The sequence below is a fragment of the Nitrosopumilus sp. genome, assembly GCF_025699125.1.
Taxonomy (GTDB): domain Archaea; phylum Thermoproteota; class Nitrososphaeria; order Nitrososphaerales; family Nitrosopumilaceae; genus Nitrosopumilus.
Genome location: NZ_JAILWC010000003.1, coordinates 55,987 through 113,657 on the forward strand (window position 1 = coordinate 55,987; position 57,671 = coordinate 113,657).

The following is a 57,671-nucleotide window of genomic DNA, read 5'->3' on the forward strand; positions in this document are numbered from 1 at the left end:
ACCCTTTTCAGTAATTGAATAAGTATATGGTTTTGATTCTGTATTTCTTTGAACATAACCATCTTCAAATAATTTCTTCATAAGTCTTGATGTGTGTTCTCTGCTTCTCTTTAATGTGATTTGTATATCACGTGATGTCATAGCTTTGTTTGTGATTAGTTGTAACACATAGTTTGTTGGATTTGAATGTTCAACAGATGGAATATTAGGCACGGAAACTGGTTTTTCATGTTCAATTTCAGGAGTAACTTTTTCCTCAACCAATTTCTCTTTTACTTCACTTTTGGCTAATTTTTCTAGAAATTGTTTTAGATCAATATTCGGATCTTCTGATTTTTCCTCAATTCCATGTATTTCTAATGCATCTAGGCGTATTTTCATATCAATTAACTGCCTTTCATAATATTCTAGACGTTCAGATTGTGATGCATCAAATACTTCATTTTTATTTTTAATAAATGGTCGAATTTTATAATAGAGATACAATCCACCTAAACCAACTATGAACGCTAAAATCACACCTAAAATCACTTCAGGTTCAGGAATCTCTACTAACATCACAACTTTAACGCCTATGACGTGATTTATCGTGATTGAACAATATTATTTCACACTTTAGATTAACTAACTCACACACTTTGTCACAATAAAATCAAATAAGTTCAATTCACCATAATCACATATATCACATATTACATGCCTGTCGAATGAGCCTATCTATCACACTTATCACTTCATCCTCTCTTTCTGGGAAAATATCACTATCATTAATCACACTAATCTGTTCAGAGAGTTTGGATATCACATCAATATCATCAGGCAAAAGTATGCCTAAACCACGTAAAAGTATGATTGAATAGAATAATCCAATTAATTTTTCTCTAGATTGCCCAACTTGTCGATAATAGGCTCCTTTAGTTATGGAAAAATCAGATTCTAAAAGATTCTTCTGATTTAAAATAATTTCAATTTGTCTTTCTGTAAATAGAGATTTTTTGATAATTTTACGTATAATGTTGTTAAAATTAGATCCTTCTAATTCTGTCATAGCTATACAAATCTGTATACTGCATTCCAATTAAACTTTAAAGAGCCATCTACAAATTCATTTTATGACTAAAAACAAAGTTGAAACGTTCCTAAAATCAGAATTAAAAAAGAAAAATGCGTTATTGTTTGTATTAATCGATTCAGAAGTATCTAATCTTGATGAATCAGCCAAACTTGCCAAAGATGTTGAAAAGATAGGGGCATCAGCAATCCTGGTTGGTGGTTCCTCAGCTACCGATCAAATTGAGATGGCTCAAGTTGTCAAAGGAATAAAAAAAGGAATTAAAATTCCAATTATTCTGTTTCCTGGAAATGTTACTGGTGTTGTGCCTGATGCAGATGCAATCTTGTTTAGTTCTTTAATGAATTCAGAAAATCCGTACTTTATTACTCAAGCTCAAGCCTTAGGAGCTCCAAGCGTTCTAAAGTTTGGTTTAGAGCCACTTCCTACTGCCTATTTGGTAATAGGAGAAGGGACGTCTGCCTGGTTTATAGGTGCAGCTAGAGGTATTCCATTTGAAAAACCAAAAATTGCTGCTGCATATGCATTAGCTGCTCAATTTCTTGGCATGAGGTTTGTTTATTTGGAAGCAGGCTCAGGAGCAAAATCAAACGTTACTCCTGAGATGGTTAAAACTGTCAGACATGCATTTAATGGGTTTTTGATTGTTGGTGGGGGAATTAAAGATGTCAAAACAGCCGAAAGTTTAGTCAAAGCGGGGGCTGATGCTTTAGTCATTGGAACATTCCTTGAAAAAGGTGGAAGTATCAAAAAACTCCAAGAAATAGCAAAAGTAATTCAAAGAAGCAAATAGGACACATATCATGTCTGAAAATGACGCAATTTCTCGTATTAGTGGAATTAAAATGCCAAATTACTATCTGGATTATTATACTAATCTTTCAACTTACACTTATTCGATTTTTGAACATGCTGCAAAGGCAAAATCTAGCTTGGTTGATTCTTCAGGAATAATTGAACCTAAAATTGCTTTTGATCTTGCAGATCGGGTTGCAAAAATGCACGAAATTGATATTGCTGATCCATTACGAGAACTTTTAAAAATCAATGGAAAAGAACTTTCCGCACTAATCCTTTCAAAAGAAATTGCCTTGGGAAAATACACTCTTCCTGATTCATCCATGGAGGAAAGACTTGATCTAGCAGTTAGAGTTGGTTTAGCAATTGTAACTGAAGGAGTGACTATTGCGCCATTACAAGGTATTAGTGAAGTAAAAATCAAGAAAAACAAAGACGGCACAGAATATCTCTCAGTTTCCATTGCAGGACCTATGCGTTCAGCTGGTGGAACTGAATCTGCTGTAACAATGCTGATTGCAGATCATGTAAGGAAGGCAGCAGGATTAGCCAAATATCAAGCAAATTCATTTGATGATGAGACAGGCAGATTTGTAGAAGAATTAAGAATCTATGAAAGAGAAGCCAGCAGTTTTCAATTTCATATTTTAGATGAAGACATCGAACATGTAATATCTAATCTGCCTGTAGAACTAGATGGAGTAGATACTGATCCTTATGAAGTTGTAAATCACAAGTCCATGACTCGTATCAAAACTGATAGAGTTAGAGGTGGCGCATTACGTGTATTAAATGATGGATTAATTGGCAGATCCAAAAAACTTCTCAAAAGAATTGAATTATACAATTTAGATGGTTGGGAATGGCTCAATGATCTTAAAGGCGCAGTTCAGACTGGTGAGAATCAAGAAGACGCTGCTGCTAAGAGAATGCGTGAGGTAATTACCGGAAGATCAGTATTATCAATGCCCAACAAATTAGGCGGATTTCGATTAAGATATGGAAGAGCATGTAACACAGGATTTGCAGCAGTTGGAATTCATCCTACGATTGCTGAAATTCTTGATCACACAGTAGCTGTTGGCACACAAATTAAAATTGACATTCCAGGAAAGGGGGCTACAGTTGCATTTGTTGATTCGATTGAAACACCAACTGTTCGTTTGAATAATGGAAATGTAATAAAAATTAAAGATGTAAAACATGCATTAGAACTAAAAAATGAAATTGAAAAAATACTACATCTAGGTGATATTCTAATTTCGTTTGGAGATTTTCTTGAAAATAATGCCCAACTAATACCATCAGCATATGTTGAAGAATTCTGGATTGAAGAATTAAAACAAAAAATTCAAAATGTAAAGTCTGACGTTCCATATCTAGAACAATTCCTAAATAAAACACCTTCAATCGATGAAGCGATAAAAATCTCTCTTGATTTCAAAATTCCACTACATCCATACTATCTGTATTTTTGGGATAAAATTTCACCTGAAGATCTTAATGTACTTCTAGAACCTACAAAAGTCAGTGCGGCATTAATTGAATACCCATTCAAAGCTAAAAAAATACTTGAAAACCTTGGTACTCCTCATATAGTTGAAAACCAAAAAATAATTTTAGAAAATCAAGAAGCAAAAATATTTTTTAACATATTATTTAGAGAAAAACCAATTATTGATGATTCATCTGTTCCTACAATAATTTCAAAGTCATCAGGAATCCAAATCAGAAATAAATTTTCTACTTCTGTTGGTGTTAGAATAGGAAGACCTGAAAAAGCAGCTGCAAGACAAATGAAACCACCAACACATGTTTTATTTCCTGTAAGTGATAAAGGCGGACCTACAAGAGATATTCTCAAAGCATCTAGAAGTGAACACTTTTTTGCAAATATTTTCAATAGACTTTGTAATCAATGTAACGAACCTTCAATTGGAATAAAATGTTCCAAATGTGGTGTAAAAACAACAATTACCTATAGGTGCACTAATTGTAGAGATGTACTGAATGAGCCGTTTTGTGAAAAATGTAAACGAAAAGCTCCTGCCCATTCACATAAAGAATTTCCATTAAAGACAAGATTGCTTTTGGCTCAAGAGAAAATGGGACTTCGTGCAAAAGAGCCATTCAAAGGTGTAAAAGAATTAATTAATCAAGATAAAATCGCTGAACCTTTAGAAAAAGGATTAACACGACAAAATTTTGGATTAACAACTTTCAAAGACGGTACTGTTAGGTTTGATGCAACAAATTCCCCCCTAACTCAATTCAAACCATCTTGGATTGGAACTTCAATTGAGAAACTAAAACAACTTGGATATTATCATGACGTTGATGGAAATCCTCTTGAAAACTCAGATCAAATTATAGAACTTCGTATGCAAGATGTGATAATTCCTTATGAAAGTGGGAAATATCTTGTTTCTACTTGCAAATACATTGATACTCTTTTACAGAAATTTTATGGTGTATCTCCATTTTATAATGTAAATAATTCCAAAGAATTGATTGGTCATCTGATTATTGGTTTGGCACCTCACACTTCTGTTGGGATTGTAGGACGTATTATCGGATACACTGAAACTCATGTTTGCTTTGCAACACCAAACTGGCATTCAGCAAAAAGAAGAGATGCTGATGGTGATGCTGATTCTATAATGCTTCTTATGGATAGTTTACTAAATTTTTCAAGACAATTCCTTTCTGACAGAATTGGTGGATTAATGGATGCTCCATTACTTATTCAACCATTAGTTTTGCCACACGAATCTCAACCACAGGCACACAATCTTGAAGTTACAAAAATATTTCCTCTAGAATTTTATGAATCCACATTTCGTCAACTTAAAGCGTCGGACATTACATCTGTTGATATTATAAAATCAAGGCTAGAAACTGAGAGACAATTTTATGATTATTTCTTTACACATTCAACTTCATCTCTAACCACATCAAAATCTCGTAGTGCATACTCCACTCTTGGTTCTATGCTAGATAAATTTGACATGCAAGTTAAAAATGCAGATTTGATTGATGCTGTAAATACCTCAGAAATTGTTTCAAATGTAATTTCAACACATCTTGTTCCAGATATTATGGGAAATCTTAGAGCATATGCAAGACAAAACTTTAGGTGTACTGGATGTGGCAAATCTTATCGTAGAATGCCCCTTATTCAGACATGCATTTGTGGTCATAAACTGATTGCTACAATTACAAGGGGATCTGTAGAAAAATATCTCAAGCTTGCAAAAAGACTAGTTGAAAAATACGATGTTAGTGAATATCAACGAGGAAGAATCCATGCATTATCCGATGAAATTGAACTGGTATTTGGTAAAAACAAAGGAGATCAATCACTACTTACTGATTATGCCTAAAACTATCTTAGTTTAACGTATTCGTAAGCACCTAACTTGTTGTCAAAACAGAATTTAACTTTTTGAAAATTCTTTCTGAAAGATTTAACTTTTGAAAGTATTTTCTTTGGTTCCTTTTTCTCAATCACAATATTTTTAATTAGAGATGCAATTTCCTCCATTTCATTTTTCTTCATTCCAAGTCGTGTAATTTCAGACACTCCTAATCTAATTCCACCTGGATGAAAATAATTTCGTCCAGCTTTAATATCTCCTGGAATCAGTTGTCTATTAACAATAATGTTAGCTTTTTCTAAATCAGCTTCTACCTTACCGCCATCAGAATAATCTAAAACATTAACTGCAACCTGATGAGATTTTGTAAATCCTTTACTTTCACCTAAAACTTTGAATCCCATATCATTTAGTGCATCAGCTAATGACTTTGCATTTTTTATTACTGCAGATGCATAATCCTTTCCAAATTCTAAAGCTTCCGCAAAAGTTACTGCCTTTCCTGCCATATGATGAATATGGTGACTACTTGTAAGACCTGGAAATGTTGCTTTTTTAATAACCTCTTCGTGCTTCTCTGAACCTAAAACAAGACCTCCTTGAGGCCCAAACAATGTTTTATGAGTGCTCATAGTCATAGTATCTGCACCTTCACGCAATGGATCTTGGAATTTACCACCTGCAATTAATCCTGCTACATGAGCTGCATCATAATTAATATGAATATCATAGCTTTTTAGAAAATCTGATAACTCTTTGACAGGATGTGGAAACAAGAATAGTGAACCACCAAACATTGCCATTTTTGGAAGACGATTGTCTTTTTTTAACTCCATAATTTTTTGTTTGGTCTTATCTACATCAATTGTCATTTCTTCTGCATCAAATGGATAGAATTCAATTTCCAATCCATGAACTAAACCGGCAGTTCCAAAATGCTCTTTTTTACCATGTGAAATATGGCCTCCAGCAGGAATAGATGGTGCTAACATTATGTCACCAGGATTAGTAAAGGCAGAATATATTGCTAGATTTGCAACTACTCCTGAAATTGGTCTTACATCGGCAAACTTTGCTTTGAATAATTTTTTAGCTAATTTCATACATTCAAACTCTACTTCATCAATGTACACACAACCTGCATAGACTCTCTCCCCAGGCCATCCTTCAGCATATCTATTTCCAAAATCAGAAATTATTGCTTCACGTACAGCAGGACTTGGAATATTCTCACTTGCTATTAATGGAATTGAATTTTCAAACCATTTATGATGTTCCTTTAATTTTGTAAAAATTTTATCATAAGCTTCTCTATTTTGAGATTTGGTCATATTCTGCAACTTTATTTTCCCAATTTAAAAACACCGATAATAATCTAATTTTTCTCATCTTGATCTGGAAGGTATAAAAGGGGAATCTGGGGTTTTTGCATCTATGGGTATGCAGGCTACTTCAAAGGGCACTATGCCGGTAGTATTGTTAAAAGAAGGTGGTTCAGAAACTAAAGGTCGAGAAGCACAAAAGAACAATATTGCTGCAGCTAAAATTATCGCTGAAATCGTTCATACCAGTTTAGGTCCTAGAGGAATGGATAAAATGTTAGTTGATTCCTTAGGCGATGTTACTATTACAAATGATGGGGCAACCATCCTTAAAGAAATTGATGTTCAGCATCCAGCTGCAAAAATGCTCGTTGAAATTTCTAAAACCACAGATAATGAAGTTGGAGATGGAACAACATCTGCAGTAGTTTTAGCAGGTTCATTACTTGAGCATGCAGAATCACTAATCGATCAAGATGTACATCCAACAATTATTGTTGATGGTTACAGAAAAGCTGCAAAAAAAGCTAAGGAATATCTTGAGAGTATTGCAGACAAAATTTCTGCAAATGACAAAAACATTTTAACCAAAATTGCAAAAACGTCAATGCAAACTAAACTTGTTAGAAAAGATGCTGATCAACTTGCAGAAATTATTGTAAAATCTGTACTTGCTGTTGTAGAAAAGAATGGTGAAAACTATGATGTTGACATTGATGATATTAAAGTAGAAAAGAAAGCAGGCGGATCTGTTAAAGATTCTATGATTATTCAGGGTATTGTGCTTGATAAGGAAGTAGTTCATGGTGGAATGCCAAGAAAAATAACTGATGCTAAAATTGCTTTAATCAACACTGCCTTAGAAATCAATAAAACTGAAACTGATGCTAAAATTAACATTTCAAATCCTCAACAACTAAAATCATTTCTAGATGAAGAAAATAGAATGTTAAAAACAATGGTTGACAAAGTAATTGGTTCTGGAGCAAATGTGGTGTTATGTCAAAAAGGACTTGATGATATGGCACAACATTATCTTGCAAAAGCAGGAATTATTGCAGTTAGAAGAATCAAAGAGAGTGATCTTACAAAACTTGCAAAAGCAACAGGTGCACGAATAGTGACAAATCTTGATGATCTCTTTGAAAAAGATCTAGGCAGTGCAGAAATTGTTGAAGAACGAAAAATTGAAGAAGATAAATGGGTATTCATTGAAGGATGCAAACATCCAAAATCTGTTACCTTACTTCTACGTGGTGGTTCACAAAGAGTAGTAGATGAGGTTGAACGTTCAGTTCATGATGCTCTTATGGTAGTAAAAGATGTTATTCTAAAGCCAGAAATCGTTGCAGGTGGCGGTGCACCTGAAACATTTGCTGCAACAAAACTTAGAAGTTGGGCAAAATCATTAGAAGGAAGAGAGCAATTAGCTGCAGAAAAATTTGCTGATGCTCTAGAATCAATTCCATTAGCACTTGCTGAAAATGCTGGAATGGATCCAATTGATACACTTACACTCCTTCGTTCAAAACAACAAAAGGGTGAAAAATGGACTGGAATTGACGTAATGAAAGGTAAGGTTGGAAATATGAAAACTAGTGATATTATTGAACCCCTAGCAGTAAAACTTCAGATAGTATCTGCAGCTTCAGAAGCTGCTTGTATGATTCTTAGAATAGATGACGTGATTGCTACTCAAAAATCTGGAGGAGGTCCACCTGGCGGAGAAGGTGGAATGCCACCTGGAATGGGTGGAATGCCACCTGGAATGGGTGGAATGCCACCTGGAATGGGTGGAATGCCTGATATGGGCGGAATGATGTAAATTAGTTTTAAAAATTTTTCAAAAGTTTATTTGATTACAATATTTACGAACAATATTGAATAAAGCGTCGTCCAAAATCCTAACAGGTTTTAAGTACATTTACCTTATTGCATTCTTTGCATTGTTGGCAGGTTTTTTCCATCCGTTAATCACTAACACAAGTTTTGATAGTGTGATAATTGGAGTTTTGATATTACTTGTAGGTCTTGCTGGAGGAATTTTACTCTACAAAGCTGCTACATCTGAAAAGAAACGAGAAATATTTCTTGGAGCGGGTTTTACATTAATGGCAATTTCACTATACTACATCATTGCAATTGCTGGAAGAATCTAAACATCAAAGTATAGATAAAATTCATGTGGATGTGGCCTAATAGCTATTTCGCGTTGGTCCCGTCTTTCTAACTCTATGATTTTATCAATTACGTCATTTGTGTAAATTGTGTTGAGGAATTTTCTATCACTTTCTAATTCATCCAAAGCTTCTCCAAGACTTTTTGGAAGAACACCTATTCCTCTTCTTGATCTATCTGATTTAGTCATCTTGAAAATATCGTCACGTACTTCATCTCCTGGATCCATTTTCTTTTTAATCCCATCCATTCCAGCTGCAGTAACAGCTGCAAATACAAGATATGGATTTGATGAAGGATCAGGAGCTCTAAATTCTAGTCTTTTAAGATAGGAATAATTTTTCCCTTTTAGATGCTTTGGAACTCTTACAATAGCTGAACGGTTTCCTGAACTCCAAGCGATATATGCTGGAGCTTCATAACCGGGTACTAATCTATGATATGAGTTGGTTGTAGGATTACATATTGCAGATAATGCTTTTGCATGATTAATAATTCCACCACAAAAATATCTTCCAATCTGACTCAATTCAATCTCATCATCAGGATCAAAAAATACATTTTCTTTTCCTTTCCATAAACTAACATTCACATGCATTCCAGAACCGGAATCCATTGCAATTGGTTTTGGCATCATTGTTGCTACTTTTCCATATTTTTGGGCAACATTTCTAATTACATATTTGTATGATTGTGCAGCATCTGCAGCATTTGTTAAATAATCGTACTTTATGTCAATTTCACATTGTCCAGCAGTCGCAACTTCATGATGATGATTGTCACATAAAATTCCAAAATTATTTTTAAGAATATTGACACATTCATTTCTATACGGAGTTAGAGTATCTGATGGTGTACTTGGATAGTATCCTTCTTGTAACCCCATTGGGTATCCGTCACCTTCTTGACTCCATGGAGCTTCTTTTGATTCAATTGAATAGGATTGCCCTTTGTACGGAGTTAGAACATCCCAATGAACTCTATCAAAAACAAAGAACTCTACCTCTGGACCCCAAGTACTAAAATCAAATCCCTGAGATTTGATATATTCTTCAGCTTTTTGAGAAATTCCCCTTGGATCTCTAGATAATCTTCCTCTATTTTCCCCCCAGTAAATATCACAAAGAAGTCTGGCAGTTTTGTTTTCTGTCATCCAAGGAATTATTGCAAATGTATTTGGGTCTGGTTTTAAAAGCAGATCTGAATCATTAATACTGGCAAAACCTACTATGGATGAACCATCCAATTTTGGTAACCCGTCTCTCATCTGTTCAGGAGTAAACGTATCTGCTGAAATTGTAGTATGATGAAAATGACCTGTTAACCCGGTAAATTGTAAATCGATAAATTGGATACCTTCATGTTGAATTCTGGAGAAAACTTCATCTGGTGAATATGTTACTTGTATTGCTTTACCGTGACTTACTTTATAGGGCAATTTTGTACTTCAATCAAACACAAATACATCCAGCATTTAAGGATTAGGTAAGAAATGTCTGAATCAAATCAAATAGATATCAATTCATTACATCATATAGTTTTACGTGAAATTGAAAATGACTCATTGTTAGAAATTGATCCAAATTTTTATCGAGATCTTGCTGATTTCATAGGAAATTTACGAAAACAAGAATTTGATGGTGTAGAAAGTAAAATTAAAGATGCTATGATTGAAATGACAACTGAACTATCATCATTATTGATAAACATCAGATTGGATAAAATTTTACACTCTTCTGAAATAGAAATTGGATATCTTTTGGATGAAGAAAAATTCATTTTAGATTCTAAGGAGGAACAAAAAGAAAGAGTAGAAATGATAATTTCTGCGACGATTCATGGGAAATCAAAATTTCTTGAATCCTTAGCTCAAAACCACAAGACCAAAAAAATTGTTATTAGATTTCTCAACGAAGTAGATGAAATTGTTGGAGCAGATCTTGAAAAATATGGTCCTTTCAAACCTGAAGATATTGCAACAATTCCATATGAAAATGCTCAAGCCTTAATTGCCAAAAACATTGCTACCAAAGTTCGTTGGGAAGATTAAGTAGAAATTATGTCTGTTTTCTTTTGATATTAAATGTCTCACACAGGCGTAGATGTAATAGATTTTTTATTTTACACAATTTATCCAGTAATTGGAATTTTTACTGTTGAAGCCATTAGTAGATTAGTCAAGGCTCCAAAATGGATAAAATTGTGGGTGCAAGCAGCTGTATCAATGGGTTTTGGAATATACTATTGGTTTGTTTTACCTGCACCGCAAAATTTTCCATTAACCGCAATGGTGATGTTTGCACTTGCTATTGCACTTATTTATCAAGGAAGACGTGCAAAAATATCTCCTGATAAAAGTCCTTATTGATTTTAGAATCTTCCAAAAATCCGTTTAAAAATATTAGGTTTGTTAGGTCCACCATCACGTATAACTTTTTTCTCACCAAATCTTTGTGCTCTAATTTGGTTGAGTTTTACACATCTATGTTCTTCAGGAAGTCTATGTTCTGAACAAAATGGATCCTTACAATAATTACATTGAAAAGGCAAATCTGTTAAATCCCCACAATATGCACAATTTTCAGATTTCATAATTTTGTTACATGTTTTCTTTTAATAAATATGCCACTAGTTTGCTTAAAATTTGATTTTTTAATGTCTAAACATTTTTACAATGATAACCTAGTAAGATGATTTAGATGATTAAAGATAAAGTTGCAATTATTACTGGTGCAAGTAGTGGTATAGGTTTTGCAACTGCATTGGCATTATCAAAAGCAGGTGCTAAAGTTGCTATAGGAGCAAGAAGAGTTGATCGATTAGAAGAACTCGCAAAAAAAATTTCTGCTGATGGTGGTGAAGTATTTTTCCAAAAATTAGATGTAACTCAAAGAATTGAATGTGAAAATTTTGCTAACGCTGTTCTAGAAAAGTGGGGCTCCATTGATATTCTTGTAAATAATGCTGGTCTAATGCCCTTGAGCTTCTTCAAAAATCTAAAAATTGATGAATGGGATAGAATGATTGATGTGAATATTAAAGGTGTATTATATTCCACAGCCTCAGTAATTACTCATATGAAAGAGAAAAAATCCGGTCATATTGTTAACCTCTCATCTGTTGCTGGAAGAATTGTTTTTCCAGCTGGTAGTGTTTATTGTGCAACAAAACATGCTGTTGCAGCATTTAGTGAAGGATTAAGACAAGAATTCAGTGTACGGACAAATATTCGAGTTACAAGTATTGAACCTGGAGTTGTAGCAACAGAACTCAATGATACAATTACTGATGAATCATTACAAGGGTTTGTTCAAAATGCAAAAAAAATGGAGGCATTACAAGCAGAAGATATTGCAAACGCAATTTTATATGCAGTTGATTCTCCATCACATGTTAACGTTAATGAAATCTTGATAAGACCTACAACACAAGAACGATAAATTGTTTGATATTCCACACGTTGTAATTTTAGGAGGCGGTTTTGGTGGATTATCTACTGCAAATGAATTAAGAAATTCTCTATCATCATCACAAATAAAAATTACTGTAATCGATAAAAAGGATTGGTTTATGGTAGGTTTTGCAAAATTATGGATTATTAATGGAACTAGAACCTTTGAAAACTCAGTTGGTTCGCTAAATAAATTATTGAAAAAAGAAATCAATTTCATTAAAGATGAAATTTTGAAAATTGATCTTCAAAATAAAAATGTAAAAACCATATCTCACAATGTGTCATATGATTATCTTATAATCTCTATGGGTGCTATTTTAGCTCCACAAAAAATTCCTGGACTAGTAGAAAATGGATTAAATCTATATGATTACAATGATCTTTTAGAAATTCGTGATAGATTAGAAAGTATAGAATCTGGAAAAATTGCCATATCTATCATGGGAATGCCTTACAAGTGTCCGCCTGCTCCATTTGAGGCAAGTTTGCTCATAGACTCTATGCTAAGAAAACGTGGAATACGTGATTCTATACAAATTGATTTTTACAGTCCTGCCCCTATAACCCTACCAGCTGCTGGTCCTGAGGTAAGCAAACAAATTCTTGAACTTGTAAATTATGAAAAAATCATTTTTCATAATTCATGTAAAATAAAATCCATAGAATCAAAAAAACTGATTTTTGAAAATACTGAAGCTGATTTTGATTTACTTTTAGCCATCCCGCCTCATATAGCTCCAAAAGTAATTTATGATTCCGGATTAGCAACAGATCCGGGATTCATTTCAATTGATAGAGATTGCAAGACATCTTTTGAAAATGTTTTTGCAATCGGCGATGTTACTAATTTAACAGTTTCAGAAACAATGGCAGTACCAAAAGCTGGAGTTTTTGCAGAAGGGGAAGGTATTACAGTTGCCAAGAATATAATTTCGAAAATTCAATCTAAAGAGGAATCTGAACTATTTGATGGAAAGGGCGGTTGTTTTATAGAATCAGGTAGGGATACAGCTTCAATTATTGAAGTTGACATGTTTTCACACTCAAAACCTTCTACAAGTCTTACAGAATCAACTTCAGATAATCTTTCTAAAAAAATAGAATTTGAAAAGGAAAGACTGTCAAAATGGCTATGATTTATCTTGTTCATCTTTTGTTTTAGTAAGATGCTCCAAAATAGCTCTTACTTCAACTCCTAAATCTTGGGTATTTTTTGATAGATTCAACCTTTCAGGAATATTGTTTTTGAAATCTTCATCTGACAGTTCGATATTTCTTTTTTGAATACAATCAAGATGATCTTGATCAGTTGCAGAAATTTTATGACAAATATTGCAAATCTTCATGAATTAGATTAATCAATACGACGATTTAATAATTTCATTTTAAGCCTCTGAGACAAGGGATTGTAGTCTAGCTTGGTATGATACTAGTCTGGGGGACTAGTGGTCGCAGGTTCAAATCCTGCCAATCCCATTATAATTTTAGAGTTTTTAGTAATCTTTCAAAACTTTCTCTTGTTTTTTCTTGTTTGTATTGTTTTAATGCACTAATTATTTGATCTTTGGATGAATTTTTGTAAATTTTTTGAGCTTTTTTAGCTATTCCTGAACCAATGAAAAATGCTTGAGTAATTGATGTAACATTTGATGGTCTTCTCTTAGTACTAGCACTTTCAAAATCAATAAGAGTCGATTTTGTCTTACTGACGATAACATGTTTGGATATATTGCTTAATTCACCATGATCAAAACCTAGTTGATCCAACCTATAACAATCTTCCAAAATTTTTCTGATTGTAGATTTTAATTTTTTTGCACTACCAACACCTTTTAACAAATAAACCCAATCACTAATTTTAACTCCTTCAAGATATTCCATCACAAGAAAATTTTTACTCGCTACTAACATTTTTGGTCCAACATTTACAGAATTCACTAATTTCAATAAATCAGCTTCATTTTTCATTTCTTTTCTTTGAGAATCAGTTCTTCTAATTTTTAATGCAACCAATTTATTATTTTTTTTTGCTAGAACTACAACACCTACATATCCCTTGCCCAAAATAGACAAACTACCAATTGTTGTAGGACCCACAAATGAAATTGATTTTATTTTTAATTTTTCTAATTCATTAATTCTTAATTTTATTTGACGACTAGTAGCTTTTGGATATCCAAGAATTTTTGAGTATGGCTCATCAGAAAATTTCTTAATTGAAATAAATGAGTGTTCCATCTGTTGAAATCAACTCGCTTGCAGCCTCTTTAATTGATTTGCTTAAATTTTTCTTTCCTACTGAAATCTTGTAACCTCGTTTAAAGTCACTTTGTAGACCTTTTGGTATGCATGTCTGAAGATTTTTTTTCAAAAACTCTGACATGAATTTAATGGCATCTACATACTTTCTCTTTTCTAATGAAATTATTTTTCCATTATTTCCTACCCACATTAATTCTGAATTTTTAAGATTTTTAGAAATAAAGCTCTTAGAACTATCTTCTCTAAAAAAATCTGGTCCGTTCTTTGAGTATATTTGAATAATTTTTGAAGATTCTAAGAAGAAAAAGAGATAAACCTCCTTTTGTTGATCTGTATACGATTTACTTCTTAGTACATTAAATCCCGCCAATTCTAATTGTGTTGACAATGATGAAGTTGCTCTTTTAATCTGTCCCCAAATTATATCCGGACTTCTAATTTTAAAATTAAATTTAATTACTAACAAATTTTCCCAATATTTTTTTGATATTCTTAATTTTTTATTCTTAAAGAAAGTTAATGTAGCTTTGTCTTTAAAAGCTCTACAAATAAGAATAAATTTTCCAATGTTCTCGTTAGATATTGCAGCAGCTAAATTCCTGTTACTATCAATGGGATCAATCACAACAATTGGTGTTTCAAAATTCTTTGAAGTTTTTCCTATCACTTGATTTTTCTTAATTTGTGAGATTGATTTTATAACATTTTCAAAACTTCCAAAATGTAAAATCAAAACTTCTGATACATATCCGCTTAAACCTTGTTTTGCAATTTCTGCACCGTAAATATTATTTGATTTTAGAAATGTTTTTAGAACTCTTACCTCATTCTTCATTTTTAATGTCAATGATTTTTGCATAAATTTTGTATGAAAAGTAGATCTATCTGCAGAACTTTTCCATTCACCAATTTTTACATCATAAAATGGTACAACATTGATTTTAGTATTGTTAATTTTAGCTTCAACGTATGGGTGTTCTGAGTATCTGACATATGGAGAATATTTTTTTAATGAAGCAAAACCAATCTTTTTTGAAATTTCTTCAAACTTTTCTTCAGAAGTAGATTTTTTGAATCTGACAAAAATATCAATATCTGCATCTTTTGATAACCAGGTACCCTTTGCATATGATCCTCCAAATTCCAATCCTATGACTTCTGGAAATTTTCCAATTTCTTTTTCTACTAGCTTGAATGCTAAATTAGCAATTTTCTTTTTTGATTGCTCAATCACTTTAGATGGGATTACATCTTTGGTAACTTTGTTAATTACTTGATTCATTTTTTAGCTTTAATCTCCCCTAAATCCGAATAAATTGGTCCACTAAATGTAAGTTCACTTTTTTTCAATTTGAAACTAGTTATTTCTTGAATGCCAAAATCTATCATTTTTTGACTATCCAATTCTTTTGTTATATCTCCTATCTTCTTTTTAATACTAAATATTGTAATGTGTGGTTTGAATGGTTTGTCCGGAGAAAATCCTAATGGTTCTAAGACTTTCTCTACTTTTTTTGCTAACTGAATTAACATATTACCTCCATTTTCATCCGTACCTATCCAAACCACTCTTGGAAATTTAGGTTTCGGGAATGCACCAATTCCTATCAAATTAATATTAAAATTTGAAAACTCAATTGTATTAAGAGCATTAATAATTTTCTTAGATGTTTCGTCTGAAATTTCACCTAAAAATTGTAATGTAAAATGCAAATTTTTTACATCAACAGGCTTTGCATCGATCTTAATTTTATTTTGAATGTTTTTTATAGAATCAATTACTTTATTATTTGAAATTTCTACTGCTACAAAAGTTCGCATCACAACATTCTTTGATATATCTTTATAATAATTTCCGGTAACTTCATAGACGAGTCTTTTTTCTGACATGTATTGACAAAACTAATTGTATGCCTAACAGGCATGCCTGGTGCAGGAAAATCTACCATTGCTGAAGGTTTGAAATCAAAAGGATATGATATCATCAATATGGGGAATGCTGTAAGAGAAGAAGCAAAAAAAAGAAATTTAGAATTAACTAGAGCAAATCTTGGCAAATTAATGCTTGAATTAAGAGAACAGAACGGCCCTGGCGCAGTAGCAGAATTAGTAAAACCACAAATAAAGTCATCTACATCAAATGTGATACTAATAGATGGAGTAAGATCAAATGATGAAATTCAAGTCCTAAAAAAATTTGGTACTGTTAAACTATTAGCAATTCACGCTTCAACTGATACAAGATTTGACTTTCTACAAAAAAGAGGAAGATCCGATGATCCACAAACAAAAGAACACTTTGATGAAAGAGATAATCGTGAATTAGGAGTAGGAATCAGCAATTCAATTGCTTTGTCAGATTATGCAATTTCTAATATTGGTTTGACAAAAGATGAATTAATCCACAATGCTTATGAAATCATTCAAAGTTGGATAGAATGAAAACTCCTAATATTAACTGCAAAATTCAAATGATTACTCCGTTGAATTCATCTGAAGATCCTCAAAAAGTAAAAAAAGCAATTTCAAATATTTTTCCATATTCAACAATTAATTCTGACTCTTTTACAATTTCTGCACAATCAAAAGAATTACGATCATTTGAAAAAATTTATGAAGTAATTCATTCAAAAAAGTCTCAAAACGCCTATCGCAGATATTTAGAAAGAAATTTAGATAATAATACAACGTGGTTTTATCTCAACAAACAGGCAGCCTTTGTTGAACAAATAGCAATTTGCGAAGAAGCAGATGAATCTCCATTGGGCCCAATCAAAGTAATCATCACTTCATCTAATATTGATGAAATAATTGATTGGCTTGTTTTTGGGAATTAATCAAACTTGGTTAAGAAAATTAACTCAATATTGACTATTTTTTTTAGTTTGAATCTAAAATCATTTTTTTAGAATAATTATGAAATGTTTATAAAATTAGGCATAATTGCAGGCATTTTGATATTGGGAGGCATGATATTTTCTAATGAAATTGATGTCTTATTTCCTACCACTTCTGCTAGTGTAATTGATTCTTTAAAAAATGACATGTCTAATTTTGGTTCGAAAGCATCAGCTTCAGTAGAACAAAGAATTGATGGGTCTGTTGATAAAATTATAGATAAAACAGGCAATACTATCTCTAATGAAATTACTCAAACAGGGGAGAAAATTTCCAACGAAATATCTGATGTAAAAGAGTCCTCCCAAAAAATCTTGAAGGAAGAAATCTCTAATTTCAATCCAATTGAATCTGTTAAGAAAATCTTTTCAACTAACTCAACTTCACAAAATTCAAAATCAGTTGGCTCATCAGTTTTATCATCCTCAATTAATCCTACCACAGTCCAAACAAATTCTCCAATAACATATGAGACACTCTCTTTATCAACAAAACAACAATCTGATGATAATATTCTTCTCCACTATTCTGATTCAAGTGGAAAAACAAACAGCGTTAATGTTGTAATTAGAACTACCGAAAAAGAAATTTTTTCTGGTACTTATTTTACTTCGATGTTTGAAACTACTGTAAATGATGCTTCTGGAATTCCTTATTTTGTGGATATGATTATTGATCATCAAGACTATGGATTAGTTTCATCATCAGTGTTTAATCCAGGCGATTCTTCTGATTCAAACATTAATGGTGTGTTTTCACAAAAATAATTTATTTATTTTTAAACAATGATACAAATTCAGGTAAAGAAATTGTACCTGTATTTCTTATAACCAAAGTCATTTCTGATGACATTTCAGTATTATCTGGATTAATTTCTATTAATAATGCATTATTTTGTTTTGCATAGATTGGTAATGTATTTGCAGGTGATACCACAAGTGATGTTCCAACTATTACCATTAAATCACATTGACTAGCATAAATCATAGCTTTTTGCCAAACATCTTGTGGTAAAGATTCTCCAAACCATACTACATCAGGTCTTAGAATATTTCCACATTTACACAAGGGCAGAATTTCTGAAATATCTGATGTTATTTCTTCATTAAAATTACAAACTGAACATTTGATCTTAATGATACTTCCATGCAATTCTAAAACTTCTGAACTCCCTGCTTTTTGATGCAACCCATCAATATTTTGAGTCAAAACAACAACTTTGACATATTTTTCTAGTTCCGCAATTGCTTTATGACCAAGATTTGGTTGTGCTGCAAAAATGTTCTTCCTTCTTTCATTATACCACTCCCAAACTAATTTTGGATTATCATAGAATGCATCAATTGTTGCTAGTTTCATAGAGTCATGATTTTTCCATAATCCATCTTTTCCTCTGAATGTAGGAATTCCACTTTCTTGAGAAATTCCTGCACCTGTTACAAATACAACTTTTTTGATATTCTTAATTTGATCTTTAATTAATTCAAACATTTTATCTTATTTCTATTTCTAAAAGATCTCGCGCAGTTATTACTGAACTATGAATTTTTTTTGCTTCTTCTAAATGTCCATTTTCATCTTTATATCTTGCTGAAAAATGTGTTAAGATTAAATTTTTTACTTTTGCATTTTTTGCTATAGTAGCAGCTTGTTTTGCAGTAGAGTGACATGTATCTTGTGCTCTTTGTTTCTCTTCATCTAAAAACGTAGAATCAAAAACTAAATAATCACAATTTTCAAAAAATAATTCTAATTCTTTAGTAGGCATTGTATCCCCTGAAATACCAATTTTTTTACCAGGACGTTTTTCTCCCAATACTTGTTCTGGTTTTATTATTTTTCCATTGATTTCTATTTCATGTCCATTTTGTAATTCTTTCCATAAATTACCTTCAGGAATTCCTAATTTTTTTGCTTCATCAATATTGAATCTTCCCGGCTTATCTTTTTCTTCAAATAAATATGAAAATGCTGTTATTGAATGATTTGCTTTGCATGTATAAATTGAAAATTTTTTATCTTCAAAAACTTTACCTTCTTTGATAATTGTAATTAATACAGGAAAAGACAATCCGAAATTTAACACTTTGATGTTTGCAGCTATAAATTCTTCAATTCCATTTGGTCCAAAAATTTCTAAAATTTCTGTTCTATTTTGCATTGACATTGTTTGTAACAATCCTAGAATTCCAACACAATGATCTCCATGTAGATGTGTAACAAACATCTTCATTTTTTTATTCCATCCCAAACCCGATTTCATATAGGAGATTTGTGCGGCTTCTCCTGCATCAAACATTAAAATTTCACCGTCTCTTTCTAGACAGATACAAGATAAACCTCTATTCTCTGTCGGTTGTGCAGCTGATGTTCCTAAGAATACAAGTTTCATTTTATCAAAATTGTCCTAGTCAAGCTTTTATGCCTATAGATTTCATATTTTTTTAATCCCTTTAATCTCAATTTATTATCTAATTCTTTTTTGTACATAACTGCAATTTTTTTACGTTTGGGTAGAATTGAGAAAAACTTCTTTAAGATTACTTCTGGATTTTCTGATGTTTTTGAAGATCTTCCATATGGTAAATCAGTAACAATCCCATCAAACTCATCCGATATTTTTACTAGTTCTTGAAAATCTGTGTTCAAAATTCTCGATTTATACCCATTTACCTTGAGATTTTCTTTTGAAATTGTACACATTTTTTCATCAAAATCTAACCCAATTGCATTAATTCCCATGGATTCAGCCTCTAAGAGAGTCGTGCCTGTACCGCAAAATGGATCACATACAGTTTCCCCCTCCTTTATTCCTACTAAGTTAATCATAGCTCTGGTTAATTTCCAATCTAATTCATGAGGATATTTAGTGACCTTTTTTGGTCTATTCTCTTCTTTGATTCTCTTTGAGAATCCAAAAAAATTTTCTTTATCAGTAAAAATCAGATATACAGTAATGTCAGGATCTTCTAATTTCACTTTTGCATTAGAAAATTTTGAAATCATATCTCCCATAGATCTCTCTAATTCAGAGATATTGAATTGATTTAATGACAAATTTATTATTCTACAAACAAAGGTTTTAGCATTTTTTAATACGCCTAAATTTTCCTCATCCAAAAATAAGCCAGACATCTTTCTTAAAATTTGACCAGAAATTTTTACAAATGATGCACGTTTAGTAATTTCTTCCCAATTAGTTTTTGATTGTATAATTATCAAATTTGAAATAATTTTTATCTTAGAAAATCTATCATACATTTTAGATAATGCAATTATTTCATCAGTTGCAAGTTCAAGATGATCTTTAGATAGAATAAAAAAATTTTCTGGCATTATATTATTGCCTTTGCAATTGTATTTGAAACATCTACTATTGATGTTTTACCTGGAATTGTATTTGCACTAACAATTTTTGTTACTCCTGATTTCATAATTTTATTTCCTGCATCATTCATTAATAGAGCATGTGTACAGGCAACATAAACTCTGTTGCATTTTTGTTTTTTAAGAAATTGCGTAGCCTTAACTATACTGCCCCCAGTGCTAATCATATCATCAACTAAAATTAGATCTCTTCCTACAACATCAACATTTTTAGTTTGAATCTTAACCTTGCCTGTTTTTCTATCTCTTTTTTTCTCTAAAGCAATGTACTCTGAACCAAATTCCTGTGCAAATTCCTGTGCTCTTTTTTTCCCACCCTGATCAGGTGATACAATTAAAGGATTTTTCAGGCTCAATTTCTTAAAATATTGTACCAAATCTGGAATAGCAGTTAGATTTCTTGTTTTTATTCTAAAGTGTTTGAATCCAATTAAACTGTGAATATCAACAGCAATAACTTCTGATGCGCCAGCACCTTTGAATAACTTACCAATAACTTTCATTGTAACAATTTCCCCCGGCAAAAACTCTCTATCCTGCCTTGCATATCCCATGTATGGAATCACGGCAATTACTTGGGATGAAACTTCCTTAGCTTTTGAAATCAAAGATAATGCTTGAATCAAATTAGTATCTACAGGAGGATAAATTGACTGTACTACAACAGATTTCTTTTTAGATAATTTACCGTTTAGTGTAATCTTACTTTCCCCATCAGCAAAAACCCTAATCTCTGATTTTACAAGATTTGCCTTTATTTTTTTTGATAGTTTCCTTGCTAAATTTTCTGATGATTTTCCTGAAATTATTGATATATTACTCAACAAGAAAATGAGATCTGATGGGATTCTTAAGTTTTGAGAAGATTAATCCTCTCCACTACCATGACCAATATCCCCAACACCGAATTCATCTACGACCTTGTTTCTTGCCTCATCAAGTTGTTTAATTTCCTCATCCTCACGCTTTTCATCACCCTGATACACTGTTCTAATTGGCCATGGAATTCTAATATCGTATTTTTTGAATTCTTCATACATAATTATTCTGATATCTGTTTTAGTTTTGAATTGTGCACCATAATCCCTAACATAGACCCATAATGAAAAATCCAGTGATGAATCATTAAATTTGTTAAATCTTACTATGGGTTGATTTATGTCTATGTGGATGTCTTTGTCACATCCACAACTTGGTTTGTTGTTATCCAAATATGGGCATCTTTGCTGTCTAACTAGATGTCTCCCTTTTTCATCTATTACTTCTTTCATTGCACGTTTACCGATCTTTACTAAAATTGCAGCAACTTGTTTAGGGTTGTTGAGATAAGAAACTCCAACCTCAACAATTGCAGGAACCATTTTGATTTCCTTTGAATAGTTAATAATTTGAGAATTAACTAGCTGTCTAGTGGGAATTACTGCATAGGATTCATTCAATGCATCACGAATGAATGTTACTCTTGGTGTAATTTTGTGAACATATCCATTATACCCAGTATCCAATTGTACACGCTCACCTTCAGCAAAAATCTTATCTTTTCTAATCAAAATATACGCAAAATAATTTTGCATGGTTTCTTGTAATGCTAATCCTATACCAATTGCTAATCCTCCTGTTGCTGTTGCTAGTATGATCAAATCTATTCCCCACCAACTAATTACGCCAAGAACTACTGCAACAAATATTCCAATAGGTAAAATCTGTGAAATAGATTTCGGAAGATCTTTTCTTTTTCGTTTTGCATACCCTGGTGGTTTTGTTCCAGGAATTATTGGATCAAATCCACCAAATCTTTTTTCTTCTCTCCATGTATCTATGGGAAAAATCTCTTCAACAACTTGCCCAGGTTTTAGCTTTTTTCCTGATTCATTATTTCCAGTAACACAATCATTGTAATATTTCAGATATTTTCCTCTTTCAGATTTTTTCCATTCTTCAAATGGATCTTTAATTAACTGTTCATAGCTTCCAATTGGTAATCCTTTTGTTGTTCTAAATTCCTCAAGAAGTTTCATACCTTCTTCTGTTTTCAGATTTCTTGTAAATTCTTCTTCTATCATTTCATCTGGTGTATGTCTTGGAGGCACCCATTTGTAGAATTTATGAAAAAGATCACCATCATCATCTGGGAATCCACGTAATTCCTTCCAAGCTTCAAAGTCTTCCTTTTCTAAAGTAGACTTTTCTTTTTTACCAAGAGCTACTGGAATTAAATGTGCAATAGAATACCCTATGACAAGAATATTTATCGTGTTTAGGATCTTTGCAAATGTTTCACTGGGAGTCAAATTTCCATCTTGATATAACGATGTATCATTTTCAAATAGGGCAAATGACTGGATGTACAAATTTACTGATGTAATTAGAATAATGGCAAAAAAAGGTAAAACAGCAACTCTTAGAAATCTTGAAAGATGTGGTCGCACATAATTCAGTCTCTGTTTTTTAACCCATTTTGAAAATGTACGGTAGATTATCGCAATTCCAATTATGCCTACAATTAATACAATAAATGCTGCCTGAAGCGATTCAGATGAACTGAGTAATTGAGAAATACTCTCAAACTGACCTACTTGACTTGAAACTGCATCAATAATTTCATCTTCAGCCATTTAGATCACTCTTTGTATTTGTTTCTAGAATACATAGGTTTAACATGAATTATTATCACTGTTAAAATTTTTTATTAAACTATTATAAAATTTTAAATTTTTTACGCATAAAAAAACCTGTAACCTTTAACAATAGCAATTACCCTACTAACTAGGTGACCTATCAAGAAACAATTTGGGATGATTCACCATCTTTAAAATCATACACATTATCAAATTTTCGAACTCTCCCTCAAATTCAGGCTCTTGGAGAAGAGGCTCAATTTGAGATGGAAGTTGTTGGAAATGTTTTACCTTTTAAAGCAAACAACTATGTTGTTGAACAACTAATTGATTGGAATAATATCCCTAACGATCCTATGTTTGTTCTAACTTTTCCTCAAAAGGGAATGTTAAAACCGGAACATTATGAAAAAATGGCAACTGCTTTAAAAAATAATTCAGATAAAAAAGAAATTACATCTGTTGCAAATGAAATTCGTTTGCAACTAAATCCACATCCTGCAGGACAAATGGAACTAAATGTACCTACATTAAAAGATGGCACTAAATTATATGGAATGCAACACAAATACAAAGAAACTTGTCTTTTCTTTCCAAGCCAAAGTCAAACATGTCATGCATATTGCAGCTTTTGTTTTAGATGGCCACAATTTGTAGGAATGGATGAAATGAAATTTGCAATGCAAGAAGGAGAACAACTAGTACAATATGTTAGAGAACATCCAGAAATTAGTGATGTTTTGTTTACTGGTGGTGATCCTATGATTATGAAGGCAAAAGTTTTTTCAAAATATGTTGATGTTTTATTAGATGCAAAACTTCCAAATCTCAAAACAATCAGGATTGGAACAAAGGCCTTATCATATTGGCCATACAAATTTTTGACAGATTCTGATTCTCAAGAAATGTTGGATGTATTTCGAAAAATTGTTGATAGTGAAATTCATCTTGCAATAATGGGCCATTTTAATCATCTGAATGAATTATCAACTGACGCAGTAAAAAATGCGATTAAACAAATAAGATCAACTGGAGCAATTATTAGAACACAATCTCCTCTTTTAGCACACATCAATGATGATGCTGAAATGTGGGCAAAAATGTGGACCAAACAGGTTCAATTGGGATGTATTCCATATTACATGTTTGTAGTAAGGGACACTGGTGCTCAACACTACTTTGGAGTTCCATTAGTAAAGGCATATGAAATTTTCAAAAAAGCATATTCTTCAGTTAGTGGATTAGCAAGAACTGTTCGTGGACCTAGCATGTCTGCAACTCCAGGCAAAGTACATGTTATTGGAACTGCCGATTTACACGATCAAAAAGTAATTGTTTTGAGATTTTTACAAGGGAGAAATCCTGACTGGGTACAAATCCCCTTTTTTGCAAAATATGATGAAAATGCAATTTGGTTAGATGATTTGAAGCCTGCATTAACTGAAAAATTCTTCTTTGATGAAGAGATGAAAAATTTCAAAAAATCAAATCCTATAGATGACTATCCTGAATCTTAGAATTTATCTGCGAAAATTAATAGAAGGTTTTTAAAATCAGATTAATACTTTTTAGTGTTGAAAACAAAACTCTTGTTATTATTTTTGTTAATTATTCCGAGTATAACTGGAATTACATATGGACATACAATTGATTCTGTAGGTGAATATAGAGTAGAAATAGGTTGGATGAATGAACCAGTAGTTTCTGGAGAAACTAATGCAATTGAATTCTATGTTAGTCCACTAGAACCAGGATTAGAACTTAAAGATCAAGTTTTCAAAAATGGGATTACAGATTTAAAAAAATCAATTAAAATAAAATTAATTTACAAAGATGAAAGTATAACACTTCCTTTATCTCCTGATCATAACATTCCTGGAAAATACTATGCATTTATCAATCCAACTATTTCTGGATTCTATCAAGCGAATATTTTGGGAACGATTGAAGATACTCCAATCAGTTTATCAATGCATCCCCCCAAAGTTGAAGAACGTGCTTACATTGAGTTTCCTGAACCATCCGATCTCACATTAACTCAAATAATTGATGGACACACTACATTAATTGGAGATATTAATGATTTGAAAGAATCTGTTAGTTCTCTTGAAGAATCAAAACAACAAATGAATGCTGGATACATTGGTATTGGAATAGGTCTAATTGCTATTGTAATTGCTATTTCTTCTCTTGCAAAATCCAAAAAGAATTAACTAGAATTTGATATCTTATCATTTTTTTCAAAAGAACGTCTTAGTAATATTGGTCCAATAATAATCGTGCCTAATATTACAAAAATCAATGTAGAGAAAATACTTTCTGAGATAATTCCATAAGATAATCCCAATCCTACAGTAATAAATGCAATTTCACCTCTTGCAATCATTCCATATCCTATTAGTAGACCTTTGTTCTTATTTTTGAGTAGAATTATTGCTGGAATACCGGAACCTAGAATTTTTCCAAGAACAGCAATTATCAAAATTATTACAAATAAGACTAGATCCACATTCAAAATATTTGAAATGTCGATGTGTGTGCCAATTATTGCAAAGAAAAATGGTGCAAAAATAATTTGCAATCTACCAATAAATTCTTTAACTTGATTAGCTAACCTTGAACCTGCAAGCCCCATTCCTGCAGCAAAAGCTCCAACTATTGGATTAAGTCCGATACTTGCAGCAATTGCAGCTACACCAAATGCTGAACCTAATGCGGTTGCTTGTTTAGTACCACGAGATTCAAGAGAGTTAGGTCTCATAGTTGCTACAGTATGAACTATCTTGGGAAGCAAAAATACAGAACCTAAGAGAAGAACAACCCACAAAATCAATGATTCTGATATCTCAAACAATACTAACTCTACAGATGGTAATGAGTGTGCAATTACAATTGAAATAATAGATGATAAAATTGCCAATCCTAAGACATCATCAAATACTGCGGCATTAACCAAAATATTCCCTTCTTGAGTTTTTTCTTTTCCTAACTCATCCAAAATTGTTACAGCTGCTGCGATACTTGTAGCACTTAATGTTGCACCAATAACCATTGCAACTATCCAATCAATTCCAAGTAAAACAGAAATTCCATATCCTAGAATTAAAGGAATTGTAACTCCTGCTGTACCAACTATCAAAGATTGAATTCCTGCTTGTTTTAAACTAGAAAAAGGAAAATGAAGACCAGCTGAAAATAAAATTAAAATTCCTGCAATTTGCCAAAATGATAACATTAATTCATTTAACTCTACAATTGGTCTATCAGAGAATTGTATCAATCCACCTAATGCAAATGGGCTTAAAATTATTCCACCAATTACAAAACCGATTATTTCAGAAATTCCAAAATGTTTACAAATTTTTCCAAGTAATATTGAAGGAATCACTAAAATCAAAATTCCAACCAATGTTGGAATCGCATCAAATTCTGTAACCATGGTCATTAAAATTGGATTGAATTATTAAAACTAATTTTAAAAATCAGTTTTGAGATATGTTAGAAGAATCAGTCGTGGAATTTTTAGAAATTTTATAGAAAACTGCACCTATTCCAATAATTGTTAATCCCACAAGTACAACTTCGATCTCAAATTGAAATCCCATGTAAATTGAAATTCCTAATCCAAATAATGGTAAAATGGGAAATTTACCAATATTTATGGGAACTCTGAATTTTCGTTCAACATTAGGTTCTGTATAACGTAAAACAATTACTGCCAAATTTACTGCAGCAAAAGTTATGACTATTGCAAAAACTGTGATGTTTGCAACAATTACAATATCTCCAATTAATGTGAAAAGCGTTGAAACAATCAAAATCATTACAATTGCTATCCAAGGAGTTTTTGTTTTAAAATGAATTTTTCCTAACATTAAAGGAAATACTTTTTCTCTTGCCATGCCATAAAACATTCTAGATCCTGCAACAAGTGTAATCAAAACAGTATTGGTTATGGCAAAAAGAGCAATTGATGAAAGTAAGATGTGTGCTTCTGAACCTAATCCTCTTTCAGCAACTAACGATATTGGGGCAGATGAAGTTGCAAGTTCCTCCCAATTTACTACACGTACTACAGCTAAAGAAACTAGAATGTATATTATGCCAGAAATTAAAACTGATAAAATTATTGCTTTAGGAATTGTTTTTTTAGGCTTTTTTACTTCTTCAGCAATGTTTGCCATATCTTCAAATCCAATAAATGCAAAAAATATCAAAACAAATGCAATAGCAATACCCGTAAATCCTGATGGACTTTCAATATAATTTACTGGTTCTGGATTACTGAATGTAAAACCAATTATAATTATTAATATTAATCCCGAAGCTTCTATTATTGTAAAGATAGTATTTGTCCATGATGATTCTCTAATTCCTATAAAATTTACAATTGATAGAATAACTAATAATCCTATAGCAGAAATAATTATTGGAATATCTACAAATTCGGCAAAATATCCACCAAATCCTAACGCAACTGTTGCAGCAGTAATAATAGATGTGATTACTGTTAGCCATCCTATAAGAAATGCAAAAAAATTATTTTTGAAAGCATTTTTAATAAAAACATATTCTGCAGCAGCTTTTGGAAATACTGATGATAACTCTGCATAACTAAATCCTGCAAACAACGCAACAATTGAACCTAAAGCAAACGAAATCCATACAGCATCTCCTGCAATACCTGTAGCTTCTCCAATTAGGACATAGATACCAGCACCTAAAATCAAACCAACCCCATACATGGTAAGATGAAAGAGCCCCATGTGACGTTTTAATTCAGACATAATCTCAGATCCTAAGAAATCAGAAAATTTAATCCATATCCTACTATGTATGCAACACCTGCTGCAAGTCCACCAATGATTAGTGTAATAATTCCTGAACGAAGCATTGAATGTCGAACAATTTTTCCTTTGAACATACCTACTAGAAAAAATGCGGCAAGAACAAATATCGTAGAATAAATAAATGCGTCCGAGTTTGATTCAATACCCATCATTAAAAAAATCATGAATGGGAGTAATGGAATTAATCCAATTAAATTAAAACCAACAAAAGTACTCACAGAACTTTCAAGCGGATTTTTTTCATCATCAATTAATCCTAATTCCTCTTTCATCATTGTATCTATCCAAACTTTTCTTCTAGATGTGATTATTCGAACAACATCTTCCAGCAATTCATCCTTGAATCCCTTCTCTCTGTAAATTTCTCTGATTTCATCTCTTTCTTGTTCCTCCAAATTATCAATCTCCCACTCTTCTTGTCTTCTCTTCATCTGAACAAATTCATTTCTTGCTTTTGCAGCTTGATAATTTGCAGCAGCCATTGAAAATCCATCAGCAAACAAATTTGCAAATCCTAGAATTATGATAATTCCTGGGGATAATGATGCTCCAACTACTCCTGCAACTATGGCAAAAGTTGTTACTGCCCCATCAATCGAACCATAAATAAAATCATCAAAATGCCATTTCATATTGATGCAAGAGCTCTTGTTACATCAGTCTTACTAAAAATTCCTGAAATACCATCATTCCCATCAAGCACAACTAAGCCACTAACATTATTTTCTATTAGAACACCACATGCCTCTGCTAAATCTTCATTGAATTTTACAGTGATTAATCCTTTTGTCATTACATCTCTTGCTAATGATATGTTTCCAAATCCTTCCTCTGAAAGAAATCCACGTCTAATGTTTTGTGAAAGATTAAATCCAGAATAATCTTCCTCACTTCCTAACTCAATTGAAATTCTAAATAAATCTCTAAATGATATTATTCCAACTGGTTCTTCGTTTTGATTTTTAACAATAATCCTAGAAATTTTTCTCTCTAACATTTTTCTTACAACTTTATACAATGGAGAAGCTGTATGAGTAAATTCATAATCATGAGTCATAAAATCTACTACTTTCTTTTTATTTGAAAAGTTTTCTGCAACAAATTTTATGAGATCACTTTTTGTAATAATTCCTTTAACTTCACCCTCTTCTCCAATTGCCAATGAACTAATTCCTTTCTCAACCATGATTTTGGCTGCATCTTTATGATTAATCTCTTCATTTACAAATTCAATTGGTTTAATAATTTTGGTAATGGGAATATCATCTAATCCTTGAATTGAAGTTTCTGAAAATAAAAAAAACCCTATATCTTTTTCAGTAATAATTCCTACATGTTTTCCATTTTCCATAACAATTAATCTACTAATTTTTGTATTCAAAAGCATTCTAATCGCATCAGAAATTGTTGAATTTTTTAGAATTGAAATTGGTTTTCTTGCTATCTCAGTTATTGACATTCTTTTTTTTGAGAAATTTTTGTATAAAAACTAAAGTATAATTTCCAATTTTGATTATGTTTTAGAATTTCAATATTGGGAATAATGGCTCTTTTTATATTGGAGAGTTCTGAATTTGAAACATGGCTAAATTCAATAAAATTCTAGTACCTCTTGATGGTTCTGCAAACTCAATTAGAGGATTAGATAGAGCAATTGACATTGCTAAAGGTGGTAATGCTGAAATAACTGGATTCTATGTTTTTCATTTACCATTAACAGCAGGAATAAAATATACACAAAAAATGAAAGATGACGCACAGAAAAAAGCTGTCAAAGCAATTGGTCCTGCAATGAATAGAGCTCAAAAGGCTGGTGCTACATTCAAATACAAAACAGGCGGTGGTCATACCGGATCTGAAATTGTTAAATTTGCACAAAATGGAAAATTTGACATGATAGTAATTGGTGCACGAGGTGTGGGTGGTGCAAAGGAAGCATTCCTTGGAAGTACCTCGAACTATGTAATGCATAAAACAAAGATTCCTGTATTAGTAGTAAAATAGTTCATTTCTAACTTTTTCCATTTTTTCATATCATTGATATTCTGTATGTAATAACCTACAAGTATAAGAAATATGAAAAATTAATTTTGATGGTGTAAAATATGGTGGAAAATAATTATGATATTTTAGGGATTGTTGAAGGATCAACAGAAAAGGAAATTCGTGATGCATTTAGACGATTAGCTCTTCAATTTCATTCAGATCGTGGGGGAGAAAATGATCAATTTATCAAAATTAAACAGGCATACGAAGATCTCAAAATTGGTAAGAAGTATCCTGATACGGACATTGAAAAAATAAAAAATTCAAGGGTATATTCTGGTGATTCAGAAGCTGATATTAGAAGAAAAAATCAGATCTTAGGTCAAGAACTATCTAAAGAAATGAAAACTGCCGAAGAATGGGCATCTGCTTTGAACAGATCAAATATGACTGGTAGAAAATTATTTGGATCAAAAACTCTTGGAGAAATTGAACTTGAACGAAAAGCAAACGGTGCTTTATCAATCAAAGGAAATTTCATGGCTGGGAGTCTTACTTATGATGGTCCCATCATTATGCAAGGTAGTATTACAAGTCCATCATGGACACAAGAGTTTAAAACAAACATCCACCTTACTTCTGGAGATTTCAAATTTCTGGATCCTATAGAAAATAAATATCGAATTGATAATGGTGCTACAATTATTGTCGATAATGGAAATATAGTAGTTGGAAATGTTTTTGGTAGGAAATTTAGAGTAGAGGATCCTGAAGGAAAAGTTGGAGTATTTCAAATTCAAGAACACAGAACACATCTTTCAGCTCCTAAAGGAAAAATCATTGCTGAAAATCTTGTAAATACTGTATCAATTGATGCAGATTCTGTAATTGTTCTTAATGTGGAAGATGATGTGATGATATCTGCACGTGAAATATTATTTTATGGAGGAAAATTCACCTATGATTCTTTAATTGAATTAAAAAATGGTGGTTCAATACGATTTTTTGAGAATTTTTCAATTCAAGGATTAAGTGGCGATGCTATTATCAAACTTGAAAATGGCAAAAAAATTCGTTTATTTGATCTAAAAACCAAAAAAATCAGAGATTTACCTGATGAGTATGTGCCTAATAAAGAAAATTATGGAAAAGATGATACAATGGTAGGACATGGATTTACAATTACTTATGATATGTTAGATAATATCTCAAAAAAACCAACTAAAAAACAAAAAAGTTGGACATCTAAATTTAGTTTCTCAAAAAAATAATTAACTAATGCATCTAAATCACTGTAAATTTAACTAGAGATTATTTTTTTCCAAAACTATCTAATCCTTTTCTTCTAACTTCGAAAACGTTGTAATCATATTTCTGTTTTAGTTCAATGACACATAATTCAATAAAATCATATTCTGTAAGCTTTTTTACCATTTTATAGAAATTTTCACCAATTACGAAGCTGTTTCTTGAACAAAGAGAATTAATTTTGAAACAACGATTGACCGTAGGGCCAAAAATATCACTAATATTAGAAGTGGTGCTTTCAGCTACCTTTACAGAACCATATGTTACACTAATTTTGTAATCTAATTTAGGCAAGTTTTCAGCTGTAAGTTGTTTTTGTAATTCACCATGAGATTCAATCATGAATAAACAACATTCTAAAATGTTTCTCAATACTTTATCATCTTTTATATCGACATTTGAAAATCTAAACATCAAAGCATCTCCAATGTTTTTAACTACTTGACCATTGTGTTTTTGAATAATTTTTGCCATGAAATTTAGAAAGATTTCATATAACTTGGTAATATCCTGATCAGATAATTTAGATGATATTCTAGTAGAATCAGACATATCAATTACACCAACACAATCATTTTGTTCATGTTGAGAAAATTTCAACAGCATATCGCCCTCAAGCTGTTTGATAACCTCTTCTTTCTGTTTAATTTCAATTAATGATTCTTGTAGTTTTTGCGCCATGGAATCAAATGCATGAGATAATTCCCCAATTTCATCACCTGTTTTTATATTGGTTCTTACATCAAAGTTTCCACTTGAAATCTTATTTGCAGCATTTTTTAATTCAATTAATGGTCTTGAAAGAGATTTTGATATTACAAAAGCAACAATTCCCATGACTAAAGTAATTACAATTCCTGTTTCGAGAATTCTTTCTTGTAGAATTATTATTGGCTTTTCTACTTCTGCCTCATCAATTTCAACTAGTAAAACAATCCCTAAATCATTTGCACAATAAGATGACCCAAAGATTGGAACTCCTCTATAATCTGTGTAGAATCCAATATATTCTTCATCTTCATTGAAACATTTTTGAACTCCTAACGTATCCACTTTTTGTTGAAAAATTGCATTTTCAAAAAATCTAGATTCAGATAACATCAAATACTGATTATTTACAATATACACTTCTCCTGTTTCTCCTAATCCACTTTTATTTATCAAAACATTATCTATTGAGGCTGTTCTCATTCTTGAAATTATTACCCCTATTGGTTCATCACCTTTTTTACTATCATCAGCAAAAACTGGTGAAACTACAATCATTTTTTTACCAGATTCAGCTGGTTCAAATTCAATAAAAGATTCCTTCATGCCTCTTTTAAAAAATGGATTTTCACTAAAGTCTGTATCAGCATTTCCCACAAGAGAAAAGAAAATTTTTCCATTAGCACCAATTATCTTTACGTCCTCAAATCCAATTGAAAATCCAATTAATTCCTGAAATGCTTGAACTTGAATTAAGAAATCTCTACGATTATTTTCTTTTAATTCTTGAAACTCATTTTCAGAAGATTGATTCATTTGAGAAATTAAAAATTGAATCATTGGATCACTTGCAAGAATATTGTTTTGTTCTATTCTTGATTCAAAAAGTAATCTAAGCGTATCTCCACGTACTGTTGATTCTCCAAGTAATTGATCTCCTGCTCTCTGTTTTAGAATTTGATCAGCGTAATTGAAACTAAGAAATCCTGTGATTGAAAGAGCAACTACTGACACAATTAGTACCAATATGATGAGTTTTTTTCCAAGATTAAATGAGATTGGCATTTTCATTCTATTATTTTTATAAGAATATCAAGGCTTCTAAGATTCTTGTGCATTATACATGTGAATAATTCTTTGAATTGATATACACTTCTCATCTATGAAAAAAACATCAAGTATTTAATTAATGGATTAATGATTCTAAAATGTGAAGTTTCTAATTTTCTCAATAATTTTAAGTATTTTGGCCTCAACTTCCACTGTTTTTGCAGATGAATATGTAATTGATATCCCATTAGGAGCATACAATCCTGAATTAAATACTCCAGCAGAAGTATGGTATGATCCTCCGCAATTGTATGCTACAGTTGGTGATACAATTACTTGGTATAATGATGACAAGGAAGGTCATACAGTTACCAGTGGAGAAGGCTCTGGAAGATTTGGATGGATGAGCGATAACTTTGGAACTCCTAATGGAATCTTTGATAGTGGTAGATTCATGCCAGGAGAATCATGGTCTTACAAATTTGAAGAATCTGGTACCTTTTCATATTATTGTACTATCCATCCTTGGATGGAAGGTGTTCTAATCATTGAAAAAGCAATTCCAAATTACCCTCATGATGCAACCGGTACAAAAATTGAATTTCCATTACTGCAGTACACTCCAGATTTAGATGTAGAAGTTAACCTTTCATGGGATCCACCTGTGATCAAAACTCATGAAAAAATACAATTTGTATATCAATTTTATGATCCTCAAACAAATTCTAATCTTGCAGAAATGAAATACAATTTTGTTATATTCCAAAATGGAAAAGAAATTTTTCGAGATGAAGGCCTAAGTCAAATTGGTGGTGATTATAGAAATTTTGTCTTCAGCGATTCTGGTTCAATCATTATAAGAATCGAAGGAATTCACACACCATCAATATTTGCAGAAGAAAGTGTGACTGTATTTGGAAACATGGAAAGTAAAGAACAAAGATCAGTTGACTTTACAACTGCAGTATATGATAATCCAGAAAAAACCACTCATGAAACCTATCATACAAAACCTGCACAAAGATTAACAACTTATTATGAATTAATGTTGGTAATCATTTTAGTTCCCGGGATTTTGTTTATTGGAGCAATGATCTGGTTAAAGAAAAAACCACATATTCGACAAGAAAGTTCTGGTGCTGTTAAAATCTAAAATAATAAAAAGAAATTAAAAATTGTCGAATTAATCTAATCGATTAATTCAGTCCAACCTTTGACGAAGACTGAGTTCTTGTAGAGTGGAACTGGTTGTCCAACAGTAAAGTCCATTGGTCTCATCCAAAAGATTGCTTTTGTTGGGCATACACCGATGCATGCACCATCAGAAATACATCTTTCTGGGTAGAAAACAAATGCTTTACCTCTCTTCCAGCCTTCAACTGGTTTTACTCTAAGGACATCTGGACCTAATGTTGTACAGATTTCTACACATAGTGCACATCCGATACACATTTGTTCGCTGATGTCTGGAATAATTCCTACTGGCATAACAAAATAAAATCTTGTTTTGCTCTTAATATAATTTACCTAAAAATTTCGTCTTATAACGGCGTTTCATATTTTATAACGGCGTTTGAAACCTGATCGTAATGCGATCAAATCTTATTCAATTTTGAATGCTTTTGAATTAGATCCTTCCATAGTAAAAATCAGATAATTTGGATTTTTTTTAATAAAATAAACACCTGTTTTTTCTGATTTTATGATCTGTTTTCCTCCTGGTGATATAACCCATCCTAGGTTTTCTTTCTTTCTTGCCATTCCAGTGACTATTACTGATGAATTTGTTTGATTGGCAAGAGATGATAGTAACATAATACATGAATTGACAAATCTTGCAGATTCAAGATCATCAAACATATTGTATACTCCATTAAACGAATCAATTACAACTAAAAACTTCTCTTTTGAAACTTTGGAAATAATTTTAACTAACTTCTTTTCCCAGTTTTCCTTTTCTGGATGAAAAATTATTACATTATTTTTTTTCTTTATCATGCCAGATTCAACATATCCAGTATACAGTAAATCCAAATCTACGTAGATTGTTGGGATTTCAATCGAATTCATTAATCTATAAAGAAATTCTGCCTTGTGAAATGGTTCAGAACATAAAACTAAACTTGGAATATTTGACTCAAATTCATTTTTAATATGTTCAAAACTATTATCTAAAATCAGCTCAGGACTTTTATCCAACACCATTATAGAATTTTACAGATATAATAATGAATTTCATATCAAAAGATATTTCAGATGATTTTCCAGATTCAAACAAAATCTATCTAAATAATGCATCAGTATCTTTGATGCCTTCTCAAAGTATAGATGATATGAAAGAATTTCTAATATCATACAACTCTATAGGTCCTGACTCTAAGGATTCAGAACCATTTGTTGCTGAAAAACTCCAGAATGTTAGAAAGATAATTGCAAAAATCATATCATGTCAGCCTGATGAAGTAGTTCTTACTCAAAGTACAACTGATGGAATAAATTTTGTTGCAAATGGTATTTCTTTTGATGATAAATCTAACATCATCATTCGTGGTATGGGACATGAACATCATGCAAACTATTATCCGTGGTTTCAACTCAAAGACAAAATCTCAATAAAAAACCTGCCTATAGATAAAGATGGTTTTTTCAAATTACATGATTTAGAGTCTTTCATTGATGATAATACAAAACTAGTGGCACTTAGTCATGCACTCTATAATACCGGTTCAATATTGCCTGTTGAGAAAATCGGAAAAATTATTGATAATAAAATTCCATTTTTTCTTGACAGTGCACAAACTATAGGATGTATTGGTGAAATTGATGTATCTAAAATTAGATGTAATTTCATGTCCTTCAATGGTTCAAAATGGCTTTGTGGTCCAATGGGAACTGGATTATTTTATTGTAGTAGAAAGTCAAGTGAATTACTAAAACCTATGACTATTGGAGGTGAATCAGCAATAATTTACGATGAAACTAATCTTGCTTTTAAAGAACTGCCGGACAAATTTCAAACAGGTTTTAGAAATTATGTTGGAATAGTTGGTTTGGAATCATCTGTAAGATATTTGCTGAATTTTGGAATGAAAAATATTCGTGAAAAAAATCTATATCTTTCAAATCTATTCAGAGAGGAATTATCAAAAATTCCAAATATCATTTTGTATGGACCTGATGATCCAAATCATAGAACTAGTATTGTGTCTTTTAATCTCAAAGGACAGGACTCACAAGAAATAGTAGACAAACTTGAGAAACAAAATATTGTTTTAGCAGTAAGGGAAATTATGAACCAAAAAATTATCCGAGCATCCCCTCACTTTTTTAATACTGAATCTGAAATGCTTCAGACAATTGATGCAATAAAGAAATTATAGATTTTCTTGTTCTTCAATTACCATCATGGTTAATGTTGATTGAACTTTACTAATTTTTCTGACTTTGTTGGTGATAATTGTACGTAATTTTTCAGAGTCATCCGAAGTTAATTTCAAAACAATATCATATACACCATAGACTCCTTGAACCTCATATTTTACATCCTCATCTGCAAGAATTTGTTTGACTTCGGCAATTATTGATTCATCTGATCCTAAATCAGAATTTAATAGAACATATGCAGTAGGCACAGGTTGATTTTCATCAAACACTATTTAACTTTTCATAGTTGAAAAACTGATTAATTACCAACAGATAATATCGATATGAAACCTATAGATCTTACACTTACAATATCAAAATCCATTCCAAGTTTTCCTGGTTCCCCAAAACCTCAATTCATTTTATGGTCTGACATCAAAGATGATGGATATAATCTTGAATTGTTATTCCTAAGTTCTCACACTGGAACTCATATTGATGCACCATATCATTTTGTTAAAAACGGTATCAAAATCCATCAAATTCCACTTGATAGGCTAATTGGTAAAGCTATTCTAATTAAACTCAAAAAACTCAAAAATTCCCAAATAACAAAACAAGATATCATGATATTTGAAAAAAACAATGGCATAATCCCAAATCGTTCATCAGTCTTCTTTTTTACTCAATGGCAAAAAAATCTACAAAAAGAGAATTATTTTACTGAAAATCCTGGACTAGACAAATCAGCTGCAAATTATCTTATATCAAAGAAGATCAATTTAGTTGGTATAGATTCTCCAAGTATAGATCTAGGAAAAGATGAATCATTTCCTGTTCACCATATTTTCTCAAAAAACAATATTTTGATTGTAGAAAATTTAACAAATTTGAATAAAATTTCTTCTATAGAATTCAACTTTACAATTCTTCCATTAAAACTTAAAGATGCAACAGGCTCACCTGTTAGAGCATTAGCATCATAACTTTTCTCTTAATTTCGCAATGCTAAAAATACAGCAAATTACATTGCATAGTATGAGTAAACCTGGGAATCTTTGGAGAAAAGTTCATGGCAGAATTACAAAAAAACCTACAAACTTTTCTTGGTTAATTGAAGAAAAATTAGCCGGTTCAGGAATTCCTACTAGTTTTGATGAATTTAATTGGCTTTTAGATCAAGGAGTAAAATCAATTGTTACTATGACTGAGAATGCTTTACCTGATAATTGGATACAAGATATTGGTTATCTACATGTTCCAACTCCCGATCTTACTGCTCCTGATATGGATAAAATAGATCTGGCAGTAGATTTTATTCATGAGCAAATTAAAAACAATCAATCTGTAATGGTTCATTGTGCTGCTGGAATGGGAAGAGCAGGGACAATTCTTGCATGTTATTTTGTAAAATATAAAAATTTCACAGCAAACGATGCAATTAAAAAAATACGTGATGAAAGACCTGGATCTATTCAATCTGAAGTGCAAGAACTAGCTATTGGTTTTTATGAAAAACATGTGAGAAACTAGTTTAAACAAATTCAGAAACTAATTTTCCATCTACAACTTTAATTTTCAAAGTTTTATTTTCTTGGAAAATCAAAGTAAGACCTCCATCTGAATCAGGATCTTCAACTTTTACAAGTTCTAACATTTTGATTGCATCAAATTTTTCCATTCATATCCACCTATTCTGGAATTGATACGGTCTCAATTTTTCCATCAACTGCCTTGATAAACAAAAACCTGTTGTCTTTTAAGATAAAGGTAATTCCATCTTCTTTATCTGGTTCTTCAACTTCAAGAACTGGTTGTCCTAACAGACCATCGTATTTTGCCATACTAATTACCCAAAAAAGTTCCTTATATCCCTAATTGATGATTATTTCAATTTCGCCGGAGCCGTTCTTAATACTGCCTGTTTCTGTATAGTCATGTTTTTGCCATGACGCAAATGCTTCAGCACTAATCTTATGCTTTCCTTTTCCCAAATCTGATGCTTTGAAAACAAATTTTTCATCAAAGTCAAAAAGCTCTTGTCTTACTTCTTCTTCAGTTAGCCTGATAAATGGCTCAAAATTTTTGGCTACTTGAACCCAAATTCTTCTATCTTTCATTGGATTGACAAGTTTAGGATTTCTTGTCCAAAATATAGATGCCTTTCTGTAAGTATCAATAGTCCGCCCCAATTCCTTCTTTCTGAATCCACCTGATGTCAATTTTACCCCATATTTCATCTTGAATGAAACATCATTATTGTTGTAGGCTTTAGTCCAATTTGCTTCATTGAAGGCATTTCTGAGGTCTCCTTCAACTGAAAATTGGACATTAATCACTACATTTTCATCAGATGAGTACTCATCCTTGGAATTTACTAGTTTTATATCTGAAATCCTACTTTCTCCCATTCTTACCGCTCATAATGATTTCTCTACCCCTATTATTTTATGTATACCACATTTTTGAAGAGATTCAAACCTATCCTTAAAACCAATGAAAATGGCTTTGTTGGGAGTTTTTTTTATGAATAAATACAAAGTTCACGCCTAAAATTAATTTTAAAATAATTCAGATCGATGAAATATTTTGTATAAATACAACCGAATTTGTATCTTAATTTAATTAGATTTCAATTGTTCAAATATTGCAAGAAAATTGTTTATGGTAGTCTCCTGCAGAGATGTAATCTCGCCAGTTTCAATTTTTTCTAAGAATTGTTTTGAAAGTAATGTTTTACTCAGAGTGTTATTTTTTGAAGTACAAAATTTCTCAAAATCTGATTTTTCAAACATATCTTCAATAGACTGCCCATTATCTCCAACTATGATGATTTTCTCTTTTAGGCCATCATTTTCAAGTTTTTTACGAGTTTGTTTGGTACCTTTCTCATCCAATAATATTTTGTAATCCAAATTATATCCTATGAAAAATGATGCTAATAATGATACCTTAGATTCTCCAACACATGGGATCAATGCAATATCATCTGGAAATTTATACTCAGAAAGTATCTTTTCGATTAGTTTTTTTATTCCTATTAAATAATAATAATCACTTACACCTTCTACGATGATATTTTTCTTCTTAGAAAATCCAATCCCTTGTGATAAATCTAATCCAATTGATGCAATTATTGGAGCAATAGTTTCTATATCTGCATCTTTATTGAATTGATTTTCTAGAGTAGTTATTTTGTCAGAATTTTTGTTAACTAATCTAACACGATTTAATTTGCTAGGGTCAATTAAATAAGGAGAATGTGTAGAAAAGATAATTTGATTGTTCTCATCCGAAAGATCTTCTAATCTATTTAGAACATTTTGTTGAGCTGTTGAATGAAGATATAATCCTGGTTCATCGATTAGAATAAGATTGTCTTGTGTTGGTACACCTTCAGAAAATAATCTTGCTAGAAAGCACATGAACCATTGAATACCTTTACTTCTTTGAGAGGGTTTGAAAGGAAATTCTTTACCTTGATCTCTTACAAAAAACGTCAATTTAGGCTCATCATAGCTTATTTCAATTTCAATTGGATCCTGATCCCAAAATTTTCCAAAGATATCGCTAGAAATCTTTGTTGCCTTATTGGTAACTTTTGCACGATGTTGTCTATCAGGATTCTTTAACTCTTCTAAATCTAATTCAGAAAGAGTGACAAAATCTCTTACAATACTAAGTTTATTCTCATCGTTGCATTCGTTTATTGCATCTGTAAGATCAATTTCAGCAGGTAATCTATCTTCAAATGAATTAAAGTATATTGTATTTGGAATTAGATTTTCAAATATTTCCTCTAATATGGATAATTCTTTTGCAGGATGTGCTAATTTAGGTAATAATTCTAATGCGGAAGCAATCTGAGGACTTGTGATTTTTGGACCATAAACACCAGGATTTTGTTGGATTTGAGTTTGCATATTGCTTAATTGTGTTGTGTTTTGATTGATAACCTCCATTTCAAAATTATCAATTTTTTTTACTGGAAGATCTCCTGAACCAAGTTCTTTCATTTCATGAATTATTGCATTAAAAGAACTTCTTGCGTCCTTTGATTCTTCAATAATTGCATTTTTTAATTTTTCATACAACTCACCTGAAAACTCATAATCTTTTGATGGAGTTGTTTTTACTTTTATTTCATATGATGTAATTGCATAATGTATTTCAAATTTTTCAGCAGCTATAGAAACTTCAGAGTTACTTAGCTCAAAGGTACAAGTTATAGAAACATCGCCCTTTTCTGCAAAATGAGGTATGTCATCATCATTGAATCTTGTTCTAATTCTACTCAATGCTAAAAGAATGGATGTCTTTCCAGATTCATTTTTTCCTGCAAGGACAGTTATTTTTGGAGATAATTGACATTTGAGATGTTTTATAGATCTAAAATTTTTAATTTCAAAACTCTTTAACTTCATATTTTTTCATGAATAATTTCACATAAAAAAACTTGGTTAACAGAAAATCAACTATGGATAAAATGTAAAAAAAGTATGGATCAAAAATCTATACATAATTTTTAAAATTTAGGAATAATATAGATCAATTTATTCTGAATAATTGATCGCAATTAATCATAATTTTACAGGAATTTTGTTTGTATGAAAACAAAACTCAATTTTTAGCAAAATTAAACGATTGCTTATACTGAAGCAATTGTTCATATTTGTAGATGAGACAGGCATATACTCGAGAATTAGATTTACGAGCAAAAACTGATTACAATAGTGCAAAAAAATTACTTGAACAAACTGATGATTTTGGAAACATCCTTTTCTTATTTCAACAAAGTTATGAAAAGATCCTAAAATCCGTTTTTGTGTATTGTGAATGTGTAGTATTTAATCGAGATTTTGATGAATTATTGAAAGATAAAAAAATTAAACTCACTCATAGTCATACGGTAGAGGCAGAGTTAATTCAAACAATCCTACCAAAATTATTGAAAAATTATAAGAAAACTGTAGAAATTTTAGATGAAAAACTAGCTAAAAACCTAACTAAAAATAAATTTTCAATAGGAAATCTTGTAGATTTAATTGGTTACATGTCTATTGCACCAAAATATACAGAGTTAATCCAATTTTTAGCAGATATCAAAACCGTTGGTAGAAAAACTACAAATTGGAATTTCAATACTACAACAAACGAAGAACGATATCAATTATGGCTAGATTTCTTAAATCAAATTCAATCAGATAGATTTGAAATTCAAAAATTTTATGAAAAATTTAATGAAGGTTATATCAAATATGAAGAAAAAATTGAGAAAAATGTTAACAAACCTAATGAATTTAAAAAAAGAGTAAAGAATGCTACAATGTTTTTAGTATTTGCAATTGCATTAGCACCAATTGCACTAGCTCCTAATTATTCACGATATCCAATTGAAATTGCACGATTCAAAAATTTGAAACTATTTTACAAAGGAAAAAAATCAACTCTGAGAAATGGATTACAATCCATTGAACAAATATTGGAATTTTTAATTCAACATGGTGATGATTTTAACTCATTGATTTTAGCCCATAAGAAAATCCAAAACAAAAGTGCAAAATGGAAGAAAAGAGAAAATAGAATAATCAAAAAAACTTTTTGATATTTTGATAACATTACTAGTTATCACTAAGTGTTGCCTTTTTGATAGATTTCATTGGAAAGATTGGAAGTCTAAGATCTCCCTTAATCTGTCAAAAATGAAGAAACTGCATTACATTTTGGACAATGATAGAAGCCTTTGTGGATTTTACGAGAACGTTTTCCTCGAATAAATGAGAAATAACCCCCTTCAAACGAATCCTCTATGACATCTTTAACATCAATCAAATTAATATCGTAATAATTACAGTTCTTGCAAGCAATCTTGTACCTACTGTGGAAATCTTCCCAGTTTATTGCGGCCAAAATTGGTGCCTAAATTAGATTAAATTTGAATTCCTATGAAAAAAATTCTAGATTTGTCTTTAGTTTACACTAAAACTTCTAGAATTTATGCAAAAGCAACTGGTAAGTCTCTATTTCCACCAAATTGTTGGCTGAATAGAGTAATTATAAAAACAAAAAAGTAAAGCTCAATGAGAATTAATTTTCCAATTGTTGCAAAAACCTGTTTTAATTTATTATAAATTTCAAGAAATTCTTTTTTGCTAGCAAATGAACGTAAAAAATAATCAATTAACTCCTTTTTGAAATTAAATTTACCGGATGTATTGGCTTTATGTTCATGATAATAATCTACATCAGGACGAGCTAATTGCTGAAAATAAGATTTTCCAAAAAATGTGATCCACTTATCCATTGAATCAAAAGATGATTGTAATTGATAATGGTATGAAGAGTCATTTACAGCTCTACCAACAATTTGAGATTGAGAAAGATCTTCAAAGAATATCGGATTGATTGGTTTTATTTGAAATGTGGGTGCTTTGATAGATATGACCACACTATGTTAAAACAGTTTTATCATAAAAAGATATTGTTATGAACTCTACCACTAAACTGATCGTTGAATTACGATCATTTTGATTAGAGGTTATTTCATAATAACCTGAATAACAGTATGATCTTAAAATTATAGTGAATATGGATCTTTTCTGAGATTGTTTAAGACAAAACTTCTAATCTTTGATGCTGCATAATCAGCAACTGATTCTTCAGTACCTCTCCTAACTAATTTGGCTACATGTCTAATGTTTGAATTTGTAGAATATTGTGCTTTGTCTGAAACAAGAAGTGAAATTATTTGCCATGCTAATTTGTTGTTATTTCCTTGAGAGTCTTTTTCAGGTAATGAATTCAGTTTTGTTCTAACCAATTCACTCAAATCTCTTATTGGTGCTTTTTTCATTAGTTTGTATAATTTATTATAATATAAAAATCTGCCTGCAGATTTATAAATCTGGGGTATATTTATAATAGATCACTATGGATCTTCTTTCATCTTGGTTCGAGTAAACTGTTCAGATATCAACCAAGTTTGTTGGGCATGGGTTTCAGAATATGCCAAGCGTAAAAGAATCAAAAGATGTGAGGCATTAGAAAAGATCATTGAAGATCATATTCGATTTACTAATTTTATTCATGAAACAAAAACAAGGGAGGAAGAAGATGGGAAGAAAAAGAAAAAATGATGATTGGATGAATGATCTATTCAAATTAGGATTGGGAGTTTTAGCAATATCATTTTTAGCAAAGCTTTCTGAAAATAATCAACAAATTACAGTATGTCCTTACTGTAATACACAAATTGGAAAGTGGGCAAGAGCATGTCCTAATTGTAGAAACAATTTAGGATTGTAATGTATTGATTTGATTTTAATAATGAACATATTCTAATCTCTAACTTACAAGACTAATTTTCTCCAAAATATTTTATGTATTGTCCAATACACTTCTGCGATCTAATAGATCAATTTTGATATCTAAGTAAACCATGCCTACTTCCTAAATTCCACACGGGAGTAAGTATGAAATACGTTATATAGTATTTCAGAAAAATGCCAATTGTAACTATGGCACGTTCAAAATCAATTAAGAGATCCGGTAAACATGGAAAAAGAATTTTTGCACATGGCTTTCATATGATTTCAATTCCAGGAATATTAGGAGGTTTTGGCATTGTTAGTTTTCCTTTATCAAGCATAACAGACTATGGTATGATTTTTGGTCCAATGGGTTTTGTTGCTGCAGTAATTGAAGTCGCAGGAAAAAAATACAAGTGGTTTTGATAATTAATTTAAAATAATTTTTCTAAAATTTTATGTCCTTCTTTTGTTAGTTCATACAGTCTTCCTTTCTTCAACTTTGGAGTAAGACAAACAACCAACTTCTTTTCAACTAACTCGTTTAGTGTATTGGATACATGACTTGGATAAAGTTTGGTCTTCTCCGAAATCATTGAAGGAGTTAATGCTTTATCCTGTAAGGAAAGCATCACTTTTTTGCGATATTCTGAGGCCAAAACAAAGCCAAGTAGGTAAGAATCATTAGTCAAGTAGCTATCTAGTAGCTAATCTGTAACTCTAGTTTTAGGCAATATTACAGGTTATATACGATTTATTTACAATATTTTACATAATGGGCAATCTCAAAATGGGTGTAATTGGGATAGGTGTAATTTTTCTAATTTCAATAATTGGGGCAGTTATTTGGACTGTATATGATATGACTGATCCTGAATACAAACAAGACTATAGAAAAATAGAAGAAAAAAATCAAGCAGAAAAACTAGTTAGAAATTATCAAGGCATTGACAACCAAGGAGATTCTATTGAAAATGTCATTTACACTTTAATGCTAATTTCATATCCTGATGCAATTGAGCAAGTAGAAAAAGAAGAAATAGTAAACTATTGGGATGTTATAAAATCATCACCAAATGATGAAGATTCAATATATGAAGTGAGTTATTATTTTAGCTCTCCAAAAGAGGAATTTACATACTTGTGGAATGTTGATATGGATACAAATGAGATAATTCCTCAAAATCAAGGAGCAAAAGATCTCATAAATGCAGTTAATACATTTGAATAAAAATTCATAAAAAATTTTATTTTAAATAGAAGTTAATGTATTATTATAAACTATGAGCAAAAAGATAGGAATTACAACTATTGTTGTAGTCATGATCTTGTTTTTTGCTCTTGGAAGCACTCCTGATGAGACAGTAACTGATACAAATTCTGCAATAAAGAATGCAAAGCAAAATGTTGCCACTGATGTTGTCATTGATGCAGGAGGACAAGCAATAGATCAGACAGGCAAACTAGCAGTTGATTCAGCATGTAAAAATGGCCCTTCTCAAGGATGTACTACTGCTACTAACTCTGTTAATCTAATTGGAATTGCATTTGCAATAATGATACTTGGAATAATTATTGTTGCAATCTATGGTGTTGCAAGATTCATTTTATCTATGTTAGAATCTCTTTTTAACTAAATTTTAAATTCCATAGTGATTTTTTCCTTTGAAAATAATTCATTAGTTTGATCTAATATCCATCCTGACATATCCCACATCATCTTAATCATTGGAATGAATAACGCCAAACAAATAGTCAGGATTGACCATAACCAATAAGGGGACTCTTGGAACAAAAGGACTATTGAGACTATCCAAAATATAAGGGAAACCATGCCTGATTTACTCATAATATTATTACAAATTGAGCCTAGATGAACCATTGAGCCCTAAATTTGTGGATAAACCATATCAAATCTGCAAACTTCAGAGAGAGACATTAAGAAATTTCAGAAAAGACCGGAAAACCTTATTCCCTCTAACGAGATTTGAGCATTTGTTCTGAAATAGAGCTACGGTAATTTCGATATGGATCCAGGTTTTCAAATGTTTTGGATTTGATAACTTCATTAGAAAATTTTTCTAAGTTTTTGTAGTGTTTATCATCTGATATGCATTATAACCTTGATGAGTCTGATATGTGTGAGATATGCTAACAGCTGTTGTAGACATTATATTTTTAAGCAATTATAATCAATGTAGCTTATTCTAAGTAATCTTAGAAAATATACTCTACGGAGTTTATTCTCTACAGGGAAAATAAAATAATCACGAGGTGATTTAATTGTTTAAAAACCAAAAAATAACTCCCTACTTACTGGAGGGATATCTAATACTATCACTTGATTCTGAATGGATAAAACTATTCAATCAGATACCAAGTTTTAGTATGTTTATTGACGATAGTCAAAGACTTCATCTAATCTCAGATGAGGCGATAAACCTTGACAAGAGAAAATAGCAAACCGATAATCTCTAAAGTCAAGGGAAAGGTTGGAACAAAACTGTATGTAGAATCAGTTTTGGTTGATAACAAACCTGCATTTATTGTAAAAAATCTCAGCACAGAAAAGATTGAGATCAAATATACAATAGAGCAAGATTGTTGTACATTACGACCTTTGACAAAAGGAGAGTGTGGATACATTCCATATTCGTATGACAGAAAAATACTGGATGAATTGATTTCATCTGAAATTACAACTGAAGAGGCACTAGATGAAATTCTAAAGCAGATTGACAAGTTCATAGACTTGCCAAAAAGAGAAAAGATTCTGATTCTAGGCGATATCCTCTTGACTTATTCGCTTGAATGGGTATCCACACTGCATTATCCGTTTTTTGTTGGTGATAATGAGTCTGGCAAGAGTTCTGTCCTTCATCTGGGAAGATATCTCAATTACAGATGTATGATGAGTGAGGATTTGCCTCATGCAAACATCTACAACTTTTTGGGAGAAGATGAAGAGGCTACAGGCACAATTTGTGAGGATGAGGCCCAATTTTTAGACAAAGATGGGGATAAGATTCGAACCTACAAGAGCTCATACTCTAGTGGTTCATCAAAACCTAGAGTTGTTACTCTCCAAAGCAGAAAGTTCCAAGTCTACTACAAGACGTATTGTGCCAAGTGGTTTGCTGGAGAAAAACTTCCCCGAGACAAGGGATTCATGGAAAGATTGGCCATAGTCAACATGGTTAAAGGAAATCCTAAGAGTAACATAAAGAGGTTAAAATCTAGGGAAATTTCCCAACTACAAAAACTACGCAATATGTTGTTGATTTGGAAGATTCAAAGAGTTGGAAAGAACCAAGATTCCTTCAAAACAGATCTTACAGGAAGAAACCAAGAACTATGGGAGGACTTTCTCAGTGTTTTTCAGAATACAAAGTTCTATGGACAAGCAGAAAATGTTGTCAAACATTATGTCAATCAGAGACATGATTCCATAAAGAACAGTCTAGAGGCAACGATTTTCAAAATTCTCATTGAGAATATTAATGAAAAAAAGGAAATCGAATCCAAAGCCTTTTGGATTATTCTTACAACAGACAATATTCATCTTCCAGGACGATTAGATACTTGGAGTTCTAGAAAGTTTTATCCTGATGAGTTTGATGTGACTTTATCTCCAAATTCACTATCAAACTTGTTGGAAGATAAGTTTCAGGGCACAAAGATGTCTAGAGTAAAAACAGTTGATGGTAAACAAAGAAAAACAACTGTTTATTGTTTTGATGAGAAAACAATTGAAACTCTAAAAACAAAATACAATATTTAGTATTACAGGGTAGTTATAGTGTTGACTATGACTACCTTGACATCTTTTTTAAAATAATATGATAATTAATTTAATTTTATTATTAATTATTAAGTTGTGTTATACATGTGGTCAACGTGATAATGTTATTTTTATGCAGAAAAACTTGCTAAATATTATTACTTAGTTTAGGAATGAATTTTTAGATTTTGTAAATATCTGAAAGATGAGATTTGCTATATTTTTACTATCAGGGAATATTTGTGAATATTTAGCCATAATTATGACAAATTGGTGCCTAAATATCCATTATTACTAAATAATTATTATCATATTTTAATAGATTATAATTTTTTACAATTAAAGGCTAAATACAACTTATGAACATATGAAATCATGAAAAATTATTTATTTTTATTATCAATTCTTACTTTAGGAATTTTTGTAGTATTTTCCCCTCAAATGATTGATGCTGCTGAGACATTAGATGTAAAATCAATGAAAAAAATCATAAAGACTGATAAATTAGAAAAAATTAGTTTCTATCAAAAATTGAAACTTGGAATTCCTGTACATTCCATTGATTGTAAAAATCCAGAACATGTTAAAATAGAAAGATCGAATGGAAAATTTGCGTGTGTATCTGAAACCACTCAACAAACAATTGGATTTTGGGGTGGTTTGGGAAAAGCAGCAAGATGTGCATTAGAACCATTTTTACAAGGTTGTTTTGATGATGATGCTGATACCACACTTTCTCCAATTAATTCAGATTTTGGTGAACCTTGTACTACTAGATTAGGCTCTTGTTTATCATATGCCACTGAAGATCCAAATGTTGTGTTGTATTGTGATACTAGTATTGGTGCTGAAGGTAGAGATAGCAATGAAGGATTATGTCAAGCAAAAGAAATTCTTGGTTGTACTGGATTCACATCTCATACTAGAGATATATCACAAAACACTTGTACAGGATGTTATTCTCCTTGGAGCTACTTGAATTCTGATGGAAGATGTATGGTGCCTCCTATTGAATGTCCATTTGGAGATAAAATAGTTGAGAATGAAGATGGGGAATATAGTTGTGAGCCTCAATTATTTGATACTGGTCCAAGAATGGCAAAATCTTTACACGAATATCTTGCAGATAGAAACATAATTTTTATGTGGAGGAGATAACTATACAAGAAAAATTATTCTAATTAAAACTTCATCATATTTTTTCTAACATCATATTTGATCTTAAAATTATATTTTGAATCTTATTTTCAATTCAAACAAAAATCTTTTTTAAATATAATTTTCTAGAAACTATGTGAAATATGAATATATGATATTATTCAGTTTGCTCTTTTTACTAATTTTTACACATGAAATTTATGCAGAAAACGTGCCTAATCTCACTAAAACTAAGGAAAATATTTCCATCATCTCCTTTATTCCATATTGGGATACTCAAGAGATTAATCTTGGATTAATTAATTTGGGGAATGGCTCAGCGTACATTACAAACACAATTCAATCTGATTTAACACTAAAACAAGAGGTAAGCTTTTCCCAACTATCAACTACAATTGATAAATCCAAAATTGCAATCTCAACAGTGCCTGTCTCAATTGATGCATTTGGGGGAACAGAAAATATTCAATGGATTCTATATGAAAAAAAATATGATGAGGGAACATATACAGGAATTTTAATTGTTAATGGAACCAATTTCAAACCAATTTCAACTAATATCAATGTCAGCTATGTTGTTTCACCATGGTTCATGGTACTAATGACAATGATAGGGATTTTAATTGCAATATGTCTTGGAATGTGGTATTCTGAAAAAGAGGCCAAACGTAGAATAAATAAAGAATATTTAGATTCATTAGATACTGTACTTCATGTAAATAAAATAATTTTTGAACTTAACACAATAAAACAAAATATTGATAGTATGAAATGGAGAGATATTACAAAGATTGCCCAAAAACATATTGATGCAATTAAATTAAAAATGCAAGAAGTAAAACTAAACAAGGAAAATGAAAATGTTAAATGGTTTGAAAAAATACATAATGGATTAATTATAAATTGTTGTGATGGAGAAGGAATTGTTGGTAGTAATAGATCAATTAAACTATTGAACATTGATGAATTTTTTGAATTAATTGAAAAGAAATTTCCAATGTTTTCTGTTTCTTTTAAAGAACATACAAACAAAGAAGGATTTTCTAAAGAGACTCAAGATGAAATAGAAGGACAAAAATTTGTAGGGTTTCTAAAAGATTTTGAAAAAACTAAACAAAAAGAAAAATTAGACTTTGCTGAAAAATTATCTAATGAAACTCCTGCAGAGAGAGAATACAAGATTATTAAACTTCGACAAGAAATTAATAAAAAAAATATAAACAAAAGTAAATGGGCCTATTTTTCTGGAACTGCCATCTTTACCAGTTTAGCCTCAATTTTTGTACTTGATAGTTTTGTTGGTCCCTTATGGCTAAACATAATCATAGGCATAATTACTGGATTTTCAGTTTACAGAACACAAGATTTTGCCAAAATCTTCAAACCTGACTCAATTGATAAAAAATAAGCAATTTCTAAAAAATTAGTTGTAATGAAATGATCAATTTTTATCAAACAACTCATAAAATGTGATAATTGAAATCATCTAATTTTTCTAAATTTTACATTAGTTTTATTGTTTACAGTATTGTTTTGGTTCCTATTCTATTTCATTTTCAAACTTTAAACAATTATGACAATGAAAGTTTCTTACCTTCCGCAATTGAGGCAACATCTGCTCTTGTTGCAATTGTTTTTGCAATTTCAATTTTGGTAATACAACATGCAGCTTCAAACTATACTCCGACTGTACTTAATAATTTTAAAAATGACAAAATTTTTTGGTTTACCTTATCCTATGGTATTTTTACTATAATGATCTTAAGTACAAGCTTAGTGTTTGAATGGAAAATTTTACTTCTAAACTTATTTTTATTTCTAAACAATATTGGTTTACTTGCAGTATTTTTCATTTATACATTCAAAAAAATTAATCCAATATCTATTGTAAATGAAATTCAAGATAAAATAGTAAATGAATTTACTAATGTTCATAAAAAAATAGATGAACTAAAAACAGAATATTCAAAAAAAGACACAACTGGTAAATATGGACGTGCTAATCAATTATTTCCAGAAATTACTAGTCATTCAGTACTAACTAATAATCCAACATTACTTCCAAACATCATTACTTATGAGCTAACATTGCGGCAAATCATTCTTGAATCTGTAAAGAAAGGAGACTATGATACTAGTAGAGCTGGATTGAATGTATATTCAGTTGTGCTTGCAAATTATTTGAACATAATTCCAAATTATTCATGGCATGGTGATCAATTTATCACAAAAATTCTTGAAAAAATTAAAACATATTCGATAGATGGTTTTCAGACAACAAATATTATCTTATTAGAAGATATAATTTCTACTTTACAAAAATGTGGAGTGGTATTTGCAGAAAAAATTGAATTGATTGGTGGTCATATGGAATCAAATCAACCATTGAGCCTTTGTATGAAAATTGCTTATGATATTGCAATAACTGGACTTACAAAACAATTGTTTGATCTAGCCTCAGATTCTATCAAAACTATCAGTGCTTTAGGATTAGAAGCATCAGAAAAATACAATCATGATCATTTAGCTGTATACTATATTGTTAATATTGGAAATACAGGAATAAAATTAAAAGATTTTTACGTTCCTCAAATTGCAACTTACTACTCCTTCATTGTAATTAGAAATATGATTAAAAACAAATTAAATCGTTATACTATAACAAATGAAATTGAAGATATTTCAAAAATGTTACAAAGTTTTATTGAGACAAAAATTCAAAACCTTTGGTTAAGTGGAACTGTTTCTGAAATTGCAGAATCTGGTCCTATACCATGTATCCTTGAATGCGTAAATCTGAAAAATGCCAATTACCCAAAAATCCAAACAAAGTTTAGAGAAGAAATTACAATAGATGTGGTATCTGAAATTATTGATTTGGTTGGAAAAACAGGATATTCTGCAAAAAAAGTTCATGATAATTCCATAGGATCTTCATGTGCTGATTCTCTAGTTTCTATAGCATCCTTAATTGCTTCAGAAAAATTTGTAACAGAAAAAAAACATCCTGAAGAGGAATTAAAACAAATAATCTATAGATTAAGTAATCTTCATCGATATGATCCTGAAATTCATACAACTTATGGAAGAGATATTGTAAAAAGAATTGTTGAGGTAATTCTGTATTGTCTAAAAAATAATTATTTGGAAACTGCAAAATTAGGAATTAATTTAATTTTTAATTTATCAAACAAAGTCTTAGAAACAGATGAACTTGGTTATGAAGCAATTAGAACTTTAGAAAGTTTGGATGTTATAGGATGTTATGGCATTGCAAAGAATCAAAATGAAATACTTATCTTAACTGCTGACAAATATGTGGAATTTGAAGAAAGATTTGAGGCTATATTTGGGAAGAAACCATCAGATCCTACTAGTCATCAGAACAGGTATGTAATTGATGAATATGATCAAATGCATTCAAAATACAAACCATTTGAAGATATTCAGGAAATTATGAATCCACAAAATGGTAAAGAATTTGAATTAGTGATATCAGAATTACGTGATATTAGAACAAAAGCCAAAAAACAATTTGGATTTTAAATTGGATTCTGAGGAACTTCAATCTTGTTTAATCTCAAGTAATTCATCAGAGATGTCATTTTATTTTCAAGATCCTGATATTTCTCATTCATCTGCTTGATGTTACTCTCCACTTTCTGGAAATCAGAAATTGTCAGATATGGCTCTACCTCCAAATACATCTCTCTTTTCTTCTCATCTGATAACTGGTAGTAAGTGTCCATGTAGAATCCATGCCCAATTATGGCTTCGGCAAAGTCTCTACCCACTACATTTCCAACTGTAGTTCTGAAATATTTCCTAAAGGAATGAAGATGAATTGACTGTCTGCCATTCTCATCTTTAACATTAAGGTCTGGGATTGCCCTTACAAGATATCTTAACTCTGTCTGCAAAGTTGCAATGATTGACTCTGCAACAAATGGCCCTCTATGTCTGTACACTGTTGCAAAGATTTGCTTGTCTTGAATCTGTGGATCCCTTGTTCCTTCACTCCATTTGTGATATCTTTTCAGATAGTCCTTGAGTGCGTTGGCAGCTTCAGCTGTAAGAAAAGTCTCCCTTGATTGTCTTGTCTTTGTGGTGTTTGCCCTAAGGTACACTTTGACTGGGTTTTGACTAAAGTCAATATCTGAAATCTTTAGATTGACAATCTCCCCAATACGCATTCCAGTTGATACTGCAACTAGTATTGCCAACTGTAGCTTGGGTTTTGCATTGCGTAACAGTCTTACAATGATTTCCTTATCAAGTGGAATTTCTCTAATCTTGACTACCTTGGGTACCTTGACTAGTTGTTTGAGATCGTCAGAATCAATCTTTATTCCCATATGTCTGAGATATCCTCTATTAACTGACAATGCAAGATGTATTGTTCTTGCACTTTTTCCTGACTTGTCCAAAAATATTACAAACTCTTTGAGAATCTTGAAAATATCTAGTCCCCCAGTTTTTAGGTGGTCAAGTAGGTCATACTCATCAATATTGTAATTCTCTTTGAGAAATCCTCTAAAGAGGCGTATTCTTGTTCTGTATGATTTTACAGTATTTTGACTGTGTGATATTACATACATTGAATCCAAATAGGATTTTTCATAATTTTCTTTAGATATTTGAAATGTCATGAAAATAATCCCATTCCAATCTATAAAACGGGAAGGGGTATACGGAGTGGGTCAGTTGGGGGATGATTTATATCCGCAATAAGTGCTTTTTCTGAATACATGAACGCACAAGTGATCAGTTCTGAACCCAAAGAAATCAGCCTTTCAATCACTGAAACTGACATAGGAATTTTATACATTATTCAACACGAACTCCTAAAAGGATCAAATATTGATTTTGCAGGGGTTATAGTAAAACATCCGCTCACTAATGAATGCTGGATGAGAATTAGTTCCAGTACAAAACCGCTAGGAGAAATTAAAAAAGCAACAGATTCCGCAATAAAAATGGCAGAAGAGCTCAAACAATTATTTAATTCTAAGATTAAGGTAAATTAGATTGAAATTTTGCCCCAAATGTGAGGTCAAATTAAAAAAGGGTACTTTAGGCCTTGAATGCTCAAAATGTGGTTATATAGAAGGACAAAAAGCTAAAGAAACAAAAAAAATTATTGGTGAGGATGAACCCGATTTTTCACTTTTAGCTTTTGAAGGAAATGAAGGCGAAGACACTAATCCAACGATCAAATTAGAATGTGAAAAATGCGGTCATGATGAGGCAGTTTGGTGGATGTTTCAAACTAGAAGTGCAGACGAACCCACAACTAGATTTTATCGTTGTCAGAAATGTAAATACACTTGGCGTGATTACGCATAACGTTTAACTGGAACTTTAAGACAAGAAAATTGATTTGACTTTTGGAGCAAAAACAAATGGTTCAGATGATCTAAAGGCAATTATTTCTGCAATATCTACACTTGTTGAAGAAGCTACATTTGTTGCAACAGCAGAAGGAATCACTTTTAGAGGTATGGATCCATCACACGTTGCACTAATTGATATATCCTGGCCAAATTCTGCATTTGAAAAATATGAATGCGATAGTGATATTAAATTTGGAGTAAGAATAGATGAGTTCTCAAAACTTATCAAAAGAGCAGACAAAAAAGATAGCATAGAAATTAGTATATCTGAACAAAACATGTTACTTGTTACAGTTGGAAAAAATAAAAAATACAAAATGCGATTAATTGAAAGTTCTGCAACAGATACTCCTTTACCAAAAATTCCATATGATTCTAAAATTATATTATCTTCTTCAAAGTTTGATAAAATTCTAGGAGACGTACAAGTAGTCTCAGACTATTTGACAATCCATACTACTGATTCAAAAGGTGACTTTTCAGGCAAAGGTGATTCTGGAGAGGTAGTAATTGATCTGGAAAAAGAAGATGAAGAGATTGAAGAAATTTCTTCAAAAGAGGACAGCATTGGAACTTACAGCCTTGAATATCTTAATCCTGTAGTCAAGGCAGTAGGTACGACTGCAGGCTTTATCACATGTGAGTTTTCAAGCGCAAAACCACTTAGAATTGAATTCAAAGTAGCAAATATTGGCAGAATTCACTTCTATTTGGCACCACGCGTAGAAAGTTAAAGCATTTAAAGATTAACTAATTCAGGTACTTTGAATTGAGACTTGTAATAAAATATGGTGGAACATCAATTTCTGCTTCCAAAGATATCCAAGCTATTGCCAAACACATTAACTCATTATCAAAGAAGCATCAAATTGTGGTTGTTTGTTCTGCAACAAGTGGAACAACAGATGATCTAATAGAGATATCCGAATCCATAAAAAAAGAAAATAAATCAAAAGCTGAACAGCTTGCATCAAAGATTACTAATAGACATAAACAACTAGCAAAACAAACAATCAAAAAATCTGATCTGCAAAAAAAATTATTAAGAAAATTAGATGAAGATTTTACAGAACTTCTTTCATTAATTGATGGAATGGTTTTACTTGGTGAGGTTACATCCAGATCAATGGACTATCTAATTTCATTTGGTGAAAGACTATCAATTAAATTAGTTTCATCAGCAATAAATGACTCAGGAAAAAAATCAATTCCTCTTACTGGGAAAGAAGTTGGAATAATTACTGATTCTAATTTTGGTGAATCAAAACCATTAATGGATACAACTAGACTTAGAGTTTCAAAAACAGTAGATGATCTGTTTTCAAAGAAAACAATTCCTGTAGTTGGAGGATTTGCTGGTGCAGATCAACATGGACACGTAACTACATTTGGTAGGGGAGGTTCTGATTATTCTGCAACAACTATTGGTTCTTGCATAAAGGCAGATGAGATTTGGTTGATGAGTGATGTAGACGGATTAATGACTGCTGATCCAAAAATTGTAAAGAATGCAAAATTACTCAAAGAGGTATCGTACATTGAAGCAATAGAAATGGCAATGTTTGGTGCAAAACAGATTCATCCAAGAACATTTGAGCCACTACTTTCAAAGAAAATTCCAATGAAGATCAGAAATTCCTTTAATACAAAAAATGAAGGAACGTTGGTAACCGTATCCCCATCAGAGTCTTCAAAAAATACTGTAAAATGTGTAAGCAATGTCCAAAATAATGGACTAATAGATATCCGAGGAGGCAGTATGGTTGGAACACCTGGAACTGCAGCTAAAATATTTGAAACTTTGGCAAAATCGGGAATCAATGTGATGATGATATCTCAAAATCCCTCAGAATCCAGCATTACTATTGTAGTCAAGAACACTGATCTTGATAAAGCAGTAAGTGCATTAGAGATGGAATTATTAGGAAAAATTATCAAAAAATTAGAAATTACTACTAATGTCGCAATTATTGCATTAATTGGTTCAGGAATGAGAGGAACAGTAGGAGTTGCTTCAAAAGTATTTGGCGCAATAGAGAAAAATAAAATCAACATATCAATGATAACCCAGGGATCATCAGAACTCAATCTGGCATTCGTAGTAAAAAATTCTGATACAAATGCTGCAGTACGTGCATTACATGATGCATTTGAACTTGATAAAATCAATTAGGATAAAATCATTTAAGGGCATAAACACAATCATACTTGTTGAATAAATTAATTGCTTTTCTAGTAATTGGAATTTTTACGATTGGTATAATTTCTATATCTACCATATCTGATCAATTTGCAAACGCAGGTTCTACAAAAAAAGTTCACTTTACTCAAACTATAACGTCTTCTCAAGATCCAGGACAAGGACATGAGAATCATCAGTTAGCACTAATTCTTTCTCCAAATGAAGGTACCTTGTATGATGGTTCTATGACATTCACCTCAAGTGATCCCGTTCAGATAGTTGTTTTACATGAAATCACTTCACAGGATGCAAAAGGCCAACCAACATGGACAGTTGATGGAAAAACAGTTTATGGATTATCTTTAATTGATTTGCAGGAAAAATCAGGTTCTTTTGAATTTACAGGCGCTGCACTTGCATTACATTCTCCAAATTCAAAAGAATTCACTTCAACAGTAAGTGTAGATGGTTGGATACGAGGACAGCCTACTGAAGTGATAATGCAAAAAATTGAATTAGAAAAAGAAGATCCATCATTATTTCTTTCAAGAGCTAATGTTCCAGCTACAATTCCAATGCATAAAGGAATCTACAACGGAAATCAAGTTCTATACATCATAACTGATGGTAGTGATGAAGATTTTGCAAAAACTATTTCAGAAAAGCAAGGATGGAATGTTGAAGTTGCCCCATCTATTTCAAACATACCAGAAAATACTCTGCAAAAAATATTTGTTTTTAAAAATGGCGTAAAAGGTGATGGAATATATGGATTTCAAAATGAAGTTTTTTCTAGTACTCCTTCACAAGAATCTCAATACAGTGCATTAAATTCTGTAATTGAAGTTACATGGAAAAAAGGACAAAAAGAAATAGTATTTGAATCTGCAACTGACATTATCGCTGCTCAAGAAAACGGGCGTATAGAGTTTGATGAAACAGGAATTGTCCTTAACACTCCTCAAATTACTTGGCCAGATGGAACTATGAAGGTACGTTCTGAAAAAGAAATTTCTGATGATATGCAGTATGGTGGAGGACAAATAATTGAAATTAATGAAGAAGAAATGACTGTGACTTTTGTTGCACATAGAGGTTGGGGACCTGATGGAAGAACAATTTACTATATTGTTACTGATGCTACTCCTCTAGGACCTGCAGAGACAATGGGTGTGGTTTCATCACCAACTTCTGCAAATCTTATTGCGCATTCTGGTGC

General features: G+C 31.4%; 64 protein-coding genes and 1 tRNA gene (2 of these 65 only partly in view). 35 read left to right on the top strand and 30 right to left on the bottom strand.

Going from position 1 to position 57,671, the window contains the following annotated elements; translation table 11 throughout:
- Both K5783_RS07800 and K5783_RS07805 read right to left on the bottom strand, forming a co-directional pair.
- Positions 1-558: the 5' portion of a winged helix DNA-binding protein gene (locus K5783_RS07800; protein ID WP_297473521.1), read on the bottom strand. Its footprint begins 45 nt before the window's first position; only the first 558 of its 603 coding nucleotides appear in the window; it begins with the start codon at positions 556-558; its stop codon lies off the left edge, out of view.
- Positions 559-685: 127 nt separating this feature from the next.
- A complete protein-coding gene (locus K5783_RS07805) occupies positions 686-1,048 on the bottom strand; it encodes a hypothetical protein (protein ID WP_297473523.1) in 363 nt (120 codons plus the stop codon).
- Between the two features lie 64 nt (positions 1,049-1,112).
- On the opposite strand from K5783_RS07805, the gene K5783_RS07810 reads away from it, so the two are divergent.
- Positions 1,113-1,865, top strand: a complete 753-nt coding sequence (locus K5783_RS07810) for a geranylgeranylglyceryl/heptaprenylglyceryl phosphate synthase (protein WP_297473524.1) — start codon at positions 1,113-1,115, stop codon at positions 1,863-1,865.
- Positions 1,866-1,875: 10 nt separating this feature from the next.
- Complete coding sequence (locus K5783_RS07815) at positions 1,876-5,253, top strand: DNA polymerase II large subunit (protein ID WP_297473526.1); 3,378 nt, start codon at positions 1,876-1,878, stop codon at positions 5,251-5,253.
- A gap of 2 nt (positions 5,254-5,255) precedes the next feature.
- Here K5783_RS07815 and K5783_RS07820 read toward each other — a convergent pair whose 3' ends face one another.
- Positions 5,256-6,578, bottom strand: coding sequence for a serine hydroxymethyltransferase (locus tag K5783_RS07820; RefSeq protein ID WP_297473527.1), 1,323 nt, complete (start codon positions 6,576-6,578; stop codon positions 5,256-5,258).
- A gap of 103 nt (positions 6,579-6,681) precedes the next feature.
- On the opposite strand from K5783_RS07820, the gene thsB reads away from it, so the two are divergent.
- Both thsB and K5783_RS07830 read left to right on the top strand, forming a co-directional pair.
- Positions 6,682-8,394 (top strand): thermosome subunit beta, encoded by a 1,713-nt coding sequence (gene thsB / locus K5783_RS07825; RefSeq protein ID WP_297473528.1) that lies wholly within the window; start codon positions 6,682-6,684, stop codon positions 8,392-8,394.
- 55 nt (positions 8,395-8,449) lie between these two features.
- Positions 8,450-8,728 carry a hypothetical protein gene (locus K5783_RS07830; RefSeq protein ID WP_297473529.1) on the top strand — a complete coding sequence of 93 codons (279 nt, stop codon included), beginning with the start codon at positions 8,450-8,452 and terminating at the stop codon, positions 8,726-8,728.
- Here K5783_RS07830 and glnA read toward each other — a convergent pair.
- On the bottom strand, positions 8,725-10,185 hold the full coding sequence (gene glnA, locus K5783_RS07835; RefSeq protein ID WP_297473531.1) for a type I glutamate--ammonia ligase: 1,461 nt from the start codon (positions 10,183-10,185) through the stop codon (positions 8,725-8,727). The two genes, K5783_RS07830 and glnA, sit on opposite strands and share 4 nt — an antisense overlap.
- A 54-nt stretch (positions 10,186-10,239) precedes the next feature.
- Between glnA and K5783_RS07840 the strand changes: the two genes are divergently transcribed.
- Complete coding sequence (locus K5783_RS07840; RefSeq protein WP_297473533.1) at positions 10,240-10,797, top strand: hypothetical protein; 558 nt, start codon at positions 10,240-10,242, stop codon at positions 10,795-10,797.
- A 33-nt stretch (positions 10,798-10,830) separates the two neighbouring features.
- Positions 10,831-11,115, top strand: a complete 285-nt coding sequence (locus tag K5783_RS07845) for a hypothetical protein (RefSeq protein WP_297473534.1) — start codon at positions 10,831-10,833, stop codon at positions 11,113-11,115.
- 2 nt (positions 11,116-11,117) lie between these two features.
- Here the strand turns inward: K5783_RS07845 and K5783_RS07850 are convergent, their stop codons facing one another.
- Positions 11,118-11,339: an AN1-type zinc finger domain-containing protein gene (locus tag K5783_RS07850; RefSeq protein WP_109877570.1), complete on the bottom strand. Its 222-nt coding sequence runs from the start codon at positions 11,337-11,339 to the stop codon at positions 11,118-11,120.
- A 107-nt stretch (positions 11,340-11,446) separates the two neighbouring features.
- Between K5783_RS07850 and K5783_RS07855 the strand changes: the two genes are divergently transcribed.
- Both K5783_RS07855 and K5783_RS07860 read left to right on the top strand, forming a co-directional pair.
- Complete coding sequence (locus K5783_RS07855) at positions 11,447-12,187, top strand: SDR family oxidoreductase (protein WP_297473536.1); 741 nt, start codon at positions 11,447-11,449, stop codon at positions 12,185-12,187.
- Between the two features lies 1 nt (position 12,188).
- Complete coding sequence (locus K5783_RS07860) at positions 12,189-13,337, top strand: FAD/NAD(P)-binding oxidoreductase (RefSeq protein WP_297473538.1); 1,149 nt, start codon at positions 12,189-12,191, stop codon at positions 13,335-13,337.
- On the opposite strand, the gene K5783_RS07865 is transcribed toward K5783_RS07860, so the two are convergent.
- Complete coding sequence (locus K5783_RS07865) at positions 13,332-13,547, bottom strand: hypothetical protein (RefSeq protein ID WP_297473539.1); 216 nt, start codon at positions 13,545-13,547, stop codon at positions 13,332-13,334. The genes K5783_RS07860 and K5783_RS07865 overlap by 6 nt on opposite strands.
- 56 nt (positions 13,548-13,603) lie before the next feature.
- On the opposite strand from K5783_RS07865, the gene K5783_RS07870 reads away from it, so the two are divergent.
- Positions 13,604-13,677 (top strand) — tRNA-Pro (locus tag K5783_RS07870).
- On the opposite strand, the gene K5783_RS07875 is transcribed toward K5783_RS07870, so the two are convergent.
- The 3 genes from K5783_RS07875 to thpR are packed head-to-tail and all read right to left on the bottom strand — an operon-like array spanning position 13,678 to position 16,284.
- Entirely contained in the window at positions 13,678-14,439 is a 762-nt protein-coding gene (locus K5783_RS07875; RefSeq protein WP_297473540.1) for an RIO1 family regulatory kinase/ATPase, read from the bottom strand. It abuts the tRNA gene before it with no gap.
- Positions 14,414-15,745: a CCA tRNA nucleotidyltransferase gene (gene cca, locus K5783_RS07880; RefSeq protein WP_297473541.1), complete on the bottom strand. Its 1,332-nt coding sequence runs from the start codon at positions 15,743-15,745 to the stop codon at positions 14,414-14,416. Before cca ends, K5783_RS07875 begins: the two co-directional genes overlap by 26 nt.
- On the bottom strand, positions 15,742-16,284 hold the full coding sequence (gene thpR / locus K5783_RS07885; RefSeq protein WP_297473950.1) for an RNA 2',3'-cyclic phosphodiesterase: 543 nt from the start codon (positions 16,282-16,284) through the stop codon (positions 15,742-15,744). The genes cca and thpR overlap by 4 nt, the downstream gene beginning before the upstream one ends.
- A 72-nt stretch (positions 16,285-16,356) precedes the next feature.
- Between thpR and K5783_RS07890 the strand changes: the two genes are divergently transcribed.
- From K5783_RS07890 to K5783_RS07900, 3 genes are all read left to right on the top strand, one after another.
- Entirely contained in the window at positions 16,357-16,905 is a 549-nt protein-coding gene (locus K5783_RS07890) for an AAA family ATPase (protein ID WP_297473542.1), read from the top strand.
- Complete coding sequence (locus K5783_RS07895) at positions 16,902-17,300, top strand: RNA-binding domain-containing protein (RefSeq protein ID WP_297473544.1); 399 nt, start codon at positions 16,902-16,904, stop codon at positions 17,298-17,300. The genes K5783_RS07890 and K5783_RS07895 overlap by 4 nt, the downstream gene beginning before the upstream one ends.
- An 84-nt stretch (positions 17,301-17,384) precedes the next feature.
- A complete protein-coding gene (locus tag K5783_RS07900; RefSeq protein ID WP_297473545.1) occupies positions 17,385-18,128 on the top strand; it encodes a hypothetical protein in 744 nt (247 codons plus the stop codon).
- Position 18,129: 1 nt separating this feature from the next.
- On the opposite strand, the gene K5783_RS07905 is transcribed toward K5783_RS07900, so the two are convergent.
- From K5783_RS07905 to K5783_RS07925, 5 genes are read right to left on the bottom strand one after another with little or no spacing between them, the layout of a single operon-like run.
- Positions 18,130-18,852: an NAD-dependent deacylase gene (locus K5783_RS07905; protein WP_297473546.1), complete on the bottom strand. Its 723-nt coding sequence runs from the start codon at positions 18,850-18,852 to the stop codon at positions 18,130-18,132.
- A 1-nt stretch (position 18,853) separates the two neighbouring features.
- Positions 18,854-19,753, bottom strand: a complete 900-nt coding sequence (gene rnz / locus K5783_RS07910; RefSeq protein WP_297473547.1) for a ribonuclease Z — start codon at positions 19,751-19,753, stop codon at positions 18,854-18,856.
- A complete protein-coding gene (locus K5783_RS07915) occupies positions 19,750-20,697 on the bottom strand; it encodes a DNA methyltransferase (RefSeq protein ID WP_297473549.1) in 948 nt (315 codons plus the stop codon). Before K5783_RS07915 ends, rnz begins: the two co-directional genes overlap by 4 nt.
- A complete protein-coding gene (locus K5783_RS07920) occupies positions 20,697-21,572 on the bottom strand; it encodes a ribose-phosphate pyrophosphokinase (protein WP_297473551.1) in 876 nt (291 codons plus the stop codon). The genes K5783_RS07915 and K5783_RS07920 overlap by 1 nt, the downstream gene beginning before the upstream one ends.
- A gap of 42 nt (positions 21,573-21,614) precedes the next feature.
- Positions 21,615-23,363 (bottom strand): mechanosensitive ion channel domain-containing protein, encoded by a 1,749-nt coding sequence (locus K5783_RS07925; protein ID WP_297473552.1) that lies wholly within the window; start codon positions 23,361-23,363, stop codon positions 21,615-21,617.
- A 155-nt stretch (positions 23,364-23,518) separates the two neighbouring features.
- On the opposite strand from K5783_RS07925, the gene K5783_RS07930 reads away from it, so the two are divergent.
- Positions 23,519-24,883, top strand: a complete 1,365-nt coding sequence (locus K5783_RS07930) for a lysine 2,3-aminomutase (protein WP_297473554.1) — start codon at positions 23,519-23,521, stop codon at positions 24,881-24,883.
- A gap of 54 nt (positions 24,884-24,937) precedes the next feature.
- The gene (locus K5783_RS07935; RefSeq protein ID WP_297473555.1) at positions 24,938-25,579 is read left to right on the top strand and encodes a hypothetical protein; all 642 of its coding nucleotides are present in this window, start codon (positions 24,938-24,940) and stop codon (positions 25,577-25,579) included.
- On the opposite strand, the gene K5783_RS07940 is transcribed toward K5783_RS07935, so the two are convergent.
- Genes K5783_RS07940 through K5783_RS07955 form a run of 4 tightly spaced genes read right to left on the bottom strand, consistent with a single transcriptional unit; the run spans position 25,576 to position 29,675 of the window.
- Positions 25,576-26,805, bottom strand: a complete 1,230-nt coding sequence (locus K5783_RS07940) for a cation:proton antiporter (protein ID WP_297473557.1) — start codon at positions 26,803-26,805, stop codon at positions 25,576-25,578. The genes K5783_RS07935 and K5783_RS07940 overlap by 4 nt on opposite strands.
- A gap of 43 nt (positions 26,806-26,848) precedes the next feature.
- Entirely contained in the window at positions 26,849-28,153 is a 1,305-nt protein-coding gene (locus K5783_RS07945; protein ID WP_297473558.1) for an amino acid permease, read from the bottom strand.
- Positions 28,154-28,164: 11 nt separating this feature from the next.
- A complete protein-coding gene (locus tag K5783_RS07950; RefSeq protein ID WP_297473560.1) occupies positions 28,165-28,848 on the bottom strand; it encodes a VIT1/CCC1 transporter family protein in 684 nt (227 codons plus the stop codon).
- Positions 28,845-29,675, bottom strand: coding sequence for a CBS domain-containing protein (locus tag K5783_RS07955; RefSeq protein WP_297473562.1), 831 nt, complete (start codon positions 29,673-29,675; stop codon positions 28,845-28,847). The genes K5783_RS07950 and K5783_RS07955 overlap by 4 nt, the downstream gene beginning before the upstream one ends.
- A gap of 122 nt (positions 29,676-29,797) precedes the next feature.
- Here K5783_RS07955 and K5783_RS07960 point away from each other — a divergent pair, with 122 nt between their 5' ends.
- Both K5783_RS07960 and K5783_RS07965 read left to right on the top strand, forming a co-directional pair.
- On the top strand, positions 29,798-30,220 hold the full coding sequence (locus tag K5783_RS07960; protein WP_278973754.1) for a universal stress protein: 423 nt from the start codon (positions 29,798-29,800) through the stop codon (positions 30,218-30,220).
- Positions 30,221-30,321: 101 nt separating this feature from the next.
- Positions 30,322-31,473, top strand: a complete 1,152-nt coding sequence (locus K5783_RS07965; protein ID WP_297473565.1) for a J domain-containing protein — start codon at positions 30,322-30,324, stop codon at positions 31,471-31,473.
- 40 nt (positions 31,474-31,513) lie between these two features.
- Here K5783_RS07965 and K5783_RS07970 read toward each other — a convergent pair whose 3' ends face one another.
- On the bottom strand, positions 31,514-33,283 hold the full coding sequence (locus tag K5783_RS07970) for a cache domain-containing protein (protein ID WP_297473567.1): 1,770 nt from the start codon (positions 33,281-33,283) through the stop codon (positions 31,514-31,516).
- A gap of 181 nt (positions 33,284-33,464) precedes the next feature.
- Between K5783_RS07970 and K5783_RS07975 the strand changes: the two genes are divergently transcribed.
- Entirely contained in the window at positions 33,465-34,421 is a 957-nt protein-coding gene (locus K5783_RS07975; RefSeq protein WP_297473570.1) for a plastocyanin/azurin family copper-binding protein, read from the top strand.
- A gap of 35 nt (positions 34,422-34,456) precedes the next feature.
- Here K5783_RS07975 and K5783_RS07980 read toward each other — a convergent pair whose 3' ends face one another.
- Both K5783_RS07980 and K5783_RS07985 read right to left on the bottom strand, forming a co-directional pair.
- Positions 34,457-34,756 (bottom strand): 4Fe-4S binding protein, encoded by a 300-nt coding sequence (locus K5783_RS07980; RefSeq protein WP_007402606.1) that lies wholly within the window; start codon positions 34,754-34,756, stop codon positions 34,457-34,459.
- A gap of 114 nt (positions 34,757-34,870) precedes the next feature.
- Entirely contained in the window at positions 34,871-35,473 is a 603-nt protein-coding gene (locus K5783_RS07985) for a hypothetical protein (RefSeq protein WP_297473572.1), read from the bottom strand.
- Between the two features lie 23 nt (positions 35,474-35,496).
- Between K5783_RS07985 and K5783_RS07990 the strand changes: the two genes are divergently transcribed.
- Positions 35,497-36,648 (top strand): aminotransferase class V-fold PLP-dependent enzyme, encoded by a 1,152-nt coding sequence (locus K5783_RS07990; protein ID WP_297473573.1) that lies wholly within the window; start codon positions 35,497-35,499, stop codon positions 36,646-36,648.
- On the opposite strand, the gene K5783_RS07995 is transcribed toward K5783_RS07990, so the two are convergent.
- Complete coding sequence (locus K5783_RS07995; RefSeq protein WP_109877662.1) at positions 36,643-36,900, bottom strand: Lrp/AsnC ligand binding domain-containing protein; 258 nt, start codon at positions 36,898-36,900, stop codon at positions 36,643-36,645. The two genes, K5783_RS07990 and K5783_RS07995, sit on opposite strands and share 6 nt — an antisense overlap.
- Before the next feature lie 75 nt (positions 36,901-36,975).
- Here K5783_RS07995 and K5783_RS08000 point away from each other — a divergent pair, with 75 nt between their 5' ends.
- Positions 36,976-37,617, top strand: coding sequence for a cyclase family protein (locus K5783_RS08000; protein WP_297473575.1), 642 nt, complete (start codon positions 36,976-36,978; stop codon positions 37,615-37,617).
- Between the two features lie 52 nt (positions 37,618-37,669).
- Complete coding sequence (locus K5783_RS08005; protein ID WP_109877544.1) at positions 37,670-38,164, top strand: dual specificity protein phosphatase 23; 495 nt, start codon at positions 37,670-37,672, stop codon at positions 38,162-38,164.
- A 1-nt stretch (position 38,165) separates the two neighbouring features.
- Here the strand turns inward: K5783_RS08005 and K5783_RS08010 are convergent, their stop codons facing one another.
- From K5783_RS08010 to K5783_RS08025, 4 genes are all read right to left on the bottom strand, one after another.
- Positions 38,166-38,312, bottom strand: a complete 147-nt coding sequence (locus tag K5783_RS08010) for a hypothetical protein (RefSeq protein ID WP_297473576.1) — start codon at positions 38,310-38,312, stop codon at positions 38,166-38,168.
- Positions 38,313-38,322: 10 nt separating this feature from the next.
- The gene (locus K5783_RS08015; protein WP_200829110.1) at positions 38,323-38,475 is read right to left on the bottom strand and encodes a hypothetical protein; all 153 of its coding nucleotides are present in this window, start codon (positions 38,473-38,475) and stop codon (positions 38,323-38,325) included.
- A gap of 30 nt (positions 38,476-38,505) precedes the next feature.
- The gene (locus tag K5783_RS08020) at positions 38,506-39,042 is read right to left on the bottom strand and encodes a hypothetical protein (protein ID WP_109877543.1); all 537 of its coding nucleotides are present in this window, start codon (positions 39,040-39,042) and stop codon (positions 38,506-38,508) included.
- A gap of 210 nt (positions 39,043-39,252) precedes the next feature.
- Positions 39,253-41,055 carry an AAA family ATPase gene (locus K5783_RS08025; protein ID WP_297473580.1) on the bottom strand — a complete coding sequence of 601 codons (1,803 nt, stop codon included), beginning with the start codon at positions 41,053-41,055 and terminating at the stop codon, positions 39,253-39,255.
- Between the two features lie 254 nt (positions 41,056-41,309).
- On the opposite strand from K5783_RS08025, the gene K5783_RS08030 reads away from it, so the two are divergent.
- Positions 41,310-42,236, top strand: a complete 927-nt coding sequence (locus K5783_RS08030; protein WP_297473581.1) for a hypothetical protein — start codon at positions 41,310-41,312, stop codon at positions 42,234-42,236.
- 390 nt (positions 42,237-42,626) lie between these two features.
- Here K5783_RS08030 and K5783_RS08035 read toward each other — a convergent pair whose 3' ends face one another.
- Both K5783_RS08035 and K5783_RS08040 read right to left on the bottom strand, forming a co-directional pair.
- A complete protein-coding gene (locus tag K5783_RS08035) occupies positions 42,627-43,079 on the bottom strand; it encodes a hypothetical protein (RefSeq protein ID WP_297473582.1) in 453 nt (150 codons plus the stop codon).
- Positions 43,080-43,208: 129 nt separating this feature from the next.
- Entirely contained in the window at positions 43,209-43,484 is a 276-nt protein-coding gene (locus tag K5783_RS08040; protein WP_297473583.1) for a hypothetical protein, read from the bottom strand.
- A 94-nt stretch (positions 43,485-43,578) separates the two neighbouring features.
- Here K5783_RS08040 and K5783_RS08045 point away from each other — a divergent pair, with 94 nt between their 5' ends.
- The 3 genes from K5783_RS08045 to K5783_RS08055 all read left to right on the top strand — a co-directional run bounded on the left by K5783_RS08045 (position 43,579) and on the right by K5783_RS08055 (position 44,364).
- Positions 43,579-43,767, top strand: a complete 189-nt coding sequence (locus K5783_RS08045) for a hypothetical protein (protein ID WP_297473584.1) — start codon at positions 43,579-43,581, stop codon at positions 43,765-43,767.
- Positions 43,745-43,936: a hypothetical protein gene (locus tag K5783_RS08050; RefSeq protein ID WP_297473585.1), complete on the top strand. Its 192-nt coding sequence runs from the start codon at positions 43,745-43,747 to the stop codon at positions 43,934-43,936. Before K5783_RS08045 ends, K5783_RS08050 begins: the two co-directional genes overlap by 23 nt.
- Before the next feature lie 197 nt (positions 43,937-44,133).
- The gene (locus K5783_RS08055; protein WP_297473586.1) at positions 44,134-44,364 is read left to right on the top strand and encodes a hypothetical protein; all 231 of its coding nucleotides are present in this window, start codon (positions 44,134-44,136) and stop codon (positions 44,362-44,364) included.
- An 8-nt stretch (positions 44,365-44,372) separates the two neighbouring features.
- Here the strand turns inward: K5783_RS08055 and K5783_RS08060 are convergent, their stop codons facing one another.
- Positions 44,373-44,630, bottom strand: a complete 258-nt coding sequence (locus K5783_RS08060) for a hypothetical protein (protein WP_297473589.1) — start codon at positions 44,628-44,630, stop codon at positions 44,373-44,375.
- An 83-nt stretch (positions 44,631-44,713) separates the two neighbouring features.
- Here K5783_RS08060 and K5783_RS08065 point away from each other — a divergent pair, with 83 nt between their 5' ends.
- From K5783_RS08065 to K5783_RS08090, 6 genes are all read left to right on the top strand, one after another.
- The gene (locus tag K5783_RS08065; RefSeq protein WP_297473590.1) at positions 44,714-45,169 is read left to right on the top strand and encodes a hypothetical protein; all 456 of its coding nucleotides are present in this window, start codon (positions 44,714-44,716) and stop codon (positions 45,167-45,169) included.
- Positions 45,170-45,221: 52 nt separating this feature from the next.
- Positions 45,222-45,575, top strand: a complete 354-nt coding sequence (locus tag K5783_RS08070; RefSeq protein ID WP_297473591.1) for a hypothetical protein — start codon at positions 45,222-45,224, stop codon at positions 45,573-45,575.
- Positions 45,576-46,381: 806 nt separating this feature from the next.
- Complete coding sequence (locus K5783_RS08075; protein WP_297473593.1) at positions 46,382-47,719, top strand: hypothetical protein; 1,338 nt, start codon at positions 46,382-46,384, stop codon at positions 47,717-47,719.
- Between the two features lie 375 nt (positions 47,720-48,094).
- A complete protein-coding gene (locus K5783_RS08080) occupies positions 48,095-48,877 on the top strand; it encodes a hypothetical protein (RefSeq protein ID WP_297473594.1) in 783 nt (260 codons plus the stop codon).
- A 211-nt stretch (positions 48,878-49,088) separates the two neighbouring features.
- A complete protein-coding gene (locus K5783_RS08085) occupies positions 49,089-50,285 on the top strand; it encodes a hypothetical protein (RefSeq protein WP_297473595.1) in 1,197 nt (398 codons plus the stop codon).
- 68 nt (positions 50,286-50,353) lie between these two features.
- Positions 50,354-52,423, top strand: coding sequence for a DUF2254 family protein (locus tag K5783_RS08090; protein WP_297473597.1), 2,070 nt, complete (start codon positions 50,354-50,356; stop codon positions 52,421-52,423).
- Here K5783_RS08090 and K5783_RS08095 read toward each other — a convergent pair.
- Positions 52,420-53,526 carry a site-specific integrase gene (locus tag K5783_RS08095; RefSeq protein ID WP_297473599.1) on the bottom strand — a complete coding sequence of 369 codons (1,107 nt, stop codon included), beginning with the start codon at positions 53,524-53,526 and terminating at the stop codon, positions 52,420-52,422. The two genes, K5783_RS08090 and K5783_RS08095, sit on opposite strands and share 4 nt — an antisense overlap.
- Positions 53,527-53,625: 99 nt before the next feature.
- On the opposite strand from K5783_RS08095, the gene K5783_RS08100 reads away from it, so the two are divergent.
- The 5 genes in view from K5783_RS08100 to K5783_RS08120 are tightly spaced (at most 38 nt apart) and all read left to right on the top strand, a layout consistent with a single transcriptional unit that may run on beyond the window.
- Positions 53,626-53,904 carry an RpoL/Rpb11 RNA polymerase subunit family protein gene (locus tag K5783_RS08100; protein ID WP_297473601.1) on the top strand — a complete coding sequence of 93 codons (279 nt, stop codon included), beginning with the start codon at positions 53,626-53,628 and terminating at the stop codon, positions 53,902-53,904.
- A 1-nt stretch (position 53,905) separates the two neighbouring features.
- Positions 53,906-54,223 (top strand): transcription factor S, encoded by a 318-nt coding sequence (locus K5783_RS08105; RefSeq protein WP_297473603.1) that lies wholly within the window; start codon positions 53,906-53,908, stop codon positions 54,221-54,223.
- 34 nt (positions 54,224-54,257) lie between these two features.
- Entirely contained in the window at positions 54,258-55,004 is a 747-nt protein-coding gene (gene pcn / locus K5783_RS08110) for a proliferating cell nuclear antigen (pcna) (protein ID WP_297473605.1), read from the top strand.
- A gap of 35 nt (positions 55,005-55,039) precedes the next feature.
- Positions 55,040-56,443 (top strand): aspartate kinase, encoded by a 1,404-nt coding sequence (locus K5783_RS08115; protein WP_297473606.1) that lies wholly within the window; start codon positions 55,040-55,042, stop codon positions 56,441-56,443.
- A gap of 38 nt (positions 56,444-56,481) precedes the next feature.
- Positions 56,482-57,671 carry the 5' portion of a hypothetical protein gene (locus K5783_RS08120; RefSeq protein WP_297473607.1) on the top strand. Its footprint extends 274 nt past the window's final position, so the window shows 1,190 of its 1,464 coding nt (coding positions 1-1,190); it begins with the start codon at positions 56,482-56,484; the stop codon falls past the right edge of the window.

Excerpts from the sequence above, each read along its gene's own strand:
- K5783_RS07950 (WP_297473560.1), bottom strand. The coding sequence starts at position 28,848 with ATGAAATGGCATTTTGATGATTTTATTTATGGTTCGATTGATGGGGCA.
- K5783_RS07965 (WP_297473565.1), top strand. The coding sequence starts at position 30,322 with ATGGTGGAAAATAATTATGATATTTTAGGGATTGTTGAAGGATCAACA.
- thsB (WP_297473528.1), top strand. The coding sequence starts at position 6,682 with ATGGGTATGCAGGCTACTTCAAAGGGCACTATGCCGGTAGTATTGTTA.
- K5783_RS07810 (WP_297473524.1), top strand. The coding sequence starts at position 1,113 with ATGACTAAAAACAAAGTTGAAACGTTCCTAAAATCAGAATTAAAAAAG.
- K5783_RS07955 (WP_297473562.1), bottom strand. The coding sequence starts at position 29,675 with ATGTCAATAACTGAGATAGCAAGAAAACCAATTTCAATTCTAAAAAAT.
- K5783_RS08065 (WP_297473590.1), top strand. The coding sequence starts at position 44,714 with ATGGGCAATCTCAAAATGGGTGTAATTGGGATAGGTGTAATTTTTCTA.
- K5783_RS07855 (WP_297473536.1), top strand. The coding sequence starts at position 11,447 with ATGATTAAAGATAAAGTTGCAATTATTACTGGTGCAAGTAGTGGTATA.
- K5783_RS08070 (WP_297473591.1), top strand. The coding sequence starts at position 45,222 with ATGAGCAAAAAGATAGGAATTACAACTATTGTTGTAGTCATGATCTTG.
- K5783_RS07990 (WP_297473573.1), top strand. The coding sequence starts at position 35,497 with ATGAATTTCATATCAAAAGATATTTCAGATGATTTTCCAGATTCAAAC.
- K5783_RS07840 (WP_297473533.1), top strand. The coding sequence starts at position 10,240 with ATGTCTGAATCAAATCAAATAGATATCAATTCATTACATCATATAGTT.
- K5783_RS08020 (WP_109877543.1), bottom strand. The coding sequence starts at position 39,042 with ATGGGAGAAAGTAGGATTTCAGATATAAAACTAGTAAATTCCAAGGAT.
- K5783_RS08005 (WP_109877544.1), top strand. The coding sequence starts at position 37,670 with ATGAGTAAACCTGGGAATCTTTGGAGAAAAGTTCATGGCAGAATTACA.
- K5783_RS07820 (WP_297473527.1), bottom strand. The coding sequence starts at position 6,578 with ATGACCAAATCTCAAAATAGAGAAGCTTATGATAAAATTTTTACAAAA.
- K5783_RS07945 (WP_297473558.1), bottom strand. The coding sequence starts at position 28,153 with ATGTCTGAATTAAAACGTCACATGGGGCTCTTTCATCTTACCATGTAT.
- rnz (WP_297473547.1), bottom strand. The coding sequence starts at position 19,753 with ATGAAACTTGTATTCTTAGGAACATCAGCTGCACAACCGACAGAGAAT.
- K5783_RS08000 (WP_297473575.1), top strand. The coding sequence starts at position 36,976 with ATGAAACCTATAGATCTTACACTTACAATATCAAAATCCATTCCAAGT.
- thpR (WP_297473950.1), bottom strand. The coding sequence starts at position 16,284 with ATGCGAACTTTTGTAGCAGTAGAAATTTCAAATAATAAAGTAATTGAT.
- K5783_RS08040 (WP_297473583.1), bottom strand. The coding sequence starts at position 43,484 with ATGAAAAAAGCACCAATAAGAGATTTGAGTGAATTGGTTAGAACAAAA.
- K5783_RS07900 (WP_297473545.1), top strand. The coding sequence starts at position 17,385 with ATGTTTATAAAATTAGGCATAATTGCAGGCATTTTGATATTGGGAGGC.
- K5783_RS07980 (WP_007402606.1), bottom strand. The coding sequence starts at position 34,756 with ATGCCAGTAGGAATTATTCCAGACATCAGCGAACAAATGTGTATCGGA.
- K5783_RS07925 (WP_297473552.1), bottom strand. The coding sequence starts at position 23,363 with ATGGCTGAAGATGAAATTATTGATGCAGTTTCAAGTCAAGTAGGTCAG.
- K5783_RS07805 (WP_297473523.1), bottom strand. The coding sequence starts at position 1,048 with ATGACAGAATTAGAAGGATCTAATTTTAACAACATTATACGTAAAATT.
- K5783_RS07985 (WP_297473572.1), bottom strand. The coding sequence starts at position 35,473 with ATGGTGTTGGATAAAAGTCCTGAGCTGATTTTAGATAATAGTTTTGAA.
- K5783_RS07850 (WP_109877570.1), bottom strand. The coding sequence starts at position 11,339 with ATGAAATCTGAAAATTGTGCATATTGTGGGGATTTAACAGATTTGCCT.
- K5783_RS07915 (WP_297473549.1), bottom strand. The coding sequence starts at position 20,697 with ATGCCAGAAAATTTTTTTATTCTATCTAAAGATCATCTTGAACTTGCA.
- K5783_RS07875 (WP_297473540.1), bottom strand. The coding sequence starts at position 14,439 with ATGGAACACTCATTTATTTCAATTAAGAAATTTTCTGATGAGCCATAC.
- K5783_RS08015 (WP_200829110.1), bottom strand. The coding sequence starts at position 38,475 with ATGGCAAAATACGATGGTCTGTTAGGACAACCAGTTCTTGAAGTTGAA.
- K5783_RS08095 (WP_297473599.1), bottom strand. The coding sequence starts at position 53,526 with ATGACATTTCAAATATCTAAAGAAAATTATGAAAAATCCTATTTGGAT.
- K5783_RS08050 (WP_297473585.1), top strand. The coding sequence starts at position 43,745 with ATGGGAAGAAAAAGAAAAAATGATGATTGGATGAATGATCTATTCAAA.
- K5783_RS07845 (WP_297473534.1), top strand. The coding sequence starts at position 10,831 with ATGTCTCACACAGGCGTAGATGTAATAGATTTTTTATTTTACACAATT.
- K5783_RS08010 (WP_297473576.1), bottom strand. The coding sequence starts at position 38,312 with ATGGAAAAATTTGATGCAATCAAAATGTTAGAACTTGTAAAAGTTGAA.
- K5783_RS07865 (WP_297473539.1), bottom strand. The coding sequence starts at position 13,547 with ATGAAGATTTGCAATATTTGTCATAAAATTTCTGCAACTGATCAAGAT.
- K5783_RS07970 (WP_297473567.1), bottom strand. The coding sequence starts at position 33,283 with ATGCCAATCTCATTTAATCTTGGAAAAAAACTCATCATATTGGTACTA.
- K5783_RS07940 (WP_297473557.1), bottom strand. The coding sequence starts at position 26,805 with ATGGTTACAGAATTTGATGCGATTCCAACATTGGTTGGAATTTTGATT.
- K5783_RS08030 (WP_297473581.1), top strand. The coding sequence starts at position 41,310 with ATGAGACAGGCATATACTCGAGAATTAGATTTACGAGCAAAAACTGAT.
- K5783_RS07960 (WP_278973754.1), top strand. The coding sequence starts at position 29,798 with ATGGCTAAATTCAATAAAATTCTAGTACCTCTTGATGGTTCTGCAAAC.
- K5783_RS08080 (WP_297473594.1), top strand. The coding sequence starts at position 48,095 with ATGAAAAATTATTTATTTTTATTATCAATTCTTACTTTAGGAATTTTT.
- cca (WP_297473541.1), bottom strand. The coding sequence starts at position 15,745 with ATGAATCAAGTAATTAACAAAGTTACCAAAGATGTAATCCCATCTAAA.
- K5783_RS08100 (WP_297473601.1), top strand. The coding sequence starts at position 53,626 with ATGAACGCACAAGTGATCAGTTCTGAACCCAAAGAAATCAGCCTTTCA.
- K5783_RS07905 (WP_297473546.1), bottom strand. The coding sequence starts at position 18,852 with ATGTTTGAATTAATTAAAGATCAAATTAAGAATATCAAAAAAGTTGTA.
- K5783_RS07895 (WP_297473544.1), top strand. The coding sequence starts at position 16,902 with ATGAAAACTCCTAATATTAACTGCAAAATTCAAATGATTACTCCGTTG.
- K5783_RS08025 (WP_297473580.1), bottom strand. The coding sequence starts at position 41,055 with ATGAAGTTAAAGAGTTTTGAAATTAAAAATTTTAGATCTATAAAACAT.
- K5783_RS08055 (WP_297473586.1), top strand. The coding sequence starts at position 44,134 with ATGCCAATTGTAACTATGGCACGTTCAAAATCAATTAAGAGATCCGGT.
- K5783_RS07815 (WP_297473526.1), top strand. The coding sequence starts at position 1,876 with ATGTCTGAAAATGACGCAATTTCTCGTATTAGTGGAATTAAAATGCCA.